Source organism: Leuconostoc lactis KCTC 3528 = DSM 20202 (genome assembly GCF_014651235.1).
GTDB lineage: Bacteria > Bacillota > Bacilli > Lactobacillales > Lactobacillaceae > Leuconostoc > Leuconostoc lactis.
Genome location: NZ_BMWM01000015.1, coordinates 1 through 41,553, shown reverse-complemented (window position 1 = coordinate 41,553; position 41,553 = coordinate 1). Strand labels below are relative to the sequence as shown.

The window sequence follows — 41,553 nt, the reverse complement described above, 5'->3', positions numbered from 1 at the left end:
CACCATTAAAGACCTTGATGGGTTTTTCTGTCCACTTAAATGTTCAACTTAAATTTTACAATCTGCCTTATATAAATTGAAATGCTGGAACACCATGCCAACATTCTTACGGATACGGTTCATATCTGTTTTTGGATCGTGTAAATCAAAATCGTTAACCAGCAATTGGCCTTCTTGAATTTCTTCTAATCCATTGATTGTCCGAATCAACGTTGACTTTCCTGACCCAGATGGGCCAATCAACACGACGGTCTCGCCTTCATCAATTTTCAAATTGATATTTTTTAATGCGTGAAAGTTGCCATAGTACTTCTCAACATTTTTGAATTCAATCATTGACATGAATAAATTTCTCCTTTTTTCTCGCAAGTGCTTTAACACGGCACACGGTCCCGATACAAAGAGGGCGATTATCGTGCAATACGCAGGCATATTACACGATTCGCCCCAGTCTGCTCATACTTCTATTCTACGTGTCACCCGCCAGTTTAAATTAATCCATGGCAGGAAACATGACATAAAAATGTGTGTTTCTTAACATTACACCCGGTCAACTAACTGCCGTCTCATCATCTGTCATCCCTTGCAAACGATATAAGTCATAGTAACGGCCGCGTTGCGCCAGTAACGCATCATGCGTCCCCCGCTCGACCACTTCGCCTTTATCTAACACGAGAATTAAGTCGGCATCCTTGATGGTCGACAAACGGTGCGCAATCGCAATTGTTGTCCGATTCTGACGCATTTTCCGGAGTGATTGTTGAATCAATACTTCCGTCTCTGTGTCCACATTGGCGGTCGCTTCATCTAAAATTAAAATTTTTGGATCTTTAACAATCGTTCGGGCAAAACTAATCAACTGTTTTTCCCCAGCCGAGAATCCTGAACCGCCTTCTTGTACTTTGGCATGATATTGACCGTCCAGCTCATCAATAAAGCTATCTGCCCCAACAAATTCAGCAGCCTTAATAATTTGGTCGTCGGTAATCGTATCATCATACATCCGAATGTTAGAGGCGACATCCCCATAAAACATAAACGGTTCTTGCAACACCAACCCCATTTTTTGACGCAAATCAACGGGATCAATATCGCGAATATCCTGCCCATCGAGCAAAATTCCCCCACTTTGAAAATCGTAAAAGCGCATCAATGTGTTAATCGTCGACGATTTACCGGAACCGGTGTGGCCAACCAAGGCCACGGTATCGCCAGGGTTCGCTGTGAAGGTCAAATCCTTTAAGATTGGATGCTGCCCATCGTAACTAAAGTTGACATGCTTAAATTCGATTTTCCCTTGGGTAATTTGCTTATCTGCGCCTGGATTTTGCGCTGGGGCATACGTGTCATCGTCCAAAATGCCCAAAACGCGATAACCCGAAACCAATCCTTCTTGGAAAGGACTAAACAAATTCATCACATTTTCTAATGGACTAAAAATATTGTTTAAATAGGTAGTAAACGCATAAATTACCCCAGCTGAGACAGCAGTGGTCATCGACAAAACCCCGAAGTACCAGAGGACCAGCACCATTGCGCCACCCAACATTAAATCAATCATCGGCTCTAATAACAGCGCATCGGCTTTAATCATTTTAAAACGCGCATTAAAATATTCACCGTTGACCTTAGCAAAGGCCTTTTTAAACCGATCTTCTTGATAAAATTCTTGAATAACATCAATCCCAGTAATACTTTCGGCAATTTTAGCATTCAAATGTGAAAGCCGTTCACGCATATGACGGAAAAGACTTGATGAGAAACGCTGGTATAACACCACCGAAATGACAATAAACGGTACCACGACTAGCATGAGCAACGTGGCTTTCACACTTACCGTCAGCATCCCGATATAAGCACCAATCATGCTCATCACCACAAAGGTTAATTCCATGAAAAAGCGCCAAAAATCCGCTAATGACGCCGTATCATTGTTCACCCGCGTCACCAAAGACCCCGCCGGCACGCGATCAAAAAAACGCATCCCTAAGGTGTGCAACTTCTCAAAGACCTTGACGCGGATATCTTCTAACGCATATTCTGCGGCCACCGTGAAATAGTAGGCATTCAGACCATCCGTAATGGCTTGACAGACCCGAATAGCAGCGACTAACAGAGCAAAGCTCCACATGATTTGGATGGTGATATTATCCCCTTGATGCAGGTACGTCGTCATATAGTAAGCAATCACACGTGGTGCGGCTGCTTGCAAGAGCGCAAAGACACCACCGATTGCAAGGGCGACAAAAAACATCTGGCGAAAGGGCTTTGCTTGTTTCATCAACGTGGTAATCACCCGAATTTGTGTTTTGAGCGGAATACTTTTCGCCCAGACTGATTCATTATTTTCAGACATCAGCGCCCGCCTTTCCATCTAATTTTTCTTCTAATTCTGTTGCTAATTGTTGTTGGCGGTACATCTCGGCATACCAGCCGTCTCTGGCCATTAACTCGGCATGCGTGCCGCGTTCTTTAATACGGCCTTGATCAAACACAATAATCTCATCAGCATTCATCACCGAACTCATCCGATGTGCGGCAATAATTGTCGTTTTCCCTTGGCGATCAGCCTTCAAGGCTTGTAAAATTTGCTTTTCCGTCCGCGCATCAACGGCTGACAAGGCATCATCTAAAATTAAAATTTCCGGATCAATGATTAACGCACGCGCAATCGCCAAACGTTGCTTTTGCCCACCAGACAAGCTCACCCCGTGCTCACCAACTTCGGTGTCGTAACCGGCTGGCAACGCTAAAACATCGTCATGAAAAGCGGCTTTTTTAGCGGCGGCTTCGACCACCGCTTGTGCTTCATTAATATTGGCAAACCGAATATTGTCACGAATCGTTGTGGAGAATAGGAAATTTTCTTGCGCAACATAACCAATCGCGCGTAAATACGCTGCAAAAGTGTAATCCTTAATATCAGTACCGCCCACTTTAATCGTGCCTTGATAGTCATCAAATTGCCGCAATAACAACTTCAATAATGTGGTTTTCCCTGAACCAACACGCCCGACAATTCCCAACGTTTCACCGGCTTTGACCGTAAAGTTAATGTGTTCTAAGGCCAAATTTTCCTCGGCATCATCAGGATAACTAAAAGCTGTCACATCAATGACCAAATCACCCGTTGCCCGCGTTGTGACCGCATTCGGCTTTTCGACCACAGCAGATTTTTCAGACAAAATGTTTTGGACACGAATATATGACGCATTCCCACGTTCCAAGACGTTAAATAACTGCCCCAAACCAAACATTGGCCAAACTAATAAGCCAAGATAGGTGGAAAATGAGACCAGTTGCCCAATCGTAATGGCTTGATTAACAACCAGCGAGCCACCATAGGTAATCATAATCACATAACTAATGGTCATAATCAGTGTTGCCATTGGGCCAAACATCGCGTCAATTCGAGCAACCCGCTTATTAATTTGAATCGTTTCTTGGACTTGGGCCTCAAAAGCAGCGGCATCTTGTTGTTCTTGACCCAAAGTCTTAATCGCTTTAATCCCAGCAATTGATTCTTGGGATTTGTTAGATAAGCGCGAAAAGGCTTCTTGCGATGCTGTAAACGCTGCACGAATTTTCGGCGATAAGTAACGCACCCCAATAATCAACAATGGTAAGGGCAAAACACCAATTAACGTCAGACGCCAATCCACCACCAGAATCATCGAGGCCACCGTGAAAATAATCACCACGACAGAGTCAACCAGCATTAAAATACCACCCGACGCCACACGCTGGATCGCTGATAAATCATTGGATGCGTGCGCCATTAAATCACCCGTACGATGCCGTTGATAAAACGTCGTATCCATCGCCATATAATGGTCGAAAAGTTGTTGCCGTAATGTTTTTTCTAGTAACGCTGATCCCTGAAAAATGTGGGTAATCCACGCGTAGCGAAAACCATACATTAAGATCGCAAATAACAAAATCCCACCAGCATAAAACACCAGCCCCTCAAATGTTAATTCTCGGCGTACAACTTTATCCGTGAATTGCCCAATTAGTGCCGGTGACACCATTTGTGAAATTTCTGTTAAGAATAAAAAAGACAACCCTAAAATATAAAGCCGTTGATGCGCTTTAAAAAACCACATCAATTTTCCAAAAATACTCATGTACACCTCCCTTTTCAACCATTGTTATATTATTTAATCGTCATTTTTCACATAACAACATCATAAAAGGCATTATAACACACTATTTTATGAGAAAAAAATCACGTTTAAACCTGCCACAATGACCCACAAAATGCCAAATAGCACCTGTCGCCGTTTGTGCAAGCTCATCACGCCAGCAAACTCGCGCAAAAAGGCCGGTATGCGATGCCGCCAAACCGACACCCCACCACGGCCACGCGCTGAAATACCTAATGTTTGCGCGATCAACGCCCCCCGAAAAACGTGGTAATCACTCGTATAAAACGTTAACGGTTGCCCATCAAGCAAAGCCGCACTATAACGAAAATTTTGAATGGTATTCCGTGACTGATCTTCTAATCGGGTTTGCGCCAGCGGGACGCCATAGCGCAAGACGGCATGTTCCCGCATCGCTGCAGCCTCACTCCGTCGCTGATCATCACCTTGTCCACCCGAAAATACGATAATCGGGAAAGGGGACATCTTTTTGGCATCTAACACCGCCGCTCGGATACGTGCATCCACGATTTTACCAACGTGATAGCCATCCGCTAAACCACCGCCCAACACCACGAGCGGGCCAGCTTTCGGTGGCCGACTGACGATCCCATAAGCCACACTACTGATTAAAAAGCGGCTAAATTGCCAGACAAAATAAAACAGCAACCCCGGCGCAGCCATTCGCCATAATGACCACGGGGATAACAAAACTAAACTGATTAAATAGCCACCAATAATACCTGATACCAGCACCCGCCGTGATTTTTTCCAACTGTACCACGCAATGCTCAGCATTAAAATAACACCCATGAGTATAGCTACACTATAGCTACAGACACGAATAGCTTGCCGGCTGGCTGGCGATAAGTTAAGCCAATGCTGACACAATAAAATCACGCTCAATACAATAAAAACCCCATACGTACCGATTGTCATCGTCGCGGGGTTTTTCTGCAATTGGTAGCCAAGCGCTACCAATAATAATCCAATTGTTACACGATAAATGAGGGTTATCATAGCCTTATTGTATCACGTTACGCAGTCGTAAATGGATTTGTTGCTGTATCTGAGACGCGCACTAAGTCAAGTGCCACCAATCGCTCAGCAATTTGCACGGTGTTCCAGGCTGCCCCTTTGAGGAGGTTATCTGACACGACCCACATATGAAAAGCATCGTCAACTTCCAAATCCGGCCGGACACGACCGACAAACGTCTCGCGCTTGCCCGCTGCATTAACTGGTTGTGGATAAAGTTGCTCGGTTGGATTATCTTCCAGCACGACCCCTGGTGCTTGGCTTAAGACTTGTTGAATCCCTTGCGCCGTGGCCCCAGTACCAGCCGCTGTTTCAAAGTAAACCGTTTCCCCATGCCCAATTGGCACCGGCACACGCACAGCCGTCCCTGTCACTTTTACCTCACGAGAATCCTTGTCACCAAACATAATTTTCTTGGTTTCGTGAATCATTTTCCATTCTTCATGCGTGTACCCATCATCTTCAAATACATCAATTTGGGGCAGTAAATTGTAGGCTAATGGATAGTGCTTAGCCGCACCACGGACTGGCAAAACTGATGCCGTGACCGGTTCATCAGCATTATAAGCCGTTGTTTGCGCGACTAATTCATCCCAACCTAATTGGCCTGCCCCAGAGGCGGCTTGATACGTTGACACAATCACCCGTTCTAAGCCATAGGCTTGGCGAATGGGCTCCAAGGCCACCACCATTTGAATGGTTGAGCAATTTGGATTGGCAATAATGCCTTGATGCGTTTGTAAAGCAGCTTCATTGACTTCGGGTACCACCAGTGGCACGTCATCATGCATGCGCCAATAACTTGAATTATCGACAACAACGGCACCGCGCTTAACTGCCTCAGGCGCAAATCGCTTTGAAACCGATCCGCCGCCTGATGCTAAGACCAAATCAACACCGTCAAAACTTTCTGGCGTGGCTTCTTCAACCGTCACTGGTTCTCCTTTAAACATTAAAGTCGTACCAGCCGAACGTGCTGAAGCCAATAACTTAAGTTGACCAACCGGAATCGTTGATTGTTCCAATTGTGATAGTAAACGTGTGCCGACTGCGCCAGTGGCGCCTAAAATTGCCACATGATAAGTTTTTTCTGTCATTTTGTTCTCCTCAATGTTAAGTTTGTTACGCGGTGTGTCCTAATCAACGAGTACGCGGTGCAAGCGATCTTGCATCCCAGTCATGATTTCCCAAGGGGCCAAGCCCGCATATTGCGCGACATCTTCCAAGGTATTTTCTAACCCACCATCACGACCAATCAAGGTCACTTTTGTTCCCACAGGATATTCATGCGGCAAGCGAATCATCATTTGATCCATGGCGATTTGACCAACAATGGGTGCATATTGCCCATCAACAATCACGTTAAAGCCGGTCAATTTGCGTAGCCACCCGTCGCCATATCCAATCGGTACTGTGCCAATCCATTCGTCGCCCGTCGTGGTGTATTTGTGGGAATAACTAATGCCTTCCCCCGCCGGCAGTTGCTTCACAAAGTTGATTTCACTACGCAAAGCCATGACCGGTTGTAACTCATGGCCATCGGCCAATTCGCCACGGGAAGGTTCCACGCCATACAGGACTGTCCCCACGCGAATGACGTCGTGTGGCACTTCGTCAGCGTGATACATGGCAGCCCCGGAGTTGGCCACATGATAGTATTCTGGTTCCGGTAAGCCATCCGTCAATTCATGCCAACGCGCCAATTGCATCTCAAAATAATCAGTATTAGCCGAATCGGATTCAGCAAAATGCGTCGCTAAACCAACATAGTCAAATAAATCATGATGTGCTTGGACATAAGCAATGGCTTCGGCCAGCGCTGCACGATCACGGAAGCCAATTCGACCCATTCCCGTATCAACGCCTAACGAGACATGTAAACGTTGTTCACCGGACAAATAAGTTGCCGCCTCTTTTAACCAATCAAGCGACACAACCGTAGCCATAATATGTTGGACGGCCATCAATTCAGCATATTGCGCTGGTGAAATGCCTAAAATTAAAATTGGTGCCGTCAATCGCTCATGGCGCAAGGCCAAAGCTTCATCAATAATGGCTACCGCTAAACCGTAGACACCACCCGCAATGGCCGCTTTTGACGTTGGGATTAACCCCAAGCCGTAGGCATTAGATTTAACAGCCAAAAAGATTTTGTCTGCGCCTGATGTTTGCTTCACGACGGCGACATTATTTTTTAAAGCTTTTTGTGATATTTCAATTTGTGTTGGCCTTGTAATTGCCTCTACCATAGTCACACCTTTTTCTCATAAAATAAAAATCCGTGGCTGCTTGGGGGCAGTCACGGATTGCAATAAAAAACGCTTATCTCCGTCATAGCACCCCGCATCCGCGACAGTCCATTGGCTCTTAACCAATGGCCCAGCTAACTGACATGATAGTGCCAACGCTTCGGCCACATCCCCTTTTGCTTGCTTCAGCGTATCTATCAATACTCCACAAGTGACTCTTGTCTATGGCAACCTCTATGATTTTCTCATTGTTTTTATTTTATTCTAATACTTTTATTTTGTCAAATGCATTTAAAATGACTGTTTTAACCACTGTCGATCTCCAGTGGCCAGTCACTCCCAGTTAAGCTCACCCAAGGACGTTACTGGCAGTTCCGTACGTACACTGATTTGATTAGCCAATGTTGTCTTACCACTACCAGCAGGACCAATAAATCTAATTTTCATGCGCACACCGCAATGCCACCTGACAGAAGACATCTGAATCATTGTTGTTTAGGATATGTTCCACACTCACTGACGCAATGGTCGTCATGATTGTCAGTGGTGTTTGACCCAATGCTGCGATTAACTGTTGCGCCTGCTCTGGTGTCGCACCTTGTGCAATTGTCATGTGGGGTATATAGGGGATATCTTGTCGCAGGTGGGCAGCAAATATTGGTGCCTGATATAACGCATCATGCATAGCCGTAATTATGGCAGCGCCTTGATCAATAACTAGCCAAACGTACCCATTGTCAGGCTCACCAGCAACTCGGTTCAATGTGATATCAAACGCCGAAAAATGCTGCATCACATTCGTGACAACCTGTATCACTGTATCGTCTGACATGTCACTCTCAAAAGGAAAAACCAGTGAGATGTGTGGCGCAACATGCTGATACAGCGTATCATACTGTTGTCTCACGTCATGGACAAGGTCATGATTAATACGTGGTAATAATAAAATTGATCGCAATCCCATCACATTTCCCGTCCTGTTCGTTATGATGAATCATTCAACATTAAAAATTGACTTTGGTTACTTCGCCACTCATCAAAGCATGTGAACTACCACTGTCATCAACTAGTAGTAATTCTCCACATTGCCCAACCCCAACAATTTTACCAGTGATAACCGTTTGCCCAACTTGTACTGACACGTAACGGCCTGTTAAATAAGCATGTGCTTGGTAATAGGCAAGATGTTGCCCTTGTTGATAACCTGAAAAATCAGCTTGCAAAGCTGTGAAAATCTGGCGGACTAACCTATTTTTATCCACATCGACATCAAGTGCGCCGATTTTATCCCGCAGTTCAGGTGGCACAACCGTGGCTAAAATATTCAAACCAACACCGATACTGACTTGCGTGAGCTGACCTGCGGTCAGAATACCCTCAGCAAGAATGCCAGCAATTTTGCGATCCTGATAATATAAATCATTCACCCATTTCATAGCTACTTGAATACCAGTTACTTCAAAAATGACCCGCGCAATCGTTGCGGCCACACCGGTGGTCAATAGTCCGGCATCAAAGCTACCAGTTGGCACGTCAAAAACAAACGTCATATACACACCGCTCCCTCGCGGTGAGAAAAATTGACGTCCGAATTTTCCGTACCCAGCAGTTTGTTGATTGGCAACCACAGCAAAAGGCCGAGCCACGCCTGTATTCAGCATGTCTCGACCCTTTATCATTGTTGACGCAACCACATCAAAAACTGTCATGTTTTTCGGCATGTTGTTTTGTGTCAGTAGTTGCACCATACTAATCTGTTTCTTTCTTATAGGATAGCGCCGCAACGTTTAATTCACGGTCACCAAAGCCCTTTGTAAAGCTGACTTCGTGGGAAACGATGATGACATTTCCTGGGAATTTGTCAATCGCTGCCCGTAGGGCATTTTTCGTCCCTTCATCCAAATGGTTGGTTGGCTCATCTAAAATCAAGAAATTACTTGGCTTCATTTCCATAATGGCCAACTTCACTTTTGTCTGCTCACCACCAGAAAGTTGTTGCAACGGCTTTTGCGCGTTTTCAGCGTTAATCCCTGCCGCAGCCAATCGGGTCCGCAACGCCTTTGGTTCTAGCGTTGGGAAACGATCTTGCATTTCTTGTAATGGTGTCTTTGTGTCATCATCCCATGCCAAGTCTTGGTCGAAGTAGTTAACGACGGCAGACGGTGAGAATTCAGCTGTCCCGTGTAAGGCAGGAATCACACCGAGAATTGACTTAATCAATGTCGACTTACCCGCGCCGTTAAAGCCTTTGAAGACAATCTTTTGTCCCGTTGTCACTGAGAAAGTTACTGGCTCCAAGACTGGGGTCACGTAACCGACGGACAAATCATTGACTGTCAATGCGTTGGCAGATTGTGAGTTCACATAAGGGAAATTGAATTTTGCTTGTAATGTTTCTGACGGTGGATCAATCTTTTCCATGCGCGCCAGCATCTTTTCACGTGACTTCGCTTGCTTTGACGTTGAGGCACGCGCTTTGTTCTTAGCGATAAACTTTTGGGCCTTTTCAATTTCACCCTGTTGCTTTTCATATTGTCGCAACTGTTGTTCCGTACGCTCTTCTTTTTGACGCATCGCTTTCGTGAACGAGCCACGATATTTGGTAATCTTACCAAATGACACATCAATAATCGCGTTGGTCACTTTGTCCAAAAAGTCAAAGTCATGGGAAATAATCAAAGCCGCGCCTTCATAGGTTTGCAAGAAATCTTGCAACCACGCAATGTGGGCAACGTCCAGATAGTTCGTCGGCTCATCCAAAATGATGACGTCATCATTTTCCAGCAACAACTTGGCCAAAATGACTTTGGCACGTTGGCCACCAGACATTTGTTCCAATTCACGATCACGACCGATAGCTTCTAAGCCCAAACCGGAGATAACGCGTTCGATTTGCGTATCCACATCATAAAAACCGGCAGCATCCAGCTCTTCTTGCATGCGACCAGCGCGATCCAACAACTTGTCGTTCATGGTTTCCGCGTACTCATTGTAGAGTTCGGTAATGCGGTCTTGCTTATCATATAAGTCTTGATAAGCAGTGTGCAAAAAATCAACCAAATTCATGCCGTCAGGAATTTCAGCATACTGGTCCAAATAGCCAATTTTTAAGCCTTTTTGCCAGTCGATTTTCCCAGACAAGGGTAATTCTTGTCCGGTAATAATCTTAATTAAGGTTGACTTGCCGGCACCATTTTGACCAACAATCCCCATGTGTTCGCCTTGTTGTAGTTCAAAGGCTGCGTCTTCATATAAAGTTTTTTCTGCGTAGGCCATTGTAAGGCCACTGACTTCTAATAATGCCATAAGTTTAAGTTTACCATACTTTAAATCAACATTGAGTAAATATGTGGTATTTTATCCCGCTGGTTGGATTCAATGGCCGATTTTGTTTGGGCAATCGTTTGGCGTGTAAAATTAGCCATTTCCTGCATGCCAATCATCTCATAGACTGAAACCACTGACATGATCTGTTCATACCCAGCCGTAACTTGGCCCTGCAACATCATCAGTAACCCTTCATCTAAGCGTAAACGCAACCGTTCACTCGTCCAATCAATCATAAACTCATCGGCTGCCTGAATGACTTGTGCTTCAAGGGCTAACATCTCAGCTGCCCCCGCTTGATCAACATACATTAGGCCGTTAAATGCCGTGTGAATAATATCAACTAACCGCTTTTTCTCAGATCTTAGTGCCGTGTAGACCCGTGCCCGTTGAATTGCCAATCGTCCCAAGACAAGCAGATCATCCGGCTGCATGCCAATATAAAAAAGGGTAAATAAATCAAGTTCCAACCGTCCCCATGTTTCCGCCTTTTTTAAAAATTGTACGGCTGGTTTAACATGTTGCTGAACACCAGGATACTCATACATCTCCTTTTTGACCCCATCATCTTCGGCTGTCAGGCCGATTTTGATCAACAGACCAAAATCACGCATAAATCTGGCACTTAAGCCACCACGACCACTTGTCAAATCACGGGTCGCCCGCGCAATCATCCGATCCAGTTGCTGGCGTTCGCGTATTTTACCAGACTGCACCCCCATCTCATACAACAACGTGTACATATAATTATCCCCAGGTTCCCCACCAAGAAATAAGAATTCATCATGACTCACACCCATGTCAGCTAATAAGCGATCCAATCGGTCTGCTGATAGCCGTGATTGCCCTTTTTCAAATTTGCCAATGAGTGAGCGTGAGATGTTTTCTTGTTCTAAATCAACAATTTTTAACCCTTTGTCTTCACGTATTCTTTTAAATGTTGCCCCGTAATCCATTTGTCACCGCCAGAAAGTAGCATATATTCGCTTTTTGATTTGTTGTTCAGTTTACTGGATAAAATGAATTTACACAATTCAAAGGAGCAAAACATATGACATTACTTAAAAGCAATCGCGCTTTTCGCATCACGATCACCGCCCAACTATTTAATAATTTAGGCACTAGTCTGTTTAACATTGTTTTTCTCATGATCGCAGCATCACGTCCTCATGCCACTTTAGCAGTCACCGCTGTCGCGTTCATCACCTTTTTACCTAACCTATTTGCCATTTTACTAGGCAATTTAGCCGACAAAACGCACGATCATTTGCGCGCTTGGTCAATCACCAGACGTACCCAAGCCACTATTTTTCTGGTGATGTCCGGCTTACTATTTGCCTATGAAACCCATGCCATGACCTTCATTGTGTTGCTGTGCTTAATTTTTATCAATGATATTTTAGGGCTTTATAGCAATTTATTGATGAAGCCTATCTCACGCTATATTTTAGCTCAAAAGAACATGCAGACCGCCATGAGTCTCGAACAAGCCGTTAGTATTACCATGGCCATGATTGGTGGTTTTTTCGGCGCTGGCTTGTTTAGCCTCTTAAACAACAACGCGGCCGTATTCAGTTTCATTAATGCTTTACTGTTTATCATTGCATGGCTCGTGATGACCACCCACCAGTCGTATTTTACCGAGGCCCAGCACCAAATTAGCCAAAATCTCGCCCACCGTTCCCGAACCACACTGTTTTCTGATTTCAACATTACCTTTATGTCAGTCTACCGTGATCATCTCTTTTTCCAACTTATTGTACTTGCTGCCGCTGTTAACTTTGTGAGTACATCATTAGCTGGCCTGTTTAATTTAACTTTATTACAAATGCATCAGCTTATGATTGGTAATTTTGGCACTACCGTGGCCATATTTGGCGCTGTGGAAACCGTCAGCATGTTACTGGGTTCCATTGTGGTACATGATATTTTTCAGAATATGACCACTAAGCAATTAATTGGGACAGCTTGCGGCCTATTACTATTACTAGGCTTGGTGCCAAGTATTTGGCCAAACCGTCTTGTCTGGTTGCTCCTAATCGCCGGTATCGGCTATGTTTCTGCTAAAATTAATCCACGGATTGGGGCTATTATGATGCAACGTGTCGCACCTGATCGTTTAGCCAGTGTTGGCGGTCTGATCAATACTTTAGTCCTCGCCACCGCACCATTGGGCCAACTCTTATTTCTCAGCTTAGCCAATGTCATCACACCCAGTTTTGCTTGGTTGACCATGTCAACCTTGTTATTCATTATCGTTGGCTATACGATTTACACCCGCCAGCGTGACCTGGAACGAGTTGAAAATTAGTGAAATTCAGCTATACTTATTAATATGAAACCACGTAAATTAAACATTAAAAAAATTCCAGCAACTGATACGAACCGTGCCTACCGTTTTTGGCGCGATGTTTTTGACTTGCCCCAATCAGGCCATCAATCCGGCCGCCATTTAACACTCGATGGCGAAGATATTGTTTTTGTAACGGGTGAGCCAACCGATCAACTCGAATTATTGGTCCGAGATCACCAAGTAGACTTGCAAAAGCATTTGAAAAATAACTTTGTGACGTTAGTCGGTGAACCCGAAGCACGTTTTGGCAACAAGATCGCCATTAAAATCAAAGATTCTGAAGGTAATCTGATTACCATTGAAGCCAACCAGTAAAAAAGCCTGACACGATGTGTCAGGCTTTTTTACTGGTTTTAGGTTGTAACACGAGACGCGATACAGCAGTCGCAATTAAAATACCAATCGTTAATGGTAGAATCGCTGAACCATCCAGATGCGTGATTTCAATCAACATAAACATGGCCGCCAGCGGTGCTTGTTGTGAAGCGGCCAACAACGTACCAGCACCTAAAATCGCCCCTTGACCAATGTTAACGCCTGGGATCCAGTAAGAAAGTACCCAACCAACAACCGCGCCTAAAGCGCCACCAATTGAAATTGATGGTGTCAATGTACCACCGGATGCGCCCGACCGAATAGTCAAAACTGTCACAATAGCCTTTAAGCCCGCACCAACCAATAACACAATGATAATTTGCTGATAACGCGCACTACCGCCAATTGCTAACTGTGCCAGTGACCGACCATTACCCATAATTTCTGGGAAGAAGTAAGCAATGCTACCCGTTAAGAGTGAGACAACAGGTAATTGCCATAAAATATGACGTGTCTGAGTCTGATTTTTTTCAGCCCATCGGAAGCATTTTCTAAACCAGCTACCCGCAAAGCCGCACAACGGTGCCAAAATAATCACAAACAAGACACTGCCAACAGGGAATTTCACATTATCCAGTAAATAATAAGGGTTAAATCCCTTCACTAATGACCCAATTCCCATAGCGATGGTTGACATCGCCAAGCTCACGCCAATTGCTTTTAAATCATATTTTTTATACATGATTTCAACGGCAAACAGCATCCCCGTAATGGGTGCAATATAGATACCGGCAAAACTGGCGCCAGCGGCTGAAGCAATTAATAGTCGGCGATCATCACTGGAAAGTGGTTCGATGTGATGACGGGACAAGAATGCTGTCCACCTTTCAGCCATTACGGCACCGACTTCACGAGGCGCCAATTCACGACCAACTGAACCACCCGTTCCAACATAAAAGATCTGGGTAAAGTCATGCAATATAGTTTGCCAAAAAGGCATCTTTTCCCCAGCAAGCGCTTTGTTGACACTGACCGTTGGGGTCATTTTCGTCCGTAAGAGCCACCAAAAAAAGGCAGCAATCATACCACCTATGACAACCGATAGTAGTCGCACTAAAGGCACTGTCGTTATCGGTGCTGGCATTTTAGCCGTTTCACCATAACCTAAAAATAGCTGCTCAACGCTTTCTAAAAAGAACGACAAAACGAGCGCCCCCACGCCCGACATTATCCCCAAAACAATGGTAGAGAGTACCAGTATACTCGTATTTTTTTTAAACCATGGTGTCTGATAAGGGTTTTTTGATGATAACTGAGTTTCCATAACATATCACCCCTAAGCTGATTGAATTTTTAGCCTTTTTCAAAAAAAGGCACAACTTTTTATATTTTAACATAAACAAAAACGTATTTTTTCACAAATTCGATCTATTAATGCTAAATTAGACAACAACATCCCCCATTATAGCGCTTCCACTGATTGCGCTGGCTTTTTTTCGGCAAATTCTTAAAAAGTTTATTTTTTTCTATTACTTTTTTGATACTTCTTAAGCAATTGTTAATCGTTTGTAAAAAGATATACGTTTAACATTTGCTCCGTTATAATTCTCTCTTGTTCGCTATAACACAAATCGTTAATGGGAGAAAAGAATATTGGAAAACGCAACACAAGTTAGAAAAAAACTTTATAAAGCCGGTAAAAACTGGGTCGTCGGTGGTGTCATCACAGCCGGTGCTGCCCTAGCCTTTGTCGCAGGGTCAACGACTGCTTCAGCTGATAGTAGCCAAAACACAACCAGTTCACAGGTGATAGTGACGGCACCAGCACCAGAAGCCGCAGCGTCAGCGACAACTACAACGACAACGCCGACGACTGCTGCAGCGACAACAACAGCTGCTCAGGCCGACGCCAGCAGTACAACGACACAACAAACACCTGTCGTGCCTACTACGCCAGTAGCGCCAGTAGCCCCAACACCGGCACAACCTGCCACAACCTGCCACAACCGCAACAACGACTGAGCAACCGCAACAACCAGCAGCTGACACTACCCCAGCCCCTCAAACCGGCTATGTGGAAAAAGCTGGTGCTTGGTACTATGTTAATGCTGATCAATCCTATGCTAAAGGCTTAACGACCATCGCGGGTCACTTGCAATACTTTGATACCACTGGCCGTCAAACCAAGGGCGCCTACGTCACAGAAAACGGCAAGACTTACTATTTTGACGCTAACACGGGTAACGCCTTGACTGGGTTGCAACACGTTGCCGGCCAAACAGTGGCTTTCAACACCCAAGGTGAACAAATCTTCAGTGACTTCTACACGGCCGCTGACGGCCAAACTTATTACTTTGGCGCTAACGGTCAAGCTGCAATCGGCGTGACGAGTATCGCTGGTCACAATTATTATTTCGACGCTGCGGGTCAACTGAAGAAAGGCTATGCTGGCGAAATTGACGGCCAAATGCGGACATTTGATGCCACAACTGGTCAAGAAGTGTCAGCAACTACATCACAAATTACGGAAGGTTTGACTGCCCAAAATGACGACTACACGGCCCACAACGCCGTGCACAGCACTGCCAGTGCGGACTTTGATAACCTTGATGGTTATTTGACAGCATCATCTTGGTATCGTCCAACCGACATTTTGCGCGATGGTAACAAGTGGGAAGCTTCAACAGCCACGGACATGCGACCAATTTTGTCGGTTTGGTGGCCTGATAAGCAAACGCAAGTCAACTACTTGAATTACATGTCACAACTTGGCCTTGTCGAAAATCCAACCTCTTATACCCTTCAAGATGATCAAGTCGCCTTGAACAAGGCCAGTGAAACTTTGCAACAAGCCATCGAAACAAAGATTGGTTTGACAAATAGCACAGACTGGTTGAAGACGGCGATGGCAAACTTCATCACAACACAACCTCAATGGAACCAAACTAGTGAAGATCCAAACAGCGATCATTTACAAAAGGGTGCCTTGACGTTTGTGAACAGCCCCCTCACCCCAGATACAAATTCTGATTTCCGCTTACTCAATCGCACCCCAACGAACCAAACCAATACACAAAATTATACGGTTGACAATTCAAAGGGTGGCTACGAATTGTTGTTGGCTAACGACGTGGATAACTCAAATCCGGTCGTGCAGGCCGAACAATTGAACTGGTTACACTACTTGATGAACTTTGGCTCGATTACTGCAAACGATGCTGACGCGAACTTTGACGGCATTCGTGTCGACGCTGTCGATAACGTCGATGCCGACTTGCTACAAATTGCCGCTGATTACTTCAAAGCGGCTTATGGTGTGGACAAAAACGACGCGACAGCAAACCAACATTTGTCAATCTTGGAAGATTGGAGTCACAATGATCCCCTTTACGTCAATGACTTTGGAGACAACCAACTGACAATGGACGATTACGCCCATACACAATTGGTTTGGTCACTAACCAAGAACTCAGACATTCGTGGTACGATGCAACGTTTCATGGACTTTTACTTGGTTAACCGTAGCCAAGATAGCACGGAAAACACCGCCACACCGAACTATAGTTTCGTGCGTGCCCACGATAGTGAAGTGCAAACGGTCATTGCCCAAATCGTTTCTGATTTGCATCCTGATGTTGAAAACAGCTTAGCACCAACAACAGAACAATTACTTGAAGCCTTCAAAGTGTATAACGCCGACCAAAAGTTGGCAGACAAGAAGTATACCCAATACAACATGCCAAGTGCCTACGCCATGCTGTTGACTAATAAAGACACAGTCCCACGTGTTTACTATGGTGATCTTTACACGGATGACGGTCAATATATGGCCACGAAGTCCCCTTATTTCAATGCGATTGATACTTTGCTCAAGGCCCGTATTCAATATGTCGCCGGTGGGCAAGCCATGGCTGTGGATAACCACGACATTTTGACTTCTGTCCGTTACGGTAATGGTGCCATGACTGCCACTGATAAGGGCGACGCCGATACACGGACACAAGGTATCGGGGTTATCATCAGCAACAACAAAGATTTGGCTTTGCAAGCTGGAGAAACGGTCACGTTGCACATGGGTGCTGCCCACAAGAAGCAAGCCTTCCGTCTGTTGTTAGGCACAACGCAAGATGGCTTGGACTATTACAACACCGATGATGCACCAATTCGTTACACAGACAACAACGGCGATTTAATTTTTAACAGCCAAGATGTCTACGGTGTCCAAAATCCACAAGTGTCTGGCTTTTTAGCTGTTTGGGTACCCGTTGGGGCCACAGCTACCCAAGATGCACGCACAGCGTCAGATACAACTAGCCACACTGATGGTAAGACTTTCCATTCAAATGCCGCTTTGGATTCACAATTAATCTATGAAGGTTTCTCAAACTTCCAAGCCTTTGCGACAACCCCTGACGAATACACCAACGCTGTCATTGCCAAGAACGGGTCATTGTTTAAGGACTGGGGTGTCACAAGCTTCCAATTGGCCCCACAATACCGTTCAAGTACCGACACGAGTTTCTTAGATTCAATCATTCAAAACGGCTACGCCTTTACCGATCGTTATGATCTTGGTTTCGGTACACCAACTAAGTACGGCACAGTAGACCAATTACGCGATGCGATTAAAGCCTTGCATGCCAGTGGTATTCAAGCCATTGCCGACTGGGTTCCTGACCAAATTTACAACTTGCCTGGTCAAGAAATTGCCACAGTAACACGGACGAACTCATATGGTGACAAAGATCCTAATTCAGACATCGAAAATTCACTTTATGTGATTCAAAGTCGTGGTGGTGGGCAATACCAAGCCCAATACGGTGGCGCATTCTTGAGTGACTTGCAAGCGATGTATCCCTCATTGTTTGAAACTAAGCAAATTTCAACGAACTTACCAATGGATCCATCAACGCGTATCACAGAATGGTCTGGTAAGTATTTCAACGGCTCTAACATTCAAGGTAAGGGTGCTGGCTATGTCTTGAAAGATGCTGGCTCAAGCACTTATTACCACGTGGTCTCTAACAACAACGATGCCACTTACTCACCAAAGCAATTGATCAATGACTTGTCAGAAACTGGCTTTACACACGACAACCAAGGTATTATTTACTACACGTTGAGCGGTACGCGTGCGCAAAACAGCTTTGTTCAAGACAATTCAGGGAACTATTACTACTTTGACAACACAGGTCATTTGGTCACCGGTGCCCAAACCATCAACACGCATCACTACTTCTTCTTGCCAAATGGCATCGAATTGATGCAAGCCTTCTTCCAAAATGTTGACGGCTCAACCATTTACTTCGATAAACGCGGGCAACAAGTCTACAACCACCAATACATCGTTGACCAAACCGGCGCAGCCTACTACTTTGGGACTGATGGTCGGATGGCTATCAACGGCTTCACGGATGTTGATGGTCACCGCCAATACTTTGATCAAAGTGGTCATCAACTTAAGGATCAGTTCATGACTGATACCAATGGTCACGTATACTACTTTGAAGCGGGTAACGGTAATATGGCCACTTATCGCTACGCACAAAATGCCCAAGGTCAATGGTTCTACCTTGGTGGTGATGGGATTGCCGTGACTGGTTTGCAAAACATTAATGGTGCTAACCAATACTTCTATATCGATGGCCATCAAAGTAAGGGTGAATTCGTCGTCTTAACTGACAAGACAATCTACACGGATGCCGCAACGGGTAATTTAGTCGTTGGTGTGAAACAGCTTGATGGTAAGACTTACGTCTTCACCACAGATGGTGCGATGCTCACAAACCAATACTACGAACTCGCTACTGACCAATGGTTGCACTTAAGTGCGCAAGGTCAAGATGATACTGGTTTGACAACCGTTGGCGACCAATTACAATACTTTGGGACTGACGGTGTTCAGGTAAAGGGTGACTTTGTGACTGATCCAGCCACGCAAGCCACTTACTACTTTAACGCCACAACTGGGGATGCCGTTGCCAACCAATACTTCCATATCAAAGGCGATTGGTATTTGACAGACGATAACGCACGTCTTGTGAAAGGCTTTAAAGTCGTGAACAACAAGGTACAACATTTTGATGAAACAACTGGTGTACAAACCAAGTCAACCCATTGACAAAAGCACAAAAACAATATATTTTCGATCACAACGGTGATCTCGTCAACATGTAATGAAAAAACCTACTCAATTGAGTAGGTTTTTTTACGTTATTTTAAAAGTAATGCCAATAATGCAATCGCTGCTGGCAAGCCTTGTACCAAAATAATCTTGCGGGCAGCCGTCAAACTACCATAAATAGCCGCAATCAGAATGAAGCCCATTTCCAGTGCCAACATCAAAACTTGTTGCTGACCTGACAATAAAAACATCGTGGCAAAGATTAACACACCAAGCAAACCATTATACACCCCTTGGTTACCAAGCAATGTCTTGACTTCAGGAATATCGACAATTTCCGGTTTCAGTTCAAACGCCTTTGCTTGTTGCGGTGTTGACCCAAAAACTTCAACAACCATAATGCCAATTGCTTCAATGGCGACTAGCGCCGTGATGACCAATGCTATCATTTATTCTCCTCCATTTTCTTCTGGTTTAATTTGTACCACAATTTTACCACGCGCGTGGTGCGTTTCACTACGTTCATGCGCTGCTCGAATGCCTGCCGTCGTCAATGGATAAACAGAATCAACGACAATTTTTAAGTCACCTGCGGCAATGTCGGCGGCTAATACGGCCAAATCTTGGCCGTTTGGTTGCAACCAACCTTCACGAACCGTCTTATCTGCTGTGGCCTTTTGCGCATCAGTTAATGATGCAGAAATTGTCACAAAGTGACCTCCAGGCTTCAAAATTGCTAACCCATTATCGACATCCCCAACCATATCAAAGACTGCATCATAATCTGATAACACGTCTTGAATGTTAGTGGTGTGATAGTCAATCACTTCATCGGCACCTAGACCCACCACAAAATCATGATTGGCTTGACTAGCCGTTGTGGCAACATAGGCCCCCATCTTTTTAGCCAGTTGAATGGCATAAATGCCCACACCACCAGCACCGGCTTGAATGAGCACTTTTTTACCCGCACTCACTTGCAGTTGTTGCAACATTTGTAACGCCGTTAAGCCAGCCAAAGGCACCGCGGCTGCTTCAGCAAAGCTCACGTTAACTGGCTTCAATGCCAATTTATCTGCTTTTACTGCCGTGTATTCAGCGTATGACCCATTACGCCCAATCGCGTCAATATCTGGCCGGGCAAAAACGGCATCCCCAACTTTAAAGCCGGTCACATTATCGCCAACGGCAACAATTTTCCCTGCCACGTCCCAACCAAGCACCACAGGAAATGCCCATTGAAACATTCGCTGTAACAAGCCTTCACGAGCCTTATAGTCAATCGGATTAATGCTAGTTGCAATGTTTTCGACCAACACTTCATCCGCTTGAATGGCTGGCACAGCTGTGTCAATCACTGTCAATTCATTTCGATCACCATATTGGTTAATCACTGCTGCTTTCATATCATTATCTCCTATTAAGCTAAATAGTTCGCAATCATTGGCAAAACAATTCCCGTGTGGGTTGGAAAGGCAAAAATTTGATCTTTAATGTCGGCACTCGTATAGCGTTTGTTAATCACTGGCACCAAAGCGTTAATGACTTCCGGTGCAAAATCACCAATTAAAGCAGCACCGACCAATTGTTGCTGTTGGTTCAGCACAATTTTAATGGCGGCGAGGGTATCATTTAACGTTTGGAAACGCATCACTTGTCCATAAGGAATCTCGATAACTTGTAAGTCGTCACGTTGAGCTGCTTCATCAGGCGTCACACCGACTTGGGCCACACGTGGCAACGTAAAGGCCACCGTTGGTACAACCGGATAAGTGATTGGTGTAGGATCTCCCAAGAGTACGCGGGCAATGTAGTGGGATTCAAAGGTTGCCGTTGGTGTCAATCGCGCAATTGGCTTTGAAATCACATCACCACTGGCGTAAATGTTAGGGACATTCGTTTGCAAATGATCATTCACCAAGACGCCTTGGCGGTCGTAGGCCACCCCAATAGTGTCTAAGCCAAGGCCATCAATATTAGCCACGCGCCCCGTGGTATCCATGACATATTCAGCTTCAAAGTGTTGCCCTTGTGCTGTTTCTACGGCATATTGCCCGTTGTCTAATACGGTCACGCTGGCGACAGCTTGACCAAAATTAAACTGAATCCCCTTGGCTGACATATCAGCCACAACTTTTTGCGCATAGTCCGCGTCAAAGCCATTCAACGCGCGGTCACCATATTCAATCAAAGTCACTTGGCTACCCGCTGCATGGGCGATTGACGCAAATTCCATCGCAATGTAACCCGCCCCAATAAAAATCATTGACTTTGGCATTTCTGGCAAATCCAAAAAATCGGTACTGTCATGCGTGAGTTCAGCACCCGTAATTGGTAGCTTTGCTGGGCGTTGCCCAGTCGCAATTACAAATTGATCAGCCTGATATTGGACATCACCCACCGTAATCGTTTGTGGGTCGATAAATTGCGCATGACCAGCAATAATATCAATGCCGTCAACAGATAGCATTTTTGCCAAACCATCGGACAACGGATCAATCACTTGATGCTTGTAAGCCATCAATTCTGGCCAAATAATATCAGGCGTGTCATTAATGCCAATACCGTGATAGTGGTGCAAATGATGCATCATTTCTGCAGGGCCATCTAACAAAATCTTGGCATTGCAGCCAAAGTTCGAGCAAGTTCCCGCGACTTTATTGGCCTCAACTAAGGCAACCTTCTTGCCAGCACGCGCGAGTGTTTGCGCACCGTGCCATGCTGCATGGCCACTACCAATAAAAATAATATCGTACATGATTATCCTTCTTCCTTTTCGGTTAGCATCGTTTGTAAAATTTGATTTAACGCTTGGTTTTCATGTAAAACTTCTTCAAGCGGTCGCCCACTTCGCGCCAATAACTGGTCGCGAATAGCATCGACCTCGGCCAGTATTTGTGCAAATAAAGGTTGTTTTTCAGCTGGCATCGCTAAGACCTTGGCCCGCTTATCAGTTGGACTGGGTGCCTTGTGCAACCATGACTTTTTGACCAGTTTATCAATGACTGGTGTGAGCGTGTTACTCGATAAATCCAGCGCCGCACCAATATCCATTAATTTCAACGGACCTTGTTGATGAATGATTAAAAGACTCATGTATTGCAAGTATGACAAATCATAAGGTTCTAATACACGACTATAAAGCCGATGAAAATAACGATTCGTGTTATAAACGGATAAACAAAGTTCATCATAAAGATAATCAGCTGGTGTCATATCTGTTAACGCCCCTTTCTGTCATGTAATTATATCGCATACGATATAAATTGCAAGTAAAACAAAAAAGGTTTGCCACTAACCCATCAATAGGCCATATTTTTGACAAAAAAAATAACGACAAACGTCGTTATGTGAGATGAATCTGTCGCCAGTCAATTTTTTCAAAATTATCTGCGTTCACGTGACGCAATAATTTAGCAATTGTATAATTCTGTAAACGGTTTTTGAAATCTTGTTCTGCGTCGTTGAAGACACTCAACACGTCGTCAATCGCGATATCCAATGCTTGTTGCACAGCCACTGTCGGTTGCTCGGAAGCTTGACTCAAGAAAATACGATCCGCTAGTTGCGTTGAATGAATGAAACTACCATCGCCCTCAATCGCTTCATAAACATCAAGTAATGTAATATCAGCAATCGGTCGCGCTAACTTAAAGCCACCCTCTTTACTCGCAATTGCTTCAACAATGCCTGCCACCACGAGCTTACGCATCGTCTTCTTCAAATAAGATTCCGACACTTCTAGGCGATTACTCAATAAGTAACTTTTCACTGGTAAACCGCCTTTTTGCAAAGCTAACATGACTAATACCACTAAGCTTTGCTCCACTGCATTTGACATTTTCATAATTCTCTCCATCTCCCCCAAAAATTCCGGCTCTCCACAACCGGCAACTATTAGTTTGTTGTTTCCGTTTGGTTTGGCCAAATTAGCGCATTGTGCTGAAGCTTCCAATGGTAAACGCCCCATGTCAGCACCATTGACACCACACCAATGGTTAATAGCACCGCTAAATCACCACCAACATGACCGCCAATTGAAATGACTTCACGGAAGGCATGCACTGAATAAGTCATCGGCATCCATGGATGAATGGCTTGGAAGAAGCCATTTGATAACTCGATTGGATATGAACCAGCACTCGCACTTAATTGTAGCACCAACGCCACAATCATGAGACCAGAACCTAATTTACCAAACATGATACTAAAGAGCAAGACAAATTGATTAAAGGCAAATGCGACGACTAATGCCACAATGTACAGCATGACCACATTTTCTGGATGTAAGCCATCTACCAACAGCAATAATGTGGTCATAATAAGCGCTTGCGCAATCCAAACGGGGATATTCACCGTTTGTTTATCGGCCCACCAAGCAAAGCCACTGCGTGGCTTCTTAGCAACTGTCACAAAGTCATAAATTGCACTAAACGTAATCATACCGACAAAGAGGCCAACTGACATCATATAAGGCGTCATCCCTGTCCCGTTATTATCCACATTCGAGTAGTTCTTTTGGGTTTGCTTAACAGGTTGTGTCAAGGCCTTCACGTTACTTGGTTGACTATGAATCTGCTTAAGTTGAATAGCTCCATCCGCAAGCTTGGCTGCTAACGTCATCGTGCCATCTTGCGCTTGTCCCAAAGCAGAAACTGCTTGGGCAGTACCCGTCGTTAGCTGTTGCGCGCCTTGGTCCAATTGACCGGCACCCGTCGTCAACTGACCATTTTTAGCTGTCAGTTGCCCAAGAACACGATTTAATTGCGTGGCACCAGCAGCAAGTTGGCCATTTCCTTGTGCCAACTGACCAGCACCTGCTTGCAACTGTGCAGCTGCTGTCGTGACTTGTTGTTGACCAGCATTAACTTGACCAGCACCAATTGCTAATTTTTGCGCTGCTGGCACAAAGTGTTGCGACAAGAATTGGCTGACTTGCGTTAAGCTACCGTTTAAGCCATCAATGGCCGCTTTATTGCCGGCTTGTAATTGCGCTAATTTCGTTTTGAAACCATCAAGTTGTGGTAGCAACGCCTTGAGTTGCGCCAAACTGTCTGCAGCTTGGCGACTTTGCGCTAAATGGCCTTTCAGACTATTAGTCGTTGCGCCAAACAATTGGGCCATATCTGGATTAGTGGCTAGAAAAGCTTGAAATTTTTGATCGTTTTCTAGTTGTGCAATATCTGTGCTTGCCCCCGTCAAGCCAACTTTCAAGTCTTGTCCGGCTTGCATCATCGCTTGGGTATCAGGTGTTTCAGGTAATTTGATGGCATTCACAGACTGAGTCAATCTTGTCAAACCATCTTCTAAGGCCTTTAATTGAGATGCCTTTGCCGTTTGCCCTTTGACAATCCCATCACTCAATTCTTGTAACTTAGTGGCTAATTGTTGTGCGCCATCCGCAACTTGTTGACTCCCAGCTGCTAACTTTGGTGCATTTTGCGCTAATTGCGACGTTCCTGCTGCTAATTGATCGGCCCCATTAGCAGCTGTTGCCGCACCACTAGCAAGTTGACCAGCACCACCGTTAGCTTGGGCGACACCTTGTGTGTACTGTGCTAAACCTGTTGCCAAAGTTGAAGTGCCTTGTGATAAGGCTTGCGCCCCATTGTTGAGTTGGCGACTACCATCAGCTAATTGACCCAAGCCATTATTAAGCTGACGAGCCCCATCCGAACCAGCTAGAAAACCTTTTTGAGAAGCTGCTGTTGCTGACAAAATTGTCTTATTATAGACACTTTGCAATGAGCGGTTGACACTATCTTGAATCTTAACCGCCGCCGAACTCGTCATTTTTTCTGCAATAAAACTTTGGCCGGCATTTTGGGCAATGGCAATTTTAGCATACTTGGGTTGATCACTCAGTAATGTCCCCGCATTACGTGTAAAGTTCTTAGGAATCGTAATGGTCATATAATAATGACCAGATGCTAATCCATCCCAAGCCTGTTGCGAGGAAACTTCCCGCAATTTTAATGGTTGTTCTCGCAGTAACTTATCCGTTAAGTCTTGTCCCAAATGTTGCGTCTTACCGTTAATCTTGGCCGGCTGATCATTATTCACAATGGCTACCGGCAAATGATCTAATCTACCGTAAGTATCCCACAATGATGACAGGAAAATTACAGCATAAATACTTGGAATCATGGCAATTCCAACTAATAATAATTTTAATCCACGCAGCTTACCAATTCGCTGCCATTCTTCACTTTGCCAAAACTTCATGCGCTGCCTCTTTTTTCGTGTACTTTTTTATCTATGGATATATTATATACACGGATAAGACGAATTGCAAACAAAAAAAGCAAAATTTCTTTTGCTTTTCTGTCACTGCTATTAAGTTTAAATCATGTCAATCAAAAGTTGCTTGATTTCAGCCAAGCTTGGTTGGCGTGGGTTACCAGGCGTGCACTGGTCGTTGTAGACAAGGTCTGTCAATTGATCAACACTCTTCATCAAAGTAGCTTCAGTAACGCCGTTTTCTGACAATGTCAAATCAACGTCAATTGACTTAGCCAAATCCTTCACTGCGGCAATCAATGATTCTACCAATTCAGCATCTGTGTTACCCTTCAAGCCAAGGTAGCGGGCGATATCAGCATAATCCTTTTGTGCTGTGTATGTTTCATATCGAGGATATGGTGTGCGCTTAACGTTACCTGTCACAGCGTTGAACTTAATCACGTGTGGCATAGCAATCGCGATTGACAAACCGTGAGCCAAACCGAATTCACCACCGATCTTGTGTGCAAGTGAGTGGTTGATACCAAGGAAGGCGTTGGCAAATGACATACCAGCAAGTGTTGAAGCATAGTGCATCTTCGTACGTGCGTTTTGACCTTCCTTTGTTGGGTTCTTTGGATCGTAGTTGTATGATGTTGTCAAGTTTTCAAAAATCAACTTGATAGCTTCCAAAGCCCATGGACGTGTGAATTCTGACGCCATCACTGAAACATATGATTCAAAGGCGTGTGACAAAGCATCCAATCCTGAGAAGGCAACTGTACGCTTTGGCACAGTCATGACGAATTCTGGGTCGACAATAGCGACTTCTGGTGTCAATTCATAATCGGCCAATGGATACTTCACGTGTGTTTCATCGTCTGTGATAACGGCGAATGGTGTCACTTCAGAACCAGTACCTGATGTTGTTGGAATGGCAACCATTTGTGTCAAACGCGCGTGGTAGAACTTCACGATACGCTTACGGATGTCCATGAACTTTTGTTGCAATTCCATGAACAATTCCTTGATACCTTCTTCGTCTGACAAAATACCTTCGTGACGTGTTGAGTATTCGTACAAGAAGCGACCAATCTTACCGGCATCAAGCGCTGAACCACCACCAAGCAAGATAACAGTATCAGGCTTGAAGTCAGCCATTTGACGTGCAATTTCAACCGCTTGTGACAATGTTGGGTCTGGTTGTACTGAGCCATAGATTGATGTTTCAACTTGTTCTTGACGCAATTCTAATTGGCTCAAAACCTTGCCAACGAAGCCGAATTGTACCATACCTGGATCGGCCACGATGAAGGCACGCTTAACTGATGGCAAATCTTGCAAATAAGTGATTGCGTTAGCTTCGTAGTAAACTTCCTTTGGCAAACGAATCCACTGTGGACGGTTACGACGACGCGCCACTGTTTTAATATTAAGCAAATCGTATGTTGACAAGTTGTGAGACAATGAATTCTTCCCCCATGATCCGGTACCAAGCGTCAATGATGGGCGCATAGCATCTGTATAGATATCACCGACACCACCGATTGAATCTGGTTGGTTAACCAAGATACGTGATGCACCGATAGCATCAGCATATTCCTTAATAAATGGATCATCTTGTGATCCGATTTGAATAGCCGCGTTGTGTCCGGCACCTTGATAGTCTAAGAGTGCTTGTACAGTGTCGATAGCTTCTTCACGTGTGTCGACCTTATAAAGTGACAATAATGGTGATAGCTTTTCTGATGACAAGGCTTCACCAATGTTCTTGCGGTCTAATTCAAACAACAAGACATCCTTACCTTCAGGAATCTTAACACCAGCTTGTTCAGCAATCCAACGACCTGACATACCAGCAACTGGACCAGCAACACCAAAGCCTTCTGCATTTGGCTTGAAGACGAAGTCAGCAATCTTCTTGTAGTCCTTCTTAGGTACCAAGTAAGCACCTTGTTCTTGCAACTTTTGCAAAATTTCATCATAAACAGGGGCTTGGATAACCGCTGAGTTTTCAGTAGCACAGATCATACCGTTATCAAAACGCTTTGACAACAACAAGTCAGATACCGCACGGTCTGTGTCAACAGTTGCATCGATATAAACCGCACCGTTACCGGCACCAACCCCCATTGAAGGGTTACCTGACTTCAAGGCTGCGTTAACCATTGATGGGCCACCAGTAGCCAAGATTGAGGCAATACCTGGGTTTTGGATCAAAGCTGTTGTCGCATAAATTGATGGTGTTTCAATCCATTGGATGAAGTTCTTAGGTGCGCCAGCCTTCACCGCTGCTTCATAAACAATTTGTGCAGCGTGTGCTGAAGCCTTTTGTGCTTGTGGATGGAAAGCAAAGATAATTGTGTTACGTGTCTTTGCTGTCAACATTGCTTTAAAGATTGTTGTTGACGTTGGATTAGTTGTTGGTACGATACCAGCCAATACACCAAGTGGTGCAGCTAATTCAACCTTTCCTTGGATTTTATCTTCACTAATGACACCAACTGTCTTATCAAACTTGATGGCGTTATAAACAGATTCTGAAGCAAAACGGTTCTTTGTATCCTTATCTTCAACAACTCCACGACCAGTTTCGTCGTGTGCTTCGTGCGCCAATAGCAATGAGTTTTCTGATCCAGCCAATGCCATTGCTGCAACAATCTTATCAACTTGTTCTTGTGTATATGTTGAGAATTCAGCCAAAGCCTTTTGAGACTTTTCAACCAATTCTGCTGTCATTTTTTCAGCTTGTGCTTGTAATTCCGCCTTTTCTTCTGGCGTCAAAGCCTTCTTTGCGGGCTTCTTTTCATTTGAGTCTACCATAATGACTACTCCTTTTATCGTTTGCTCATTTATTAACAATATAAGTATATAACAGCCTGGTTTAAAATGCAAGTTTTTCAGAAACATTTTTTAAAACGTTGATTAATCAGAATTTTAAAACAATTTTATCGCTATTATATTTTTGTGCATTTATATACAATGTCAATTAAAAAGGCGAATTGATCACAAAAATTACTGTTAACAACCCGAATAAAACAACATATAAAGAGCGTAGCGCTAAATAGCGCTACGCTCTTTATATAGATATGCTTAATGGAATACCATGCCACCGTCAACAACAATTGTTTGCCCAGTCACATAGTTAGAATCTTCTCCAGCTAGGAAACTCACGACATTAGCAACATCTTCAGGTTCACTCAAACGACCAAGCGCAATCCCATCAGAGAATTGTGCCATCCCCCACTCATCATCTTTGCCAGCATTTTGCCCGACTTCGTGCGCAATGTCCCACATCATTGGTGTTTTAACAATTCCTGGCGCAAAGGCATTCACCGTGATACCAAATTCAGCTAATTCCTTAGCTGTGGTTTGAGTAATACCGCGAATCGCAAATTTCGTTGAACCATACGCCGTCAAATTAGGATTTCCTTGTACGCCCGCTTGAGATGTTGCGTTAATAATTTTACCGCCGTGTCCAAGTGACATAAAGGCATCCGCGGCTGCCTGTGTCCCCCAGACTACACCATTCACATTAATCCCCCAAGTCCAGTTCATATCTTCTTCAGTAACCGACATAATTGGCGTTGTTGGTGCCACGCCTGCGTTATTGACGATAACATTGAATTCACCAAATTTTTCTTTTGTTTCAGCAACTGCTGCAAAAACCTCCGCGCGTTTTGCTACGTCTGCCTGAATCGCAATGGCTTCGCCACCGTTGTCGTTAATCTTATCCGCTACTTTCTGCACTTTGTCTAAATGACGGCCAACAACTGCTACCTTAAAGCCATCCTTAACCAATCGTTCCGCAATCGCTTGTCCAATACCTTGTCCAGCTCCTGTTACTAATGCTACTTTCGTCATCTTTTAATGCCCTCCTCTTGATAACTATTTCACAAACAATATACACCTTATATGTGAATTTGTAAACAATTACGCTTACATGTTGTTACTGCTATAATAAATGCAAGACAATTAATTGGAGAAATGTATGTATTATCTGGATGGTCAATTTTACCAACTTGGGTTGAAGCAAAAAATCAGTTTCTTTGCCATTTCCCTGATGCTTAATTCGTTTGGTAATGGTTTAAGTGTCGCAACAGCCATGGGTTCTGCACCGTGGACAGCTGGTGCGGCCAACCTTGCGCATCTCACCGGTTGGCAAATCGGGATTTTCCTGGCCCTATTTGCCACATCGATTGCCTTTTTAAATATGTTTCTCGCCATGAACTTTAATTGGATCCGTTTTACAGGAAATGTACTCTTTGGACTATCTTTTAGTTTGTTGGTCGGCATCTTTGCGGCTTTTTTCGTTAAATTAGGGGTTGATGCCATTGCTTGGTATTGGCGTTTATTGCTCGATGTTTTTGCCATTTGGACGATCGGGGTTGCCATTTCCATTTATCAACGCGTGAATTGGGTCTTACACCCCCTAGACGACTTAACGAATATTTTGCGTTTTGACTATTTTCATGGTGATGCTTCAAAAGCTCAGATGAGTAATTTCATCGTCGCGATTGGGATTTCATGCGTGGCCTTTCTCATTAGCCATCAAATTGTCGCGCTTGGCCTGGTCACACTCGTCTCATTCTTTTTTCAAGGTCGCAATATCGCTTGGGCTGACCGCCATATCTTTAAACATCTTGTTCACGGCGATGTCCGTGGTGACTAAAAAAGCAACGGCCATCTTGGCCGTTGCTTTTTATATTAACGATAACGCTGACTTGTACTAGTTTTTCCTAGCGACAGCCAAGCTGTCAGTAATAAACTCACCATCCCTGGTAACCACCACATTTTCATCAATATTGGTAATTGCAAGTGATCGATTAACAATAGACTGACAAATAAAATATTCAGGCTCAACGGCACAACTTGCCACCACCCTGAATAACCCATATCATGTAATCTTCTCGTGTATAAAGCTACGGTTGGCAAAACAACAATGGTTGACATAAAACACGATACCATCACAACAAGCATCACCGTTGCTTCAACCGCACTGGTTTCCGTTTGCGCCGCAGCTTGTCGCCCAAAAAAAGCACCTAGCCGAGCGACTACCACAATGATGCTAGCCACAATAACAGACACACTCCCCCAAAACCACACAACCCAATTGAACGCACGACGTGAACTTGTCCCACGAAAATTGGTATACTGCTTAAAAAAGTCAGCTAAGGCCCCCCACGCTGTCATTACCTATTTCCCCCTTTGATAGCTTGCTATTCATTTTACCATATCTTAAAAAATTAAAAAAATTTTTCAATATTTTATTCACCTTGTTCACAGGATTTCAACCGTATCCCGCCATGATAAGATGCGGTTAACCGAGATAAAATGTTAAAATATGAAGATAATCCCTATGAATAAAATCACACAACCAAAGGCAGCAACTATGACCACAACGCCAATTGAAAAACCACGCATTACCATCACAAATGTTATCTGGAGTCTCGACCCCGAGACGCTAGCGGTGAAACTCCTATTAATCAAACGTGCAGACAGCCCTTTCCAGAATTTTTGGGCATTACCTGAGACTTGGTTACGTGTCGATGAGAGTGCCCACGAGGCCACTTTGCGGCTTGTTAAAGAAAAACTCGGTCTCGACTTGCCCAATGTCCACGCTGAACAGCTGGCAACATTTACCGAGCCTAACCGCTCGCCCGGCGAACGTGCCTTGTCACTCAGCTATATGACCTTCTTACCAAGTTATCCGACGCTCCAACCCGGGCCTGGTGCGCTGGATGCCCAGTGGTTTACGCTGAAAAAACACCCGTCAGGCTTATTTAGCTTCAAGTATCAGGATTTAGCTTTCCAAACACTCGTTGCCGATGACTACATCACCCACCAGGATCCAACCAAGCGTCTCGCTTTTGACCACAATTGGATGCTCACCGTCGCTACTCAGCGCATTATCAATAAATTAGACTATCAACCGACCATTTTGCTGATTTTGGGATCGGACTTTACACTCAAAATGGCGCGCCATGTTTTTGAAAGTTTTGGTAAAAAAGAGCCTGATAATTCTAACTTTTTACGGAATCATCAACATTTACTGCGGCCACTTGGTTCAAGTAGCCAAAATCGCCCCGGTCGTCCAGCCAAAAAATATCAGTTGCTTATTCAATAACGCTAGTGTACAATCGCCTTAATTAATAAAAGTAAAAAATACTTTTATTAGCAAAGAAGGAGATTTTATCATGGTCAATTCAAAACGTCTGTTGCTCGTCGTCGGCACTGCCTGGATGATTGATGCGCTAGACGTCGCTTTATTGTCGTTTATGATGCCCCTATTGAAGGCAGAATGGACGCTAAACGAGACCCAACTTGGGTTAGTCGGCGCCATCACGTCTGTGGGGATGATGATTGGTGCGTTGTTGTGTGGTAAATTATCGGATCGTTTTGGGCGCAGACGCGTCCTGATGTGGACGCTCGTCCTGTTTTCTTTGAGTAATTTAGCGCTGGCTTTTGCCCCAAACCTGGCTTGGTTTATGGTGATTCGCTTTATTACCGGAGTTGGTTTAGGTGGTGAACTACCCGTTGCAGCAGCCCTGATTGCGGATCACTATACCGGTACCAAGCGCCATCAAATGTTGGTATTGGTGGATAGCTTTTGGGCTTATGGTTGGATTATCGCTTCACTGATCGCGTTTTTAATTATCCCCCACTTCGGCTGGCGCACAGCGGCACTCTTAACCGCTAGTTTGTCGCTTTATGCCTGGTATCTCAGGCATCATCTCCCAGAAGATACAATCGCGCCCAAGCAACAAACAACACCCGCCTTTCGGACATTATGGTCACCCGAACACCGCTGGCCATTGCTTAATATCAGTCTCGTCTGGTTCATCATCATGTTAACGTACTATGGGATTTTCCTATGGTTGCCAAGTGTGTTGGTTTTACGCGGTTTTTCCGTTGTGCGCTCACTTGGTTATACCCTAGGGATGAGCATTGCCCAATTACCCGGTTACTATTTAGCCGCTTATCTCTTAACTAAAATCAACTTAAAAAAATTACTCAGTATTTATCTGCTGGGAACAATCGCTGCCAGTCTCGTTTTTGGTCTGGCACACAGCACGCCAGTGATTCTGATTGCTGGTGCTTGGTTATCGTTCTTTGATCTTGGTGCCTGGGGCATTCTGATCGCCTTAACACCCAGCCTCTTTCCCCAAACCATTCGTGGTACTGCGATGGGGTCAGCCCAATCTGTTGGTCGTTTAGGGGCAACCATCGGACCATTCTTGGTCGGCTGGTTACTCGATGCCAATTTTGGTATAGGTGGTGTTTTTGGTCTCTTTGTTGGCCTACTATTGATAGCGGTGGCACTTGCTCAGAAGTCAATAAATTGGACTATTTTTATTCAGTTACTTAGGCAACATTTGAGATACGATTGCGATTATAAAAATTGATATACCAACCAATGGCTGCTTGGACTTCAGTTAATGTTTGGTATGCCTTCAAATAAACCTCTTCACGCTTCAATATTGAATGAAACGCTTCCATACGGCCATTATCGTATGGATGTCCTTTGAGTGAATAAGAATGTTTCAAGCCATAATTTTGGCATTTAATATTAAATTCAGCACTCGTGTATTGTGACCCCATATCTGAATGAATAATTAATGGCTTTCGATGCTTATCTAACGCCATCTGTAAGGCACTTGTGGCTAGCTCGGCTGTCATTGTATCGCCAATTTTATAGCCCAATACTTTTCTCTTCTCAGGATCCAAAACGGTCGCTAAATAGACCCATTTGTGGTTAGTCAACTGAATATAAGTGATATCTGTTTGCCAAACACCACTCAAATCATGCAAGTGTCTAATCAGATTGGGCTTTTGATCGACCGTCACCACAGTTTTTGGCTTGCGATAACGTTTTTGCATGCGTGATCTAATCCCTGATTCACGCATTAATTTGAGTGTCATATATTCAGATATTTTTGGACAGTCATTGTTTAGGTGACTATAAGCAGCAATACGACGATAGCCATAAAGTTTAAAGGTTTTCCAAACGTCTAAAATATAAGGTTTCAGGGATTCTCTACGCTTTGCTTGTCGACTGGGCTGCCAATGGCGCCAATTGTAATAGGTACTAGATTTGATTTTAAGTGCACTTAAAATACGCACAAGCGCGTAGCCTTGTGCTAAAAATTGATTAACTAGCGGCAATCCCACATTACGGACTATTTTTTGGCTAGTAAGATGGCCGCTCGCTTTAAAATTTCGTTTTCTTCCTCCAAAATAGCGAGGCGCTTCTCTAGTTGCTTGACGTCTTTTAAAGTCTTTGACTGACCCTTGATCATGATTGGGGTAGCTTGTTTAACCCAAATAGCAATAGAATCTTTTGATGGTCCAAACTCTTCTGCTAATGATTTGAGTGAACGGCCTTCTTGGTGAAGTTTAACCAATGAATCTTTGAAATCTTGTGAATAACGAATTGACATAAAAATACGCCTATACTTTCATTTTACGGACTGAATAAAACTTACTAACATTAAAGGTGAAGATTAATCTCGACGGAGATAGTCTTCACCTATTTTTGATTTATTCTAAAATAGGTTGTGAAGCATAGGTCGCGGATTTTTTTGGCACTGGATGTCGTGAATAAAAGTGGCCGTTTCACTGGCGTTACCACACAATTTGTTCTTAGTAAGTTAGACGCTAGACGTCGTGTATAGAAAATTAGATGGTGATGGCTACCAGTGACTGTTTCAATAAATTATTCTTTGGAGGTGCACTCATGCACGCTGTTATTGGTATTGATGTTTCGAAGGCAACCAGTCAAGTTGCCGTCGCTGTTGATGGTAAGGTTGTACAGAATTTTAAGATCACCCATGATGTCTTTGGGTTCAATCAGTTAAATACGGTCATTATGCAGTTTGATACGTTCCCAGATATCGTGTTTGAGGCGACAGGCGTTTATTCGAGACGTTTAAAAACTTTCTTAGAGGCCCACAATTATCCTTATACTTACCTGAATCCTTTGACCGCTAAAAAGCAATTGGATCAATTACGTCCTAACAAAAATGATCTTAACGATGCCAAGCATTTGGCGGAAACGCAATTCATTTTAAAGCGTGCTAAAAGTTACGTCCAGAATCCGATTTATATTGAACTACAAGATATGAGTCGTTTTTACCAACAGTTAAACCACGATATTGTGTCCGCTAAAAATCGGCTACATCGTTTGCTTCAATTGACTTTCCCAGAAATTGAAACTTTGTTTTCAACTACCGATAGCCAACAATATTGGGAGATTGTGTCGTTAATCCCTCATGCCACAATGGCTAAGCATTCACGACAAACGTTATCCGATACGATTCAAAGCAGCGTCAGTCGTCAAATCGGTGTTGCGCGTTTAACACGACTCGTTGATAAACTAGTGGCGCTTGGCAGCCTATCAGCGCCTGCTGTTGCCGTTGCTTCGTATAATGTCACCGAGGTGCGTTATTATGCGCAGCGCTTAATTGCGTTATCTCAAAGCAAGGCCAATGTCTTAGCGATTATGGTTGATCAGACCAAAGATTTACCTGAATATGACATTTATCAGAGTATACCAGGATTTTCGGACAAAACAGTGGTTTCTCTAATCGCTGAATTAGGTGATTTGCATCGTTTTGCGACTAGTAACAAATTGAATGCCTTTGTCGGGATTGACTTACGATTTAATGATTCAGGTGATTATAAAAGTTCTGGGTTCATCACAAAGCGAGGTAATACAATCGCCAGAAAAGTGCTATTCAAAGCCATTAGTAACATTGCTAGTACGGCAACTTATGGTCATCAAAATCATATCAATGATTGGTATCAAAAGAAAAAGCAATCTTCAATGTCAAAGGGAACAAAGAAAATTGCTATTGGTGCGATGTCACGTCTCTTACGAACCATGCACTATCTAATTTTGAATAACCAATTGTACGATTACGATACAGCGTCAAAGCGCTAGAATTGTACATTTATAAGCCTAACATTTTGCAAAACCAATGTGAAGACATCGGTTTATTTTAGTAGTGCTTGATGACCAATTGCAGCATCATAAAAAGAAGCTAAATGCATTGAAACACTTGACTTCTGGTAGAAAAATAGTCCATTTTTTTAGTATAAGAGCACCATGGGCGGGGGCGTTTTATAAACACAAATATTAGGGGCATATGTACCTGATTTTTTAGTAATATATCATACTTTTTTAGCGAACTGGTCAACTAATTTACCACCCCTATAAATCCTAACGACATTGGTAATGACTTTATGTGATCCAAAAATTTCTATATTTTCATAAATCACTTATTGAATTTCAACTTATTTCTTTGTTTAGTTCGTTACATTTGTGTTTTCTTTCAGCATCAAATCATTGTCAAAGTATTCAATTATCAACAACGAATATCAGTCAGAAACAAATCAACCAAGAGAACAATAAAAAGTTTCTTTGAATCTGACAACAATAAATCTTCTTCCTATCGTTCATCAGGTTTCTTTATTACAAACAAAAAGCACTGCTTTTACTGCAATGCACGATGTCTTAAATGACTAAACTCACTGTTATGTGCTAGAGGCTTTAAAATGATGATGCCATTCAATTAAATTTGACTCTTGGTCCTTATAAATCGGTATATCAGACCTTTTTAAATAATGGTTTCATAATTATGGGTGCTATTATCGTTGAAATAATTACGGCAATAACAAACTCAGCTGACGTATCCTCATTAATAATCTGTGATGATATGCCTATTTGAATAATTACAAGAGCCATCTCGCCTCTAGAAATCATCCCCGCTCCTATTGCGTTTGCAACATTAACGTTTAAACCTGAAAACCTTGCACCCCACGCAGATCCGATAAATTTGGTAACAACAGCCAACGCACTAAATATTATAATAGCTGTTAGCTTGTTTCCTAATCCTTGAATTGCAACTCCAAGGCCAATAGATCCAAAAAATACAGGATAGAATAACCAATTACCAATTTTTGTACTTAAAACGCCAACCTTATCAGAAAAATCAAATTTTCTCAATACTATTCCTAACGCAAAAGCAAATAAGGGCAATAAACTATTTATCCCTAATGTACCGCCGCCTACAAAGACAGAGAACAATGTTACAGCAAACAAAGCAATTATATCGTCCAATACCGCCGCCGAAAGTATAATTGCCCCCATTGAAGTAGCTAATTTTTTTTGTTCAGCTAATACAGCCAATGTGATGGAAATAGAAGTTGCAGAGAAAACAACACCAGCAAATATAGAAGCTTGTATATTATATCCGAGCAATAAAAACGCAATCGGGAAAGCAATTATGGGTAATATCACCCCCATGGTTGCAATAAGTGATGAGGCCTTAATATATTTCTTCATTTCTTTTAAATCAGACTCTAAGCCCGAGTTTAGCATTAACAAGAAAATACCTGTCTCAGCAAACAAGTGAATGAAATAACTTGGTTCTACTATATTTAAACCACTGGTTCCTAAAATGATTCCAGACAATAATTGTCCAACAACTTCAGACAACCCAAACCAAGTGCCTATTTTCCCAAGTATAACCGTAATTATAACAAGCAACAAAATTAATAGATACTCCATTTTTTCTCCTAACTTTAAAAAGCCTCAAAAATAGCTAGTTCCCCGACTAACCATTCTTGAAGCTTACGCCCAACCGTTCAAATGTAATTACATTTACTATATCATATTTTTGATGTTCAAATCAAATTTGATTATTTAGTTAAATTTGACTTCTTTATTCTTGAAATTAATTTTTGTGATGTTCTAACACGACTGAATTCATGCTACTTTATCGACTCACTCATTATACAATCTTGCATATGGTCGCTCTATCTTACTGACTATGGCATTTAATTCGTTATTTAATGCCACAATATAGTTAGTTGGTGCTACAACATTGTAGAACTCTCCAAATGCTTTCTTTTCTCGATATTTGAGCTTGTACATGTCTTTTAACTCTGGTGTTAGTTTGAGACTAAACTCATCTAAAACACGCTTAATGTCACGTATAAACTGCTCATTGTCTCGTCTATACTGATTATTACTATCTGGGTATTCATCCATGTACTCAATCTGTAAATCTATCATCCCCATAAAATAACTTCTCAAAATTTCACGATTAGTCCATTGGTTTGTCATAGGTTGCCTCATTGTAAATACGATCATCTATAAATATTATACTGTATATATACAATTTATTTAAGTATATATGCTATTTATGTACCACATTTTTATTTATGTGCTATTCTGTACCATTTAGCCAAATAAAAAACGGCTTAAACGCCGTTACACTGCTTACTTGCTTATTTAAAATGTTTCCCATTTTGTGTGAAATGCTATGAAATACAGTGCAACGTTTTTCATAAGAAAAGGCGCTACATCAAGGTTTTTACAACCTTATGCAACGCCATGAAATGCTAAATGGAGAAGAAGGGATTCGAACCCTCGCACGCTTTAACACGTCTACACCCTTAGCAAGGGCGCCTCTTCAGCCGCTTGAGTACTTCTCCATAACAGATACTATCATACCAAACATAGCTGATAGTATCAAGCGTTTTCATCGATTTGCGCACGATGATCACGTTACTCAAGTGACAATGACTGACATCGTAGGCTAATTAGCCCGTTCTTAGGCGTTTTTAAGTTGGCGTCGGTAGGCCATTAGGTCATGTGAAATATCCTTTGTTGCCGCATAGACTTGTTGATAAATCGCATACACTTGCTCATAGTTAGCCACTGCTTCGGGATTTGGTTCATAAGTTGCGCCAAATGGAATAATTTCACTCGCCGCGTGCTGAACTGAATCATACCAACCTAATCCTGTTGCCGCAATCATAGCAGCACCTAAACCTGGACCTTGTTCGTTGGCCAGTGTGACAACCTTCTTGTTGAAGATATCAGCTTGAATCTGCAACCACAAAGGACTCTTAGCCCCACCACCAATAGCAACGACTGTATCAAATTCAGCGCCTTCACGATCATAAATCGTCATAATGTCTTTAAAGCTGAAAATAATGCCTTCCAACACTGCACGAATAAAGTCAGCACGTTGATGGGTGCGATCAATTCCAGTAAAGCTACCACGAATGTCCGCATCTGGATAAGGCGTCCGTTCACCAGAAATATACGGCGTAAAGATCAATCCGTTCGCCCCAACTGATGATTCAGCCGCGGCATTCACCCATTCTGCAAACGGGATGTCTTGTCCAAAGACAGACTTGAACCAAGCGTTGGCATCCCCGGCTGCCAACGTCACGCCCATTGAATAGAAAGTATTCGGAATGGCGTGATTAAAGAAGTGAATATCTCCGCGATAATCCACATCTGGCTGTGCTTCAAATTTAGCCACCACGCCTGATGTCCCAATCGATGACATCACCATATTTGGTTGTAATAAGCCAGCACCCACAGCACCCGCTGCATTGTCGGCCGCGCCCACCAAACACTTTTGTATCGGTTGTTAAGCCAGAGAATGAGGCGTATGTGTCTGAAATATATCCAGCTAAGTCTGTTGATTCAATTAATTCTGGGAAGAATGAAGCTGGTAAATCAAATGCTTCTTGTACTTCTTTTGACCATGTCTTACCGGCAACGTCCAGCGCGACTGTCCCCGCCGCATCTGAATAATCCATCGCCAACTTACCGGTCATCCGGTAACGTAGATAATCCTTTGGCAACAAGAATGTTTTCGCTTGCTTGAAAATTTCTGGTTCGTTTTCTTTAACCCAAAGAATCTTAGGTAATGTGAAACCTTCCAAAGCATGGTTACGCGTAATGGCGACAAACTTGTCTGCCATCTTATCCGCAATTTCTTGCGTTTGCTTTGTCGTGCGGGTATCATTCCACAAAATTGCTGGACGCAGCACTTGATGGTGCTCATCTAATAAGACAAGCCCATGCATTTGGCCCGAATAAGAGATGCCCGCAATATCTTCTGGCTTAATGCCGTCCTTTAAAATTAAGTTCACAATGGCAACCGTTGTCCCATTCACCCAATCTTCAGGATTTTGTTCAGACCAGCCGGGATGTGGCTGTGACAGTGGGTAATCAAAACTTTGCTGCGCAACAATTTGACCCTCACGATCCACAGCAGAAACTTTAACAGATGATGTGCCAAGATCGACACCTAATACAACTTGTGTCATAATTTTTCTCCAATTGACTTTAATGACTAAAATTATTCGCATGCAGTAATACTGATAATCATGGTAAATTTTATCCTGCATGCTATGTACAAGGCATCGCAACGTCAGTTGCGATGCCTTTTCCCACACAACCAATTGCATCAGTTGTTGGCTAAATCGGTATATGTTAATTTTGATTGGAAATTTAATTTAAGGAGAGGAAATTATTTTTTAGGGAGGATATATAATCGGATTAATTTAAATGCTTACTTGCCCAACACTGAGAAAATGTAGTTGTTCAATGTGGCCTTAATTTGTTCTTGGCGACCTGACTTCAATGTTGCATTGATTTCGTCATCTGTCTTGTTTTCCGCATAAGCAGCCAGATCCTTCAATGTCACCTTACCAGCTTCAAAGTCTGCGCCAATACCTGAATCAAATGAAGCATAGCGTTCCTTCAAAATGTTTTCGATGACTTGATCTTCGATCAACTTAGCGGCCACCTTCAAACCGGCAGCATACGTATCCATACCAGCAATGTGAGCGTAGAAGAGATCTTCGAATTCGAAGCTCTGACGACGTGGCTTTGAATCGAAGTTCAAACCACCTGTTGGCAAACCACCATTCTTCAAGAATTCATACATGACCAATGTGGCTTCGTAAATGTCATTTGGGAATTCATCGATATCCCAACCAGTGAGCTTGTCACCCATGTTGGCATCAAGTGAACCAAGCAAGCCAGCTTCACGCGCAAAGCGAACTTCATGTTCATAAGTATGACCAGCTAAGTAAGTGTGGTTACCTTCCAAGTTTAACTTGAATGTGTCTTCCAAACCATATGTCTTTAAGAACGCAATCGTTGTTTGCACATCAAAGTCATATTGGTGTTGTGTTGGTTCCTTTGGCTTTGGTTCAATCAAGAATTGACCTGTGTAACCAATTTCATCGGCATAGTCCTTAGCCAACTTGAAGAATGCTGCGATGTGGTCCAATTCACGCTCTGTGTCTGTATTCAAGAGGAAGTCATAACCTTCACGACCACCCCAGAAAACATAAGATTCTGAACCCAAACGCTTGGCGATGTCAAGTGAGTGCTTAATTTGACCAGCGGCATAAACAAAGACTTCGGCAAATGGTGTTGTTGCCCCACCAGCTAAGAAACGCTTGTTAGTGAAGAGTGAGGCTGTGTTCCAAAGCACCTTCTTGCCAGTTTCTTGCATCTTTTGTTCGATCTTGTCGATCACCTTGTCAAGGTTCGCATTTGTTTCGGCTAATGTCTTACCTTCTGGTGCCAAGTCGCGATCGTGGAAAGCAAAGTATTCAATACCTGTCTTGTCCAAAAATTCGAACATGTAGTCGACTTTTGCCAACGCTGCGGCCATTTCATCGCCGTCACCCGCATTATCCCATGGGCGTACTGCTGTGCCTTCACCAAACGGATCTGTCAAACGTTGATCCATTGTGTGTCAGTAGGCAACTGAAAACTTGAGCCATTCGCTCATCTTCTTGCCGGCAACAACTTCATCAGCGTTATAGTAATGGTACCCATCACCAGCTGTTAGTGACTTATTGCCAACATAAGTCACTTTTGGAAATGGCAGATTGCAAGAAATAACTTGAACGAATTTAGTGACGTAGATTAAGTAAGAAGATCTCGATTGGTGT

At 43.4% G+C, this 41,553-nt stretch carries 29 protein-coding genes, 1 tRNA gene, 4 pseudogenes and 1 riboswitch; of the genes and pseudogenes, 7 read left to right on the top strand and 27 right to left on the bottom strand.

The features are described from left to right. Positions 1-69: 69 nt before the first annotated feature. The 10 genes and pseudogenes from IE039_RS05445 to IE039_RS05395 form a co-directional block, all read right to left on the bottom strand. A pseudogene (locus IE039_RS05445) lies at positions 70-342 on the bottom strand (ATP-binding cassette domain-containing protein); the annotation flags it as partial. Positions 343-550: 208 nt separating this feature from the next. Beyond that, entirely contained in the window at positions 551-2,356 is a 1,806-nt protein-coding gene (locus tag IE039_RS05440) for an ABC transporter ATP-binding protein (RefSeq protein WP_010003642.1), read from the bottom strand. Continuing rightward, positions 2,349-4,127: an ABC transporter ATP-binding protein gene (locus tag IE039_RS05435; protein ID WP_010003643.1), complete on the bottom strand. Its 1,779-nt coding sequence runs from the start codon at positions 4,125-4,127 to the stop codon at positions 2,349-2,351. Before IE039_RS05435 ends, IE039_RS05440 begins: the two co-directional genes overlap by 8 nt. A gap of 87 nt (positions 4,128-4,214) precedes the next feature. Then, on the bottom strand, positions 4,215-5,165 hold the full coding sequence (locus IE039_RS05430) for a YdcF family protein (protein ID WP_010003644.1): 951 nt from the start codon (positions 5,163-5,165) through the stop codon (positions 4,215-4,217). A 17-nt stretch (positions 5,166-5,182) separates the two neighbouring features. Beyond that, positions 5,183-6,280: an aspartate-semialdehyde dehydrogenase gene (locus IE039_RS05425; protein ID WP_010003645.1), complete on the bottom strand. Its 1,098-nt coding sequence runs from the start codon at positions 6,278-6,280 to the stop codon at positions 5,183-5,185. A 39-nt stretch (positions 6,281-6,319) separates the two neighbouring features. Then, a complete protein-coding gene (alr, locus tag IE039_RS05420; RefSeq protein WP_010003647.1) occupies positions 6,320-7,432 on the bottom strand; it encodes an alanine racemase in 1,113 nt (370 codons plus the stop codon). A 77-nt stretch (positions 7,433-7,509) separates the two neighbouring features. Next, positions 7,510-7,677: riboswitch (Lysine riboswitch) on the bottom strand. Positions 7,678-7,868: 191 nt separating this feature from the next. Then, entirely contained in the window at positions 7,869-8,396 is a 528-nt protein-coding gene (locus IE039_RS05410) for a 2'-5' RNA ligase family protein (protein WP_010003649.1), read from the bottom strand. A gap of 40 nt (positions 8,397-8,436) precedes the next feature. Further along, entirely contained in the window at positions 8,437-9,153 is a 717-nt protein-coding gene (locus IE039_RS05405) for a biotin--[acetyl-CoA-carboxylase] ligase (RefSeq protein ID WP_229782839.1), read from the bottom strand. Between the two features lie 28 nt (positions 9,154-9,181). Beyond that, positions 9,182-10,738 carry an ABC-F family ATP-binding cassette domain-containing protein gene (locus IE039_RS05400; protein ID WP_010003651.1) on the bottom strand — a complete coding sequence of 519 codons (1,557 nt, stop codon included), beginning with the start codon at positions 10,736-10,738 and terminating at the stop codon, positions 9,182-9,184. A gap of 20 nt (positions 10,739-10,758) precedes the next feature. After that, positions 10,759-11,715 carry an Rgg/GadR/MutR family transcriptional regulator gene (locus tag IE039_RS05395; protein WP_189428863.1) on the bottom strand — a complete coding sequence of 319 codons (957 nt, stop codon included), beginning with the start codon at positions 11,713-11,715 and terminating at the stop codon, positions 10,759-10,761. Positions 11,716-11,810: 95 nt separating this feature from the next. Between IE039_RS05395 and IE039_RS05390 the strand changes: the two genes are divergently transcribed. Together IE039_RS05390 and IE039_RS05385 are read left to right on the top strand one after the other, a co-directional pair. Then, positions 11,811-13,070: an MFS transporter gene (locus tag IE039_RS05390; protein ID WP_010003655.1), complete on the top strand. Its 1,260-nt coding sequence runs from the start codon at positions 11,811-11,813 to the stop codon at positions 13,068-13,070. Between the two features lie 24 nt (positions 13,071-13,094). After that, positions 13,095-13,427, top strand: a complete 333-nt coding sequence (locus IE039_RS05385) for a VOC family protein (protein WP_010000787.1) — start codon at positions 13,095-13,097, stop codon at positions 13,425-13,427. Positions 13,428-13,446: 19 nt separating this feature from the next. On the opposite strand, the gene IE039_RS05380 is transcribed toward IE039_RS05385, so the two are convergent. Next, the gene (locus IE039_RS05380; RefSeq protein WP_189428862.1) at positions 13,447-14,751 is read right to left on the bottom strand and encodes a chloride channel protein; all 1,305 of its coding nucleotides are present in this window, start codon (positions 14,749-14,751) and stop codon (positions 13,447-13,449) included. A gap of 329 nt (positions 14,752-15,080) precedes the next feature. Here IE039_RS05380 and dsrLL point away from each other — a divergent pair. Next, a pseudogene (dsrLL, locus tag IE039_RS05375) lies at positions 15,081-19,604 on the top strand (dextransucrase DsrLL). Positions 19,605-19,640: 36 nt separating this feature from the next. Here dsrLL and IE039_RS05370 read toward each other — a convergent pair. The 8 genes from IE039_RS05370 to IE039_RS05335 form a co-directional block, all read right to left on the bottom strand. After that, positions 19,641-20,000: a DUF1304 domain-containing protein gene (locus tag IE039_RS05370; protein ID WP_010000758.1), complete on the bottom strand. Its 360-nt coding sequence runs from the start codon at positions 19,998-20,000 to the stop codon at positions 19,641-19,643. Next, positions 20,001-20,957, bottom strand: coding sequence for an NADP-dependent oxidoreductase (locus IE039_RS05365; protein WP_010004730.1), 957 nt, complete (start codon positions 20,955-20,957; stop codon positions 20,001-20,003). It abuts the gene before it with no gap. A 14-nt stretch (positions 20,958-20,971) separates the two neighbouring features. Continuing rightward, positions 20,972-22,312, bottom strand: a complete 1,341-nt coding sequence (locus tag IE039_RS05360; protein WP_189428865.1) for a dihydrolipoyl dehydrogenase family protein — start codon at positions 22,310-22,312, stop codon at positions 20,972-20,974. Beyond that, positions 22,312-22,767: a MarR family transcriptional regulator gene (locus tag IE039_RS05355; protein WP_010004732.1), complete on the bottom strand. Its 456-nt coding sequence runs from the start codon at positions 22,765-22,767 to the stop codon at positions 22,312-22,314. The genes IE039_RS05360 and IE039_RS05355 overlap by 1 nt, the downstream gene beginning before the upstream one ends. Before the next feature lie 130 nt (positions 22,768-22,897). Beyond that, a complete protein-coding gene (locus IE039_RS05350) occupies positions 22,898-23,398 on the bottom strand; it encodes an RrF2 family transcriptional regulator (protein ID WP_189428861.1) in 501 nt (166 codons plus the stop codon). 50 nt (positions 23,399-23,448) lie between these two features. Further along, positions 23,449-25,776, bottom strand: coding sequence for a YhgE/Pip domain-containing protein (locus tag IE039_RS05345; RefSeq protein WP_189428860.1), 2,328 nt, complete (start codon positions 25,774-25,776; stop codon positions 23,449-23,451). A 117-nt stretch (positions 25,777-25,893) separates the two neighbouring features. Then, positions 25,894-28,596 (bottom strand): bifunctional acetaldehyde-CoA/alcohol dehydrogenase, encoded by a 2,703-nt coding sequence (gene adhE / locus IE039_RS05340; RefSeq protein WP_010004806.1) that lies wholly within the window; start codon positions 28,594-28,596, stop codon positions 25,894-25,896. A 270-nt stretch (positions 28,597-28,866) separates the two neighbouring features. Next, positions 28,867-29,637, bottom strand: coding sequence for a (S)-acetoin forming diacetyl reductase (locus IE039_RS05335; protein WP_055308486.1), 771 nt, complete (start codon positions 29,635-29,637; stop codon positions 28,867-28,869). Positions 29,638-29,764: 127 nt separating this feature from the next. Between IE039_RS05335 and IE039_RS05330 the strand changes: the two genes are divergently transcribed. Further along, positions 29,765-30,445: a DUF6198 family protein gene (locus IE039_RS05330; protein ID WP_010000748.1), complete on the top strand. Its 681-nt coding sequence runs from the start codon at positions 29,765-29,767 to the stop codon at positions 30,443-30,445. Between the two features lie 35 nt (positions 30,446-30,480). Here IE039_RS05330 and IE039_RS05325 read toward each other — a convergent pair whose 3' ends face one another. Further along, positions 30,481-30,966, bottom strand: coding sequence for a DUF805 domain-containing protein (locus tag IE039_RS05325; protein ID WP_010004805.1), 486 nt, complete (start codon positions 30,964-30,966; stop codon positions 30,481-30,483). 199 nt (positions 30,967-31,165) lie between these two features. Here IE039_RS05325 and IE039_RS05320 point away from each other — a divergent pair, with 199 nt between their 5' ends. After that, on the top strand, positions 31,166-31,900 hold the full coding sequence (locus IE039_RS05320) for an NrtR DNA-binding winged helix domain-containing protein (RefSeq protein ID WP_189428864.1): 735 nt from the start codon (positions 31,166-31,168) through the stop codon (positions 31,898-31,900). Positions 31,901-31,970: 70 nt separating this feature from the next. Then, complete coding sequence (locus tag IE039_RS05315) at positions 31,971-33,179, top strand: MFS transporter (protein WP_229782838.1); 1,209 nt, start codon at positions 31,971-31,973, stop codon at positions 33,177-33,179. On the opposite strand, the gene IE039_RS05310 is transcribed toward IE039_RS05315, so the two are convergent. Together IE039_RS05310 and IE039_RS05305 are read right to left on the bottom strand one after the other, a co-directional pair. Then, entirely contained in the window at positions 33,139-33,897 is a 759-nt protein-coding gene (locus IE039_RS05310; protein ID WP_189428859.1) for an IS3 family transposase, read from the bottom strand. The genes IE039_RS05315 and IE039_RS05310 overlap by 41 nt on opposite strands. Positions 33,898-33,953: 56 nt before the next feature. Beyond that, entirely contained in the window at positions 33,954-34,214 is a 261-nt protein-coding gene (locus IE039_RS05305) for a transposase (RefSeq protein ID WP_042252108.1), read from the bottom strand. Between the two features lie 296 nt (positions 34,215-34,510). On the opposite strand from IE039_RS05305, the gene IE039_RS05300 reads away from it, so the two are divergent. After that, entirely contained in the window at positions 34,511-35,716 is a 1,206-nt protein-coding gene (locus IE039_RS05300) for an IS110 family RNA-guided transposase (RefSeq protein ID WP_189428858.1), read from the top strand. 666 nt (positions 35,717-36,382) lie between these two features. On the opposite strand, the gene IE039_RS05295 is transcribed toward IE039_RS05300, so the two are convergent. From IE039_RS05295 to xylA, 5 genes and pseudogenes are all read right to left on the bottom strand, one after another. Then, the gene (locus IE039_RS05295) at positions 36,383-37,345 is read right to left on the bottom strand and encodes a cation:proton antiporter (RefSeq protein WP_009999925.1); all 963 of its coding nucleotides are present in this window, start codon (positions 37,343-37,345) and stop codon (positions 36,383-36,385) included. A 216-nt stretch (positions 37,346-37,561) separates the two neighbouring features. Then, positions 37,562-37,903: a hypothetical protein gene (locus IE039_RS05290; protein WP_010002186.1), complete on the bottom strand. Its 342-nt coding sequence runs from the start codon at positions 37,901-37,903 to the stop codon at positions 37,562-37,564. 283 nt (positions 37,904-38,186) lie between these two features. Beyond that, positions 38,187-38,274: transfer RNA gene (locus IE039_RS05285), tRNA-Ser, on the bottom strand. A 119-nt stretch (positions 38,275-38,393) separates the two neighbouring features. Then, a pseudogene (gene xylB / locus IE039_RS05280) lies at positions 38,394-39,909 on the bottom strand (xylulokinase). Positions 39,910-40,154: 245 nt separating this feature from the next. Next, a pseudogene (xylA, locus tag IE039_RS05275) lies at positions 40,155-41,501 on the bottom strand (xylose isomerase). Positions 41,502-41,553: the final 52 nt, after the last annotated feature.

Coding starts and splice junctions, on each gene's coding strand:
- IE039_RS05440 (WP_010003642.1), bottom strand. CDS start 2,356: ATGTCTGAAAATAATGAATCAGTCTGGGCGAAAAGTATTCCGCTCAAA.
- IE039_RS05435 (WP_010003643.1), bottom strand. CDS start 4,127: ATGAGTATTTTTGGAAAATTGATGTGGTTTTTTAAAGCGCATCAACGG.
- IE039_RS05430 (WP_010003644.1), bottom strand. CDS start 5,165: ATGATAACCCTCATTTATCGTGTAACAATTGGATTATTATTGGTAGCG.
- IE039_RS05425 (WP_010003645.1), bottom strand. CDS start 6,280: ATGACAGAAAAAACTTATCATGTGGCAATTTTAGGCGCCACTGGCGCA.
- alr (WP_010003647.1), bottom strand. CDS start 7,432: ATGGTAGAGGCAATTACAAGGCCAACACAAATTGAAATATCACAAAAA.
- IE039_RS05410 (WP_010003649.1), bottom strand. CDS start 8,396: ATGGGATTGCGATCAATTTTATTATTACCACGTATTAATCATGACCTT.
- IE039_RS05405 (WP_229782839.1), bottom strand. CDS start 9,153: ATGCCGAAAAACATGACAGTTTTTGATGTGGTTGCGTCAACAATGATA.
- IE039_RS05400 (WP_010003651.1), bottom strand. CDS start 10,738: ATGGCATTATTAGAAGTCAGTGGCCTTACAATGGCCTACGCAGAAAAA.
- IE039_RS05395 (WP_189428863.1), bottom strand. CDS start 11,715: ATGGATTACGGGGCAACATTTAAAAGAATACGTGAAGACAAAGGGTTA.
- IE039_RS05390 (WP_010003655.1), top strand. CDS start 11,811: ATGACATTACTTAAAAGCAATCGCGCTTTTCGCATCACGATCACCGCC.
- IE039_RS05385 (WP_010000787.1), top strand. CDS start 13,095: ATGAAACCACGTAAATTAAACATTAAAAAAATTCCAGCAACTGATACG.
- IE039_RS05380 (WP_189428862.1), bottom strand. CDS start 14,751: ATGGAAACTCAGTTATCATCAAAAAACCCTTATCAGACACCATGGTTT.
- IE039_RS05370 (WP_010000758.1), bottom strand. CDS start 20,000: ATGATAGCATTGGTCATCACGGCGCTAGTCGCCATTGAAGCAATTGGC.
- IE039_RS05365 (WP_010004730.1), bottom strand. CDS start 20,957: ATGAAAGCAGCAGTGATTAACCAATATGGTGATCGAAATGAATTGACA.
- IE039_RS05355 (WP_010004732.1), bottom strand. CDS start 22,767: ATGACACCAGCTGATTATCTTTATGATGAACTTTGTTTATCCGTTTAT.
- IE039_RS05350 (WP_189428861.1), bottom strand. CDS start 23,398: ATGAAAATGTCAAATGCAGTGGAGCAAAGCTTAGTGGTATTAGTCATG.
- IE039_RS05345 (WP_189428860.1), bottom strand. CDS start 25,776: ATGAAGTTTTGGCAAAGTGAAGAATGGCAGCGAATTGGTAAGCTGCGT.
- adhE (WP_010004806.1), bottom strand. CDS start 28,596: ATGGTAGACTCAAATGAAAAGAAGCCCGCAAAGAAGGCTTTGACGCCA.
- IE039_RS05335 (WP_055308486.1), bottom strand. CDS start 29,637: ATGACGAAAGTAGCATTAGTAACAGGAGCTGGACAAGGTATTGGACAA.
- IE039_RS05330 (WP_010000748.1), top strand. CDS start 29,765: ATGTATTATCTGGATGGTCAATTTTACCAACTTGGGTTGAAGCAAAAA.
- IE039_RS05325 (WP_010004805.1), bottom strand. CDS start 30,966: ATGACAGCGTGGGGGGCCTTAGCTGACTTTTTTAAGCAGTATACCAAT.
- IE039_RS05320 (WP_189428864.1), top strand. CDS start 31,166: ATGACCACAACGCCAATTGAAAAACCACGCATTACCATCACAAATGTT.
- IE039_RS05315 (WP_229782838.1), top strand. CDS start 31,971: ATGGTCAATTCAAAACGTCTGTTGCTCGTCGTCGGCACTGCCTGGATG.
- IE039_RS05305 (WP_042252108.1), bottom strand. CDS start 34,214: ATGTCAATTCGTTATTCACAAGATTTCAAAGATTCATTGGTTAAACTT.
- IE039_RS05300 (WP_189428858.1), top strand. CDS start 34,511: ATGCACGCTGTTATTGGTATTGATGTTTCGAAGGCAACCAGTCAAGTT.
- IE039_RS05295 (WP_009999925.1), bottom strand. CDS start 37,345: ATGGAGTATCTATTAATTTTGTTGCTTGTTATAATTACGGTTATACTT.
- IE039_RS05290 (WP_010002186.1), bottom strand. CDS start 37,903: ATGACAAACCAATGGACTAATCGTGAAATTTTGAGAAGTTATTTTATG.